The following is a 57,671-nucleotide window of genomic DNA, read 5'->3' as shown; positions in this document are numbered from 1 at the left end:
CCACACGAAGCCGTCGGCATCGACGGCCATGCCGTCGGGATGGCCGTCGCCGGAGATGGCGGCGAAGATGCGCTTGCCCGACAGCGTGCCGTCCGCGGCGACGTCGAAGGCATAAACCACGCGCCGCATCGTGTCGTTGTGATACAGCGTGCGGCCGTCCGGGCTCATCGCCGGGCCGTTCGTGATCACGTAGTCGTCGTCCTGCGCGATCGCCGCGCCTTGCTCGTTCACGCGATACAGCGTGCCGCTCGGCGCCTCTTCCGCATCGTCCATCGAGCCGAACCACAGGCGTCCCCGTGCATCGACGAAACCGTCGTTGAGGCGGTTGCCCGGCAGATGCGGTTCGACCTCGGCGAGCTTGCTGAACTCGCCGCTCGCCGGATCGAAGCGATGCAAGCCGGATGGCAGCCCGCATACGAACGTGCCGTCCGCGAGCGGCGCCAGAAAACCGGGCTGGTCGGGCGCCTGCCACGTTTGCTTCTCGCCGGTCGCGACGGACAGCCGATGAATCCGGCGCCCCTTGATATCGACGAAATACACCCCGTTTTCGGCGGCCTGCCATAGCGGCCCTTCGGCCAGCTCGGCGCCGAGCGCCCATACGCACACTGGGACCGGCATGCTCATTCTCCGTACCACCCTGCGTCGACGAAGTAATCGCGGCCGGAGCAGCGTGATGCGTCGTCGGACGCGAGGAACAGCGCCATACGCGCGACGTGCTCGGGCTCGATGCGCAGTTGCAGACATTGACTCGCGACGACCTTCGCTTCGCTCTCCGCCGATTGCCACAACTGCATCTGCCGCGCCGTCTTCACCGCCCCGGGGATGATGCAATTCACGCGGATGCCCGCGCTGCCGAGATCACGCGCGAGACCACGCGTGAGCCCTTCGATGCCGGCCTTGGCGGTCATATAGATCGCGAGGTTCGGCAGCGCGACATGCCACGACACCGAGCCCAGATTCAGGATCACGCCGCGCCCCGCGCGACGCATACCGTTCGCGGCGGCCTGCGCGCAGAAGAACTGGTGGCGCAGATTCACCGCGATACGGTCGTCCCAGTAGCTCGCGGTGAGCTCGCCGATTTCGTGCCGGTCGTCGTTGCCGGCGTTGTTGACGAGCACGTCGATCGGGCCCACCGCATCGACGATGTCGGCGAACGTGTGTTCGATCGCGTCGACATTTTTCAGGTCGCAGCGGCGGAACAGCGGCGGATGCTTCGCGTGGCGAAGCGTTTCCTGCAGCGCGAGCGAATCGTGCTCGGCGACGTCGAGGAAGAACACGCGCGCGCCTTGCTGCGCGAAGGCCTCGACGATCGCGGCGCCGATCCCGCCGCCGCCGCCGGTCACGACGATGGTTTTGTCCGACAGACTTGGATAGGTTGCGTACGACATCAGATTTTCCACTTGTTACGAGTAGGACCACATACAGGACGGCGCTCGCCGCCCTGACCCGCCGCTTACGCCACGATCTCGACCTCGCTCAGCATGCGCCAGTTGCGTTCGAGCGTTCTCGTCGCGGAACCCGCGACGGCGACCGTGCCGCTCAGATGAATGTCGCGGCTCGAGCTGCCGACCAGCAGATCGAAGTCACCGGGCTCGACGATACGCTCGCCGCACGCGTCGGTGAAGTTCAGCATGTCCACCGGCAGTTTCACGCGCACACGCGCCGACGCACCGGCCGCGAGCGGCACGCGCGCAAACGCCTTCAGCTCGCGGACCGGCCGCGCGACCGACGCGTGCCGGTCGCGCACGTAGATCTGCACGATCTCGGTGCCGTCGCGCGCGCCGATGTTGTCGACCGTGAAGCTCAACTCGATCGTACCGCTTTCGATCGGCACTTCGCTGTGCGCGAGCGCGACATCGCCGTAACGGAACTGCGTATAGCCGAGACCGAAACCGAACGGATAGCGGCAGCCGAAATGGTATGCAATCGGCGTTCCCGCGCTCTTCAGACGATGGTTATACACGTACGGCACGGCGCCCGCGCTCTTCGGCACCGACAGCGGCAGACGGCCGCTGAAATTGGCGCGGCCCACCAGCAGATCGGCCAGCGCCTCGGCGCCACGCTCGCCCGGCGCGAACGCCATGATCTGCGCGGCGATGCGCTCTTCGAGGCCGCCGAGATTGTACGGACGGCCGCCCGTCATCACGACGACCGTCGGCGTGCCGCTATCGACCACCGCCTGCAGCAACGGCTGCTGCACACCCGGCAGGTCGAGGCTGTCGGTATCGGACCCTTCGCCGACCGTGCCGGACTGGAACAGGCCCGCCAGATCGCCGACGAACACCAGTGCGACGCCCGCTTGCCGCGCGGCTTCGACCGCGGACACAATGCCGTCGGTGTCCTTGCTGATCAGCTCGTCGCAATGCGCGTCGCCGGTCAGATCGAGCGACACGTCGCCCGGAAACACCGGCGCGCCCGCGCGGCGCTCCTTGATGATGTCGCAACCCTGCGCGTGAATGACGCGCTCGTCGCCGAGCAACACGCGCAGCGAACGCAGCGGCGTCGCGATCGAAGCAGTGGACTGCTCGCCGCTGTTGATCAGGTGCACCGGGAAGCTGTAGCCGGCGAGCAGCGCGAGCGGATCGTCGGCGGTCGGGCCGATCACCGCGATCTTGTCCGGGCCGTGCGCGTCGAGCGGCAGCACGTCGCCTTGATTGCGCAGCAGCACCGCCGATTCGAGCGCAACCTGATACGCGGTATCGCCCGCGGTCGCGCTTTTCACGTCGACGCGTTCGGGATCGACGTACGGATTCTCGAACAGGCCGAGCTGGAATTTCACGCGCAGCACGCGCGAGACGGCGGTGTCGATCGTCGCTTCGCTGATCTCGTTGCGCTCGAGCGCTTCCTTCAGATGCACCGCGCACTCGTGACCCGGCAGCTCGACGTCGAGGCCGGAGTTGAACGCGAGGGCCGCGGCCGACGCGCTGTCGCGCGCCACCGCATGGTGGCTGAACAGCAGGTCGACGCCCGCGTAATCGGCGACGACGAGACCGTCGAAGCCCCATTTCTCTCGCAGCGTGTCGTGCAGCAGCGCACGATCGCCATGACAGGGTACGCCGTCGACGTCGTGATAGGCGGGCATCACCGAGCCCGCGTTCGCGAGCTTCACGGCCATTTCGAAAGGCAGCATGAACACGTCGTTGAGCTCACGCGGACCGACATGCACCGGCGCATGATTGCGGCCGCCTTCGCTCGCCGAATGACCGACGAAATGCTTGAGCGTCGCGAGCAGATCGCGCTGTTCGCCCTGCAGGCCCTTCACGTAATGACACGCGAGCACGCCAACCAGATACGGGTCTTCGCCGAGCGTCTCCTCGGTGCGGCCCCACCGCGGGTCGCGCGACACGTCGAGCACCGGCGCGAGCCCCTGATGACAGCCGATCGAGCGTGCCTGCTCGCCGATGATCGTGCCCACTTCGCCGACCAGTCGCGGATTCCACGTCGCCGCATAGTTCAACGGCGACGGGAACAGCGTCGCGTCCTTGATCATGAGCCCGACGAGGCATTCCTCGTGTGACATCACCGGAATGCCGAGGCGCGTGTCTTCGACCATCTTGCGCTGCAGCTCGTTGAGCGCGCGTACGCCTTCTTTCGGATCGACCGTATGCGTGCCGAGCGGACGCGTGATCTGGCCGAGGCCATGCTGCAGGATCTCGTCGACCGTGATCTGGTTGGCGCTCTGCGCGAAATCGATGCTACGCGCCTTGTGATTGCCATCGGCCGACAGCTTCAGCCACGCGGCGTGAAGCTGCGCAATCTTTTCGTCGAGTGTCATGCGCGCGAGCAGATCGGCCACGCGCTCTTCCACGGCTGCCGCTGGATTGCGGTAGAGCGGGACCTCACTTTGGCGAAGCAACATCGAAAACTCCTTTTTTTTATCGTGGTGTACGAAGCGCATGAGGCGCCGACAAATCCGTTGTTTCTGACAAGCGTGCGGCATGGCGTTGCTTCAGCCCGGATGCCATCCCTTCTATTTCAGATACCTTTCCAGACTTCGCAGTCCTGCTAATCGATCGAACGCAGCCGCGACTCGAATTCGCCGTGTTTGATCGGCTACGGGTCGTTCGTCGCGTCTAGCGACGCGATGCAATGGGACCGCGCTTGCTCGCGTCGTGCAAGCAGCGCGATCGCAAGCGGATCAGTGCAGACGCGGCAGCGCGAAATCCTTGTCGTCGAACACGTGGCACGCGTGCGGTGCGAACGCCAGTTCGACGCATTCGTCGTGCGTCACGCCACCGTCGCCGGGCAGCTTGGCGATCATCGTGTTGCCGTCGCGCACGCCACCGTCCACATGCACGTAGCTGTGCTCGCCCAACCGTTCGACCAGGCGCACGGCGCAGCGGATTGTCTGCACGCCGGCCTGCGCCGATGGCAGGGCGAGGTGCTCCGGCCGGATGCCGAGCGTGACCTGCGAACCGACGCTTTGCCTGCGGCCGTCGACCTCGGCGCGTACGCGCTCGCCCGTGGTCAGCTCGACCTGAATGCCCTTGTCGTCGACCGCGAGCACCGTGGCCGGCATGAAGTTCATCTTCGGCGAGCCGATGAAGCCTGCGACGAAGCGGCTCTTCGGCCGGTGGTACAGATCGAGCGGCGCGCCGATCTGCGCGATGCTGCCGTGCTTTTCCATGTCCGCGCCGGCGTGCAGCAGCACGATCTTGTCGGCGAGCGCCATCGCTTCGATCTGGTCGTGCGTAACGTACACCGCGCTCGCGCGGTTGAACTCGCGATGCAAACGGGCGATTTCGGTGCGCGTCTGCACGCGCAGCGCGGCGTCGAGATTCGACAGCGGCTCGTCGAACAGAAACACGCCCGGCTCGCGCACGATGGCGCGCCCGATCGCCACGCGCTGGCGCTGGCCGCCGGACAGCGCAGCGGGGCGACGTTCTAGGTAGCTGTCGAGTTGCAGCGCGGCAGCGGCGCTGCGCACCTTCTTGTCGATGGTGGCCTTATCGACCTTCGCCTGACGCAGGCCGAATGCCATGTTCTCGTACACGCTCATATGCGGATAGAGCGCGTAGTTCTGGAACACCATCGCGACCTGGCGCTTCGCGGGTTCGACGTTGTTCATCAGTTGACCGTCGATGCGCAGTTCGCCGTCGGTGATCGATTCGAGACCGGCGATCATGCGCAGCAGCGTGGACTTGCCGCAGCCCGACGGCCCGAGGAACACGCAGAATTCGTCCCTGCCGACTTCGAGGTTGGCGTCGCGGATCACCGAGTTACCGCTCGTATAGGACTTCTGTACGTTAGTGAGAGAGATGCTTGCCATATCGTTTATGCGAAGTTCGGTGTGCGGGCCACTTTGGCCCGCACGATTCGAGGTGGTGTGCGATGCGGATCAGCCCTTGAGCGAGCCGGCCATCATCCCCTTGATCACGCGCTCCTGACCGAACGCGTAGGCAACGATCAGCGGCAGCGACGTGAGCACGAGGACAGACAGCATCGAGGGTATGTTCGACGCGTATTGCCCCATGAAGTCCCAAATCGCGAGCGGCAGCGTACGGTGCTCGGCCGTCGACGTGAGCATGTACGCGAAGATGAACTCGTTCCACAGACCAATGCCGTTGAAGATCGTCACAGTGGCGAGCCCCGGTGCCGAAAGCGGGAAGAAAATACGCCAGAAGATGCGGAACGGACTGCATCCGTCGAGCTGCGCCGCTTCTTCGAGCTCGCGCGGAATCTGGCGCATGAACTCGGTCAGGATGAAGATCGACACCGGCAGACTGAGGGCCACATAAGGGCCGAGCAGCGCGAACGCGGTGTCGTACAGGCCGAGGTTGCGCGTGAGCAGATAGATCGGCACGAGCGTCGCATGCAGCGGCACGATCATGCCGGCGACCACCAGACCGAACAGCGTCTTGTTCAGCGAGAAGCGCAAGCGCGCAAACACGTAGGCCGCCATCGCACTGATGATGACGATCAGCAGCACCGACACGCCCACCGTGAACACGCTGTTACGGAAATAAGTGAAAAACGGCCCCTGCAGCACAGCCGCGTAGTTACCCCAATACAGGTGGCTCGGCAGCGCCCACACTGACGTCGCGAAGGTCTCTTCCTGGCTCTTGAAGCTCGATGCGACCATAAAGAGAAACGGAATCGTCGTGACGGCCAGCCAGATCAGTGCCAGCAGCGGAACCCCCAGGCGGGGGAAGCGTAGTTTCTTGTTCATGGTTCAGACCTCGGTTGCATAACGGCGGGTGAAGTACATCGACACCGCCGCCACCGTGATGACGATAAGGAACATCGCCGAGCCGATGGTGCTGCCGTAGCCAAGTTGGAACGAACTGAACACCGTGCGATACATGTAGGTGGCCATCACCTCGGACGAGCCTTCGGGGCCGCCACCGGTCATGACGAAGACGAGATCGAAGTAACGCAGCGACCCGAGCACGGACAGCAGCACAGCGGTGCGCACCGTGCCTTGCAGGTGCGGCAGCTTGATGCGCCAGAAAATGGTCCACCCGGATGCGCCGTCGAGGAGCGCAGCCTCGTTGACCTCGGCCGGCATCGACGAGAGGCCGGCGAGAAACAGAATCATGTAGAAAGGCGCGTTCTGCCAGATGATCACGGCGATGGTCGCAGCCAGCGAAAAATGCGGATCGCCCAGCCAGTCCTTCGCGAGGCCATCAAGCCCGAATGCCTGCAGCGCGACGTTGATCGGACCGAAATTCGGATCGTAGATTTGCTTGAACAGCACACCGATCGCCACGCTCGACATCAGCAGCGGCAGGAAATAGAGAACCTTGAGCAAGCGCGAGCCACGACCGGCCTTCTCCAGCAGCACGGCGAGCGCGAGCGCGATCGGAAGCTGGACGACGATCGACGCGACAGCAAGAATCACGTTGTTCTTCAGCGATTGCCAGAACACCATGTCGTGCGCGAGCCGCGCCCAGTTCGCGAGCCCGATATAACGGGCAGTGTTGCCGAGGCCGTTCCAGTCGAGCAGCGACAGCCGCAGGCTGGAGACGAGCGGATAAAGCAGGAACACGGCCAGCAGCAGCAGCGAAGGCGCAAGAAACACAACCGTGACGAGCGTTTGCGATGAAAATCTCAGCCGGCGTTCGGGTGTAGCGGAAAGTGCGATATTCACGGGCTTGTATGCCGACCGGCACCTCGCGGTGCCGGTCGGACTTTTCTTTAGGACTGGAGATCAGCCGCCCTTCTTCGAAGCGGCTTCCATTTGCTGCGCAGCAGCCTCAGGCGTCAGCGACAGACCGAACAGTGCTTGCGTCGTGTCCTTGTGCAGTTCACCGAGGGCCGGCGGCAGTGCCTGGTCGTACCAGAGCTGCACGCTCGGAGCGGCGGCAAGCATTTGCTGCAGACGCTGCGTGAACGGATCGTCGATCCTGACGTGATTGACCGGCGGGAGCTTGTGGTCATCCGACGCGCGAGCCTGCATCGCCTGCTCGTCGGTCAGTGCCTGGATCAGCTTGAACGCTGCGTCCGGCGTCTTGCACTCGGTCGAGATGCTGAGGAAGCCGTCGCCGACCGTGCCGATCAGGTCGCGCGGATCACCCTTGCCACCCGGCACGCTCGGGAACGCGAAGAAGTCGAGGTCCTTCGAGAACGTCGGATTTTCGTTTGCGATCGTCGAAGCTTCCCACGCGCCCATCAGCTCCATGGCAGCCTTGCCCGTGTACAGCAGGCGGCGCGAGGCGCCCGAGTCGTAATCGAGACCGTTGATGCCCGGTGCGAACGCGCCAGCCTTCACGAGTTCCTGAATGCGCTTGCCGGCTTCGATGAACGCCGGATCTTCGAAGCCCTTGCCCTTGCCTTCGATCGCGTCCTTCACGACTTGCGGACCGCCGATACGGTCGACGAGGTACATGTAGTACATCGAACCGGTCCACTTGTTCTTGTTCGCGAGCGAGAACGCTGCGACGTTGTGCGACTTCAGCACTTCAACGACGTGCATCAGTTCATCCCACGTCTTCGGCGGCGTGATGCCGTACTTCTTGAAGACTTCCTTGTTGTAGAAGATCACCGCGGCCGCCGCGTTTTCGGCGGCAACACCGTAGGTCTTGCCGTCGAACGTCGTGACATTCCACGACGCTTGCATGAAGCGGCTGCGGTACGCCGGATCCTTCTCCAGGTACGGCGTGAGGTCGGCGATCTGGCCGGATTTCACGTACTCGTGCAGCCCGCCGCCGCCCCAGTTCTCGAACACGCACGGCGGCTGGTTCGCGCCGAAAGCGACCTTCAGCTTAGTCTTGTACGCCTCGTTCAGGACGTGCGAATTCTCGACCTTGTAGCCCGGAACCGCCTTTTCGAATCGATCCGACGCGTCGCGAATGATCTTGCTCGACGACGCATTGGTCTGCTGGTCCCATACCGTGATCGTCTTGGAGTCCGCCGCTACGGCGTTCGAAACAACTGCAGACAACGAAAACAGCAGCGCCGTCGCGCCGATGATGGACCGCGCTTTAAACAAAGCCGGGTACGCCATGGGTGTGTCCCCTCTTCTGGATTTATAAGAAATCACCGAAACATTAACGTTAGCCTTAACGTTAGTGAATGTTAGGTCGATGCGTGAAGTAAGGCTATGCGGGATTTTACCTGGTCCCGGCGCGCTGCGACGCAACTGCCGGATAAGATGGACCGATTGCGGGAAAGCTGAAATATAAAGGGTTCTGCTAGAATAACGACTACATAAACGTTATCGCTAACGCGATTAGCGAGTCGACCCATCCAATGACCTCTCGCACACCTTCGACCCGCATGGCAAGACAGACCCCAACGCTTGAGCACGTTGCCAAGCTTGCCGGGGTGTCCCAGATGACCGCGTCGCGCGCTCTCAACGGCCGTCCCGGCGTGTCGCGCGAAACCCGCGACGAAGTCCTGAGAATCGCGTCGGACATCGGTTACGTCGTCAACCGCACCGCGCAGAAACTGTCGGGCGGCCGCAACGGCATCATCGGCATCATTACGCCGACACTCGACACGCAATTCTCCAGCGAACTGATTCTCGGCGCGGGCCGCGCGGCGCGTGGCGCGGGCTGCGAGATGCTGGTCTACACGGTGTTCGACGAAGATCGTCATACGCATCACGACCTGCTTGGGCTCATCCAGCAATTCTCCGACGGTATCCTCGCCATTCTTCCGCGCGAGTCGCTGTGCCTCGAGGCGCTCGCCACCGCGAAGGTACCGGTCGTCGTCGTCGATCAGCGCGGCACGCTGACGGGCTTCCCGTCGGTGTCGGTCGACAACTACGGCGGCGCCTGTCTCGCGGTCGAGCACCTCGCCGAGCTCGGTCACAAGCGCATCGCGTTTCTGGCCGGCGACGAAACGATCGAAGGCGTGCGCGACCGGCAACGCGGCTATCACGACACGCTGGCTCGCCTCGGCCTGCCACGCGAAGACTCGCTGGTCGCCGCGGGCGACCTGTCGCAAATGATGGCGTTCGACGTCACGTTCGACCTGCTGAACCTCGCCGAGCCGCCCACCGCGATCTTCACGGCCAACGACCAGAGCGCGTTCGGCGTGATCGCCGCGATCCGCGAAGCGGGTCTGCGCGTGCCGGACGACATCTCGGTGATCGGCTTCGACGACATCCCGATGTCCGAGCAGTTTCACCCGGCGCTCACCACGATCCGCCAGCCGTTCCAGCAAATGGCGCGCTCGGCGGTCAACACGCTGCTCGCGCAGATCGCCGGGATCGACGCCGCTTCGCAACGCATCACGCTGCCGGCGGAACTGGTGGTGCGCGATTCCACCGGCCCAGTCCGCACCAGGCAGCGCCGCGGCCGTCACCAGATCGTTTCGACGTAAGTCGACGCGCGCACCTTCGCATCCGAAGTCACGAGCGCGCCGCCATGCGTGCGCGCGGTCGCGACGATCAGGCGTTGATGCAAGGCGAGCGTGGGCGGCAGCGTGGCCGCGCGAAACGCGATCTCGGTGTCGACCGGAATCATCCGCACGCCGTCGAGCGACAGAAACGTCGACATCCAGCTGCGCGCGTCCATCGACAGTCCGAGACTGCCGACCTTCACGAACTCCGCGATTTCGAACGCACTGATTGCCGAAATCAGGATCTCGCCGCCGGCGAGCTCCCGATCGATCGCATCGTGCGCGGCCTGGCTCAGCGCTTTTTGCCTGCCGAGCCAGCACACGAGGGCAAGCGTGTCGAGCGTGATCATTACTCGTCCTGCTCGGCAGTGACAGGCTGCAACGCGTGCTTCAGGTTGAAATGCGTAATCGACGCGCGCAGCAGCTCGAGCGGGTTTTCCTGCTTGCTGCGATACGGCCGGATTTCGATGGTGGGTTGCCCGCGGTCGGTGACGACCACGGTTTCGCCCAATGCCTCGACCTGACGGAACAGCTCGCAGGCCCGGGACTTGAAAATGGCTTTAGATACTCGCTTTTCCATGACGCTCTCCACCCAGCAAAAATCCAACGGTATTTTTTGTATCGGGCCGGTGCGCCCGCAGGCGAACACCCGCGATGCGTGCCCGACATTCTTTATCAACCTTGCTCTCAGTCGTTGCTTCCCAGCCTACTGCCAGGAGCTCCCTCGAGCTCCAATCCAATTCGCGGCGACAACTAGCGTAACCGCGACACAGCCTGCAACGGTCGCGCCAATTCCTGCGCGCAACCGCTGCACTTTCACCTAATCAATTGGTTTTACACAGACCGCTCTGGCCATACCGGGTCGTGCCGGATAGCGGCGCGGCGCGTCTTGGCTTGCAATGTTTTGCCCCGTGTTATAGATCTTCGAATAGATGCAAACTTGCTTAACGTTACCCTTAACGTTAGCGGATGTTAATGGCGCAGGTTCGCGGCCGCCATGCGGAGTTTACCTAAGCTCCGAACCACTATCCGACCCCTCGACTGGACCCTCTAAATCAAGCCCGGCAAGGAGAAAGCTCGATGCAAGGCGTCGAAAGTACTACGTAATATTTAATGCGAACTGGCTAACGTCATCGCTGCTTGCGTCAATCTTCGTCGTTCGATGCAGGGGGTCCTGATGAAGGCTCCGCATCGAAATGCAGGATCCACGCATGCAACGATTCGCGCGGCTTTACCGTTGCTCACTCGCCGACATCGGCCTGTCAAACCACCGCGCCGACGTCCTCGCCGACTTCGGGTCGCGCGAGGCTCACCGCGGCGCCGTTCGCATCGAACAGCGTGACCGACGACGACGCCACCTTGATCCCGACACGCGCGCCGACCGCGTGCTGCGCGTCCTTCTTGTCGAGCTTCAGCGCGATCGCGTGCGCCATGCCATCGAGTCGAGCATGCAGGATCGAGACGTCGCCGAGATGCTCGACCAGTTCGACACGCGCGGCGAGACCTTCGTCGAGCGAGCCGATGCCCAGATGCTCGGCGCGCACCCCGAGCGTCAACTCGCCACTGACCGGCTGCGCCAGCCGGCCGGGCAGCACGATGCGCTGGCTCGCGCCGGCGAGCGCCACGACGGTTTGCGCATCGCTTCGCGACACCAGCGTCGCGGCCAGCATGTTCATCTGCGGCGAGCCGATGAAGCCGCCGACGAAGCGGTTCGACGGCCGCTCATACAGGTCGAGCGGCGCGCCGGTCTGCTCGATGCGGCCTTTGTTGAACACGACGATCTGCTGGCCCAGCGTCATCGCCTCGACCTGATCGTGCGTGACGTAGATCATCGTCGTGCCGAGTTCGCGATGCAGCTTCGCGAGCTCGATACGCATCTGCACGCGCAGCGCCGCATCGAGATTCGACAGCGGTTCGTCGAACAGGAACACGCGCGGCTTGCGCACGATCGCCCGTCCGATCGCGACGCGCTGGCGCTGGCCGCCCGACAGCGCCTTCGGTTTGCGCTCCAGCAGATGTGTGATCTGCAGGATCTCGGCGGCACGGCCCACCGCCTCGCGCACTTCCTTTTTCGACTTGCCCGACAGCTTCAGCGAAAAGCCCATGTTTTCCGCAACCGTCATGTGCGGGTAGAGCGCGTAGCTCTGGAACACCATCGAGATGCCGCGGTCCGTGGGCTGCAGATCGTTGACGCGTACGCCGTCGATCAGAATGTCGCCGCCCGTCACCGACTCGAGCCCCGCGATCATGCGCAGCATCGTCGACTTGCCGCAGCCCGACGGTCCCACGAACACCGTGAACTGGCCGTCCGGGATGTGCAGGTCGATGCCCTGGATCACCTGCGGTCCTTCGCCATACGTCTTCGTGACGTTGCGCAATACGAGTTCGCCCATTTGATGCCTCCTCCTCGATCCTTGTACTTGCAGACCCCGCGTGACGCTATCCCACTGCCGAACTACTGCCGCGCCACGCGAGGTTCGATGCGCCCGTCGCCGGGCGTGCGCCTCAGCGCACGGCCGCGACGCCGGCGTGTTGCGCGATCACGTCGCGATACCACAACGCGCTGTCCTTCAGCGTGCGCTCCTGGCTCGCGTAGTCGACGTAGACCATGCCGAAGCGCTTGTCGTAGCCCGACGCCCATTCGAAGTTGTCCATCAGGCTCCAGGCGAAATAGCCCGCCACGTCGACGCCCTGTTTCACCGCGTCCGACAAGGCGGCGAGATGCAGGTCGTAGAAGCGCACGCGCTCGGCGTCGTGCACGCGGCCGTTATCGAGCACGTCTTTCGCCGCGCAGCCGTTCTCGGTGATGTAGATCGGCGGCAGCTTGTAGTCGGCGTTGATGCGCGTCAGCAATTCGGTGAGACCTTGCGGATAGACTTCCCAATCCATGTCGGTGAAGCCGAGCGCGCCCGGCGCACGCTTCTCGCCCGATGCGCTCGCGAAGATCCGCGTGTAGTAGTTGACGCCGAGGAAGTCCATCGGCGTGCCGATCACGTCGAAATCGCCGCTCCGGATCACGTCTTGCGGACCGTTCGCGCCATACCATTCCAGCGCCTCGGCCGGATACTCGCCCTTGAACAGCGGGTCCATGTACCAGCGCACGAACTTCGCGTATTCGAGCGACGCGGCGGCCTGATCGTCGGGCGCATCCGTCGCGCCATGCGCCGGCGACTGGTTCAGCACGATGCCGAGCGGCGCCTTCACGCCATCGGCGCGCAGTGCCTGCAACGCGAGACCGTGCGACAGCAGCAGATGGTGCGCGACATGCGCGGCCTTCTTCAGATCGGCGTTGCCCGGCGCGAAATAGCCGGTTGCGTTGCCGAGCCACGCGGTGCACCACGGTTCGTTGTGCGTCGCGATCGATGCAACGCGATCGCCGAGCACGCTGCCGATCTTGCTCGCGTAGTCCGCGAAGCGATAAGCGGTGTCGCGGCTTTCCCAGCCGTTTTGCGTATGCTGCAGCGACAACGGCAGGTCCCAGTGATACAGCGTTGCGAACGGCTGGATGTCGCGCTCGAGCAAACCGTCGACGAGGCGCTCGTAAAACGCGAGGCCCTTGTCGTTGAATGCGCCGCGGCCAGTTGGCTGCACGCGCGGCCAGGCGATCGAAAAGCGATAAGCCTTGACCCCGAGTTCGGCCATCAGGTCGAGGTCTTCCTCGACCAGGTGATAGTGATCGCATGCGACATCGCCGTTCTCGCCGTTCACGACCTTGCCCGGCACGTTGCAGAACGCGTCCCAGATCGACGGGCCGCGGCCGTCCTCATGCGCTGCGCCTTCGATCTGGTAGGAACTGGTGGCGACGCCCCAGACGAAGTCTTCGTTGAATCGATACGTCGACATAGATGATGTTGTCCTGAGTGTCACGCCCGCGAGGGCGTGAAAAATGAAAGAGAGAATTTCAAGCCTTGACCGCGCCGGTCGTCAGACCGTCGATCAGACGCCGCGAGGTGAATGCGAACAGCACCAGCAACGGCAGCACCGCGACCGCGGAGCCCGCCATCACCGCGCCCCAATCCGAATTGGTCGGACTTTGCAGAATGCGCAGAGCGAGCGGCAGCGTGTACATCGACGGCGAACGCAGCACGACGAGCGCCGACAGAAAGTTGTTCCACGCCTGAATGAAGCTGATCAGTCCAAGCGTACCCAGCGCCGGTCCCAGCAGCGGCATCACGATGCTCCAGTAGATGCGGAATTCACTGCAGCCGTCGATGCGCGCCGCCTCGATCAGCTCGGACGGAATCGCCGCCGCGACGTACTGGCGCATCAGGAACACGCCGAGCGCGGCGGCCGCGCCAGGTACGTACAGCGCGCGCGGCTGATCGATCCAGCCGAGCAGGTTCATCGTCATGAAGGTCGGAATCATGCCGAGGAACGGCGGCACCAGCATCGCGGTCAGCGCGATCGCGAACAGCGTCTTCTTGAAGCGGAATTCGTACATCGCGAACGCGTAGCCGGCCATCGACGTGACGAGCAGCGTCAGCACGGTTTGCATCGTGGCCGTATAGAAGCTCCAGCCGAGATTGCGCCAGAACGGAATGTGCCGCATCAGCGAGGCCATGTTGTCGAGAAACGCGCTGCCGAACCACAGCGGGGGCGGCATCGAGAAAATCTCGGAACTCGTGTGCGTCGCGAACACGAACATGAAGTAGAACGGCGAGAACATCAGCAGCGCGCCGACCACCACGATCGCGTAGCCGATATAACGGCCCTTGTTGCTCGACGATTTCATCGCTGTGTCTCCTCGTTCATGCCGCTGCGGTGAAAGATCCGCGTGTTCAACCACATCAACGCGCCGATCGAAATGAACAGCAGCCATGCGATCGAACTCGCGGTGCCGAAATCGCCGTCGTGGAATGCGGTGCGATACATATAGACGGCCGTCGTCAGACCGGACTGGCTGGTACCCATGCCTTCGTTCGGCAGCAGGATGAACGGCTCTTCGAACAGTTGCAGCCCACCGATGATCGACAGCGTGACCGCGAAGAAAATCATCGGCTTGATCAGCGGAATCGTGATGCGGGTGAACTGTTGCCAGCCGTTCGCGCCGTCGATGCGCGCGGCCTCGTAAAGGTCCTTCGGAATGGTTTGCAGCGCCGACAGATACAGCACCGTGTTCCAGCCGACATAGCGCCAGAAGATCACCACCGACACCGCCGGCTTGACGTTCTTCGGGTTATACAGCCACTCGATCGGATGCGCAGGGACGATCCAGTGCAGGCCGGGCAGCCTGCCGAGCTCGGCGATCGCGAGGTTGATCATGCCGAAGTCGGTCGAATACAGCGACGAGAAGATCAGCGCGATCGCGACGCTCGACGTGATGAACGGCAGGAAGTACAGGCCGACCACCAGGTTGCGCCAGCGGCGAAACGCGGTTTGCAGAAAGAATGCCAGCGGCAGCGCCACCAGATGCTGCGGCACGCCGGACATGATCGCCATCGACGCGGTGTTGTACAGCGACTTCCAGTACCACGGGTCGGTCAGCGTGAACGTGAAGTTCGACAGACCCACCCACTTCATGCTCGCGAGCCCCGCCGTCGCGTCCCAGCTCTGGAACGACAGGTACAGCGAAAACAGCAGCGGGAACGCCATGAATAGCGCGAACAGCAGGAAAAATGGACCGAGAAACAGGTAGGGTGCGACTTTCACCGGATCGAGCCGCGAAGTTCTGCGCGGCGCGGCGAACGGCGCGGGCGAGCTCGGCACGTCGCGCGCGCGCGCATCGCGGGCGACCTCTGGGGTCGTGGGCAGCGGGGTGTTCATCAATAGTTCCGTCCAGTCGGGCGTAGCCGGGATCGATGACCGGTCACGCTGTTTGCAGCAGACTTGCAGCGCACTGCGACACACTTCGGTCGCGGCACGCAGCGTGCCGCGACCTTGCATCGATACCGCTTAGCGGCGGACCCGATGCGCGATCTGGTCCTGCGCTTCCTGGAGCGCCGTATGCACGTCTGCACCGTCGTCGACGACCTTGTCGAGGGCCGAATGCACCGCTTCCTCGGCGACCTGGTCGTACTTGCTACGCTGGATCGCCGGGATGTGGGAGGCTGCGTCACGCCAGATCAGACGCGCTTTCTCGTTGCCGAGGAATGCGACCGGCTCCGCGAAAAACGTGTCGTTCTGCGCGGCAAGCAGCGCGGGGAATGCGTCGATCGAACGGAACGATGCGAGCTGCGTGTCCTGGCGCGTCGTCAGGAACTTGATGAATTCCCACGACATCGGCTTTTGCGTCGCCTTCGCCGGGATCGAGTAGAACGTGCCGCCGAACGATGCGTACGCGTTGTTCGGCAGATTGGCCGCGCGCCACAGACCCTTCGTGTCCGGGGCGATCCACGACGACAGGTGGCCGCCGAGCCACGCGCCCATCATCTGCGTCGAGACGGTCCCGCGCTTGAAACTTTCGGCCCATTCGTTCGACCAGGGCGTGATCTTCGCGTCGAGACCGAGGTCGCGTGCTTTCTTCGCGAGCTCGAACGCCTTCACGAAACGCGGCGACGTGACGACCGGATTGCCGGCCTTGTCGAAGTACACGCCATCGCCTTCCTTCAGGTCGGCGCGAATGTAGATGTCCTCGATATCGCGCGACGATGCCATCAGGTACGCACCCGTCGCCTTCTTGATCTTCACGCCGGCCGCCAGGTACGAGTCCCACGACTTCGTCAGGTCGGCTTCGGTCACGCCCGCCTTGTCGAGAAGGTCCTTGCGATAGAACAGCGTGCCCGGACCGATATCGGCCGGCATGCCGACGATCGTGCCGTCCTGCGTGGTCGCCTGCGCGAACGTGTAGTTGATGAACTGGCTCTTGTACTGGCCCGCGTTATACGGCGCCTTCGACAGATCTTCGAGACCGCCGCCCGAGGCGAAGCGGCCGATAAAGCCGACCTCCACCGCCATCACGTCGGGCAGATTGGAGCTCGTCGCGAGTGCGGTGGTCATTGCGTTGTGGTGATCGGCGATCGCGAGCGACGAGACCCTGATGTCGACGTCCGGATGCAGCTTCTTCCACGCCGGAAGCGCGTCCTTGATTTCCTGATCCAGCTTCGGAAAGACCGCGACCGTCAACGTGGTGTTGGCGTGCGCGCCGACTGCGGCCAGGCTGAGCAGAACGGCGGTGGCAGAGCCTGAAAAGCGGAATTTCATTACTCGTCTCCTGAAGAACCCTGTTTGAATTGCATTCGATGAATACCCGGTTGCTGCGACCTACTTCCCCTGTTGTCTTTGTTGCTGCTTTGCTCGGTGCTGCTTTGCTCGGTGCTGCTTTGCCTGGCGCTGAATGCGCCGCTGAATTTCTGCTTGACTGCCGATACCTGAAAGCGCTTTCACGTTGAGGCGAAAAAACAACCGCTACGTACGCGTATCCCCCCGTTTTACCGGTGGCGTGATTCGCCGCGTGGTTTCACGCGTCACGAGCGTGAGCGGAATCGGGCTTAGCGCGATCGACTGCTTGCGGATCATCTGCACGATGCCCTGTGCGGCGAGGCGGCCGATTTCGTAAGTCGGCTGGCGGACCGTCGTCAAAGGCGGCGTCATGTACGACGATGTCGGCAAATCGTCGAAGCCGACCAGCGACACGTCGTCCGGCACCCGCACGCCGCGGCGGAACATCGCGAGGCGCGCGCCGTACGCGGTTTGATCGTTTGCGCAGAACACCGCGCTGAACGATGGATGGCGCGCCATCAGGCGCTCCATCGCGGCGACGCCGCCCGTTTCGAGGTAATCGCCCTGCTCGACGAGATCGGCATCGAAGCCGATGCCCGCTTCCTCGAGCGCGGTCCGGTAGCCGACGAGGCGCTCGATCGCATCCTCGTGACTTGCCGGCCCGGCGATGAAGGCGATCTCGCGATGGCCTTGCTCGATCAGATGATGGGTCGCGTCGCGTGCGCCCTGCATGTTGTCGATCGGCAGGCCAGCGAGCGTCGCGCTGTTGTGTACCGAGCGGCCGAGTACGAGCATTGGCGCGTACCGCGAGTAGTCGGTCAACGTCGACTCATCGAGTTGCGCGTGCAGCAAGATGATTCCATCGACGCGCCGCGCGATGAACTGCTCGAGGCGCGCCTTTTCGTCGTCGATGTTCCAGCGGCTGCTCACGAAGATCGGCGTAAAGCCCGGTTCGTATAACGACTCCTCGATGCCGCGCAGCCACTCGGCGTAAAACGGGCTCGACACCGCCTGCGTCAATACGCCGATCGTTTCGGTCCGCCCGCTCGCGAGACTGCGCGCGAGCACGTTCGGCCGATAGTTGAAACGCGCGATCGCCGCTTCCACCGCCTGCTGCTTGGCGGGAAGCACGCGCGCAGAACCGTTCAGGATCCGCGATACGGTGCTCGGAGAAACACCGGCCGCGCGCGCGATGGCTTCGAGCGTCACGTTGGGCGCAGCGGGTACGTCGGATACCTTGGGCGCGCCGGGTTTATCGTTGGAGCCGTCGTGGGTCATGAGTTCTGCCTGAATCCCGTGATGAAAGCGCTCTCAGATATGAAGAGGCGCACTACGTCCGGTGATGAATTCGAAACAAAGAAAAAGCAGCCGATGCGACGAGGGTGGAGGAGGCGTCGCACCGGCCTCTCTATGAAAGAGAAATAAACAGTCCTTGAAACAAAGAGATCACTGCGATTGCTGATCAGGCAACCTCAACTCAGAACGAGGTCATGATCCCGGCGAACACGCCGGTCTGGCTATGACCATAGTTCGGGTTGCTGTTCGACGACGTGCCCGTCACCGCATCGAAGTTGTTGTTGCCGTACGGCCCGTTGCCGAGGTTCAGGTTCGACGTCGAGCTGTTGTGCACGTAGCCGGCTTCCGTGTACAGGAACGTGCGCTTCGACAGCGCGTACGTCGCGGCGAGCGTGAACAGCGTTCCATTGCCGTTGCCGTTGTTCGCGTTGGCGTGGTAGACCGCAGCCGTCAACAGCGTGGGCGACGTGACCTGCCATGCAGCGCCGACCCATTCGTGGTTCACACTGGTCGGCGCGCTCACGCCGAGAGGCTGCGACGCATCGGTTACTCCCACGCTCGCGTTGGTCGCGTCAGGCGCGCTCAGGTGCTGGTAGCCCGCGTACAGCTTGACCGGACCTAGCACGTACGTGCCGCCGACAAGGGCCATCCGCGAAGCAGAGTAGACGTTGTTGAACGAGCCGTTGGCGCCGCGCACTTCGTCATAGATCACGCGGACGTCGCCGTTGCCCCACGTGTACACACCTTCGACCGCGTTCGTACGACCCTGGCCGGTCGGCACGCCAGCCGAGTTGACAGGCGCCGAGTTCCAGCTCGTGTTGTTGGTCAGCGAATACTGGCCCTTCAGCACGAGGCCGCCGAACAGCACCGGCGAGTTGTACTCCGCGCCGTTGCTGGTGCTCGCCCAGTTGCGACCGCGCACCAGTGTCGAGATCGCGTAGCGCTGCATCACCTGCGGGTCGGTGCCCCAGCTGTCCTGCGAAAGTTCGCCGGCGCCGAGGTTACCGATCTTGAACAAACCCCAGTGGTCGTTCGTCAGGCCCACCGTCGCGTGGCGGCCGAACAGATTGCCGGCCGATGCACCGGTCATCGTGTTGAGCTGTCCTTCGAGCTGGAAGACCGTCTTCGTGCCGCCGCCGATATCTTCGGCGCCCTGCAGGCCAAACCACGAGCAACCCCAATCGCCGCTTTGCGCTGACCACGCGTGGCCGCCCGGGAGGCCGGTTTCAAACTGGATGCCGTTGTCGATACGGCCGTACAACGTGACGCTGCTCTGCGCATGGGCCACCGTCGTCGCGGCTGCCATCACCGACACAGCAATAAGCTTCTTCTTCATTTAGATCTCCTTATATATATATTTTGGCGTCTCCAAGCCGCACAGGACGCACGCGTTCTCACACGTTTTCCCTCTTGCCGAAATGTTCGCTACTTATTCGCTTCACATTTCGAGGCGATTATAGGGATGGCCTTGCGCCGCGCATCAAACTAACTGCTCAGGGAAAACGCTGTTATCGATAACAGTTGCGCGCCGGACGATCCCGCAGTAGCGCCCTGCTTTGTGACCATTACGTGATGGTCACAAGCGTCGGAAATCCGTTTGAACTCATGCACCGAAACGATGGGCGAATCCGTCTCGAGCGTCGCTCAGCGCTTGCTTAACGAGGAAGACGCGCTCGAATGCAAGCAAAATTTCGCGCTTGATGTTGCGAAGATGCAACGAGCCGCCTCGCTTGCATTGCCCGTTTGGGCTTGACGAACTGGCGCAGGAGCCGCCAGCAGTGGTGGACATTAGCGACTATCATCAATGCATACGATGTCGGGCAACGAGCCGGGCTCAGCCGCGTAGCAGGCTGAGTGCGGGATTGTCAGCGCATCCGTCTGGCTCTCGCGCTCCAATACGAACGCTCCAACCAGCTTCCATCCCCGGCTCTCGCTGTTCCCCCGCCACGCCGCACATGCGACGTCCCGCTCGAACACGCTGCCCTTGCAACTTTTCTGCGGGCGACGGCACGACCGCCCATCGCCCCGACTGGCCAAACCTCGGCGCGCAACCGCGATAACCGCGACGCATGCAGTGAAATGAGGATTTTGTCCAGTGCACTTCCGACGCCTCGCATCGAGTCGAACCGGAAGATTTGCCGGCGGATTTTGCCGGCACACCTTGGCACTCTAAGGAGGTATCGTGAAAACAGCCCTTGTTTCTACACTCGCGCTGCTGATTTCAAGCGCAATAGCGCCGGCGGCCCATGCCCAGGATTCGCAAGCCACCGACCAACAACTCGCCCATAGCGTGCGGGTCGCGGAGGCGCACAGCGGAGTCGGGATGTCACATGTGTTCGTCTTTGCCCACTCGGGGCAGATCACGCTGCTCGGATGGGTGCCCGAGCGGGACCATGTCGCGCGTGCCGAGCAGAGTGCGATGTCGGTACCGGGTGTCACCTCGGTGGACAACCGGCTCTCGCCCGACGCTGGCTCGCTGAACGGGCATTGAAATCAAACTGAATCGCGGCGCGGACGACGATTGAAGCAAACCCGCGCGTTGAACGGATTCGGTTTTTCTGTCTCGCCAGTTGGGATTCAGTGACTGGCGCCCTGTTTCGCGCCGTTAGCCGCGCGGCGGTTTCGTGCAATCCCCATCTGAAAGCGCTTTCAACCCACGCCGTGTCAAGCCGGTCGACTCGACGCTGATTCACCATCCATGTCTCGTCGATATGTCAGGTAAATCCCTCATAGCGGGGCTGACAGAGGCTGCTTAACATCTTCGCTGTTACCGGTAACGGTAAACATAGTTAGAGAAGACATCCGAACCGGCATTGCGTCACAAGGAGACCAGGAGTGCGTCCTTTGAGGACTTCAATGCGCATGCTCTGCGCAGCCGTCGCCGTTTGCGCGCTCGCAACCGCAGGCTGCGCGCACAACCAGGCCGCCGTCGCTCATGACGGCCAGCCGCTCGCCGCGGCGCCCGCTGAAGCGCTGCCGCCATTGCGCAGTGTGATGGCCGCGCACTTCAAGGTCGGCGCGGCGATTGAACCTGATTCAATCGACAGTCCCGCCGACGCGGCGCTCGTCGCCGCCCAGTTCTCGAGCCTGACCGCCGAGAACAAGATGAAGCCGGGCACGATCGGCGTCGCGGAAGGCAAGTACAACTTCGAACCGGCCGACAGGATCGTCGCGTTCGCGCAAGCGCACGGCATTGCGGTGCGCGGGCACACGCTCTTGTGGCACTTCAAGGCCGGCGACTGGACCGAGGCGCCGGACTGGTTCTTCGCCGGCGATCCGAAAGATCCGCTCTATCACGACATCGTCGCGAAGCGGCTCGATCGATATGTAACCGACGTCGTCACACACTTCCGAGGCAAGGTCTACGCGTGGGACGTAGTCAACGAAGTGATCAGCGACGATCCGCATCAGGTGTATCGCGAAGACAGTCCGTGGTATCGGACGCTCGGCAAGGACTACATCGCGATCGCCTTCCGCGCGGCGCGCGCGGCGGACCCGAACGTGAAGCTCTATATCAACGAGTACAACACCGACGATCCGCGCAAGCGCGCAAAGCTGCTCGCGGTGATTCGCGATTTGCGCGCGCAGGGCGTGCCGATCGACGGTGTCGGGCATCAGATGCATATCGGCGTAAACTGGCCGCCGCTGCCGAACATCAAGCAGGCGTTCGACGACGTCGCCGCGCTCGGCCTCGAAAACCAGGTGACCGAGCTCGACGTGAGTCTCTATGCCGATCCCGGTGAATGCTGGAGCGATCCGCATGCATGTCTGCCGGACCTCGGGCATCCAGTGCCGAACGACATCATGCGCGCGCAGGCCGAGCGTTATCGCGCCGTGTTCGCTCTGTTCGAGCAGGAGCCGAGCATCAAGGCGGTCACGTTCTGGGGCTATTCGGACAAGCACACGTGGCTGACGTCGACGCCGGTGCCGCGCAACAACCTGCCGCTGCCGTTCGATGCAAACCTGCAGCCGAAAGCGGCGCTGTGGACGATCGTCGATTCGTCGTATCAGCCGTAACGTCGATCTTCGAGCCGAAAAGCAGGCGGCCCGCGGTAGGTGCGGGCCGTCTGGTCACATCTCGCGAGGGTGGCAGTGCAATTGCCGTCAGCTTGATTCAAAGCATCGAGATTTCAAGGCTCGTCCGAGCCGACCTGCTCGAGCGCATTCAGATTTTCGGGGAAATCGTCGGGCGGACCGTCGGCGGTTTCATGCGTGCGCGGCGGTGACTTGACGACCGGCGGCGGCATCTTGCCGATGCCTTCGTCGATACGCTGCAGCAGATACGGGAAGAACGGATTCGACGCGATGCGGAACATCGAATCGAGCGTCAAAATCAGTGTGCCGCGTTCGCCGCGCGGCGCGAGCGTGCCGAGGTGCTCGTTGAAGTTCTCCGAATCGTCCGGCGCGATGCCGTACAGCGCGTCGGTGATCGGGAATGGAATCGCGACGTGCGACAACGAGAAAATATCCTGCGGATAGTCGATATCCAGCGGCTTGACACGCGTTTGCACTTCGCCCGCATAAACGCTGCGCTCGACAGTATGCGCTGAATCCGGCGACACGTTGGTGATCACCGTCGTGCGATAGTTCTGCGGACCGATGCGCAGTAGGCGCGAGAGCGCCGTGTACGACGCGGAGCGCAGGAAGGTCCTGAAGCGCACGCTGCGGTTCACGTCGAACAGCACGATTTCGCTGCCGTTCTCCGGCAGCTTGTCGTAGAGCGCCGACATCACCGCTGGCGTGCTGACCGTGAAATCCGTCACCGATTGGAACGTGAGGATAGGCGGCAACTTATCGAGCCGGTTCTCGCGCTCGAGCCGCGCAATCTGATCCTGAATCACGCTCGTGAGGAGAAAGGACTGTCGCGCGCCATTCACCGGAAACGAGTTGTACTTGAACGGGTTGAACTCCGGCACGATGCCGAGCCAAGCGGCGCGCGCGAAGGCCGGCAGCACCGCGGGTAATCCGGCGAGACCGGCAAAGCGTGCGTAACGCGTGACGCCGATCATCGGCGAGATCAGCACGACGCGCGTCGGACGCGCGAGCGCGGGATTCTCGATCGCGTCGAGCGCATATTGCAGTGCGAGCGCGCCGCCGTTCGAAAACCCGACCAGCTCGATCGGCTTGTCCGGCCCCACGCGACGGCGCGCTTCACGCACCGCGAGCCGAGTGGCCGCGGTCCAGTCCTGCCAGTGCACGTCGACGAGCCCCGCCGGCACCGTGCCATGTCCGGGTAAGCGGATGCCGATCGCGACGAAACCGCGATCACGATATCGACGCGCGATATGCCGCATGCTGTACGGCGCATCCGTCATGCCGTGCAGCAGCACGACCGCGCCGACGGGTGGCCCCGACGGCTCGAGAATGTACGAGTGATTCCAGTTTTCGGCGAAATGCCACGGAAAAATCGGCGAGCCCTCGTAATAGCGGTTCGCCGGAATGCGCTCGGACGGCCGCAGCTTTTCAACGACATTGACGCGCACGTCGTCGAAAATCCGATTTTCCGCTTTGATGTATGCGTTCCAGTCGGCGGTGTCCATTTCCTCGACGGTCATTTCGCGCGGCACATAGGTGTGCCATACCGACAGCTCCGGCCCGCGCTGCGAATACCACGCGCGTAGCCCCAATGCGAGCACCGCCAGCAGCACCAGAACCCATGCACTTATCTTTATCACCTTCAGTGACGTGCGCAGCATTCGTGTTCTCTTGATGAGATGAAGGTTGCACCGCGCGCAGACTGCTCTCTGCGTGGTGTGCGCATGCCGCCATCGCGGCGGCTTCCGATGTGGATATCCTAAGGGCTTTTAATCACCGGTTCAAACTTTGTCGGCCGGGAGGGCAACGCGACGTCGACAGCGGCTCGAGTATGAACGGATGATTTTCATGACGAACTGGGGATGCGCGATGTCGCGAGCGCGAATGAATTCGCCCCATTCGCTTCGCTACTTGACATTCGACGTGAGGAAAATGGCACGGAATGCATACGGCATCGCGGAGAAGGGAGAGGTGCCCCATGGAAGAACGGTCCTTCAGCGACGCCTCGGAAATCGCTTCACTCGACGGCCGTGGAATGCCTGATCAAGGCCTGATCGGGCCGTGTGCTTCAGTAACGAAACCGGGACGTGACCCAGGTCGCGCCCCAGCCTTGCCTGCTCGCCGGTAATTACTGACGGCCGCGGATATTGCCGGCCACGCCGCCCGCCGCGCCGCCGATGATCGCGCCGGTCCACGCATCGCCGCCGGAGATCGCCGCGATGCCCGCACCGGCGCCCGCGCCAAGTGCCGCGCCGCTCACCGTTCCCTGCGTCTGCGGGCTCATGTCCGTGCAACCGATCATCGCAGCCAGTGCGCCAATACTGACGATCCACCCAAGTCGTTTCATGATCGTTCTCCTTACTGATTTTTCTTCAGGCCGGGCATGACCATCTGAAACCAGAGGGTCTCGATCACCGGGTGTTGGATCATCGTGGGATTGGCGGCGTAGTAGCCGTCGAGGCCTTGACGCACGCTGTCCAGTGTCTGGCCTTGCATGCCCTTGCCGAAGCGCTGTGCGATGTCATTGCTGTTCGCCATGTTGCCGGCATAGGCGCGCTCGACGTCGATCAAATTCGAGATGCCGACCAGATACGCTTTCTTCTGCTCATCGGTCGACTGCATCCATTGCTGGCCTGTGACAATTGGAATGCTCTCCGCACGCGCCACGTTGCCCATCATTGCCAGCGATAGAAAAGTCAGAGATAACAGCGTTCGCCATTGTGGTTTGCTTGCCATCACATACTCCAAAGAAGTTATGTTCTCCAGCGGCCCGCCGGCGACCGCATCCGGCGGCGTCGATCGCGTTATTTGGAAGAATGGTCTGTGTGTCTCGTCGAATCTCCTTTCAGGTTCACCGGTCGGCGTGGTTCGCCGGTTCGGCTTCTATTGGCGTTGGGTCGTATCAGCGAATAGACACCTTGATGGCGGAAAATCTCATGGCGGATTGGAGTGATTTGCACACATGCCGTATGCGCGCAACGATTGGACTCGTGTCGGCCTCGCCGCGTAATACACGCTATAGAGTCTACAGCCTTTTCTGTAATTTCCAAGCCCGTTTCCTCTCGATGCGCGGCGCGTGACATTTGTGTCAAATTTCATTCGGCAAGCGAAAGGATACGATGCAATGCGCGTCGACACTCGTCAGCTATCCTGCGCTCGATTTGAGCGCCCGTGATATTGCTAGCGATTCGTTATCGACGGCCATTCAGTATTCTGGCCACGCAATGCGAAAACAGCTTTTGTTTTGCCTGAATGTTCGGCTTCCTGATTAGATCGTCAATCGAAAACGATTCGGATTTATCTATTTCCGGTCGAGGCGTTGCTTCTTCTGATGGCAGCACCAACCAGCAGTGAAAAAGATGCGATTTTATGGTTGCGTTTGTCGATCATCTTTATTTTCGGTGGATCACATGTTGCCTGCGGCGCAGGGGCTGCGCAGCAGCGAAGGGGGTGGCGGTGCGCGGTTGACCGTTAGTTGCGTGATGAGTAGCGTGACGGGACGCCGTTTCAAATGCGTACGTGCTCGTCATTAACAGTCTCTAGCTTGTATTTGCTAAATACAGAGTATAGACTGTATCTGTTATTTACAGGTTTTGGGCTGTTACGCCGCCGCAGCCGAACCGGAGATCGACCGTGGACTACGCCATCAAGACACTGAGCCAGCTCAGACCGATCCTGCAGGGCTTCAGGAAGGCCGCCGGCCTCACTCAGGCCGCGATGGCCGCGCATCTCGGGGTCACGCAACAGACCTACGCGCAACTCGAAGCGAATCCGGCGACCGTCAGCGTCGAACGGCTCTTCAGGGTGTTGCGGGTCTTGCAGGTCGATCTGAAGCTCGCGCAGAGCGGATCGACGCAAAGCGTGGCCGTGGAAGACGGCGCGCCGGCGCCGAACCGCTCCCGCCGCGCCGGGAGCGGAACGCCGGTCGCCGGAGCGCCGGCCGCCGGAGCGCCGGTCGACGCAAAAGGCAACGCTAAACTCGCCACGCGCGTGCCGCTCAAACCGGGACCGTCGGCGCAAAAGCCCAAAGCGGTCAAACCCGCCAAGGCAACCAAAGCGGCCAGCACCAGCAAGAAACGGGAGGACTGGTAAGCATGGCGCGCAGCACACCGAACCGTCTGAATCTGTGGATGAACGGCCTGCGGGTCGGCGCCTGGGAAACGACACGCAGCGGCGAACGTCTGAGCTATGCCGACGAATGGATCGACGATCCGCAAGGACGTCCGCTATCGCTGTCGCTGCCGTTCACACCGGGCAATCAGGCGTATCGCGGCCAGATCGTCGCCGACTATTTCGACAACCTGCTGCCCGACAGCGAACCGATCCGGCGCCGCATCGCCGCGCGCTACCGGACCGGCAGCGCCGCGCCGTTTGCGTTGCTCACCGCGCTCGGACGCGACTGCGTCGGCGCATTGCAACTGCTGTCGCCGGACGAAGAGCCGAGCGATCTGACGAGCATCCACGGTCGCGAACTCAGCGACAGCGAGATCGCGGCGTTGCTACGCGGCACGACGACGGCGGCGCCGCTCGGGCAGCACGATCCGCTCGAAGACCTGCGTCTGTCGATCGCCGGCGCGCAGGAAAAAACCGCGCTGCTCCGTCATCGCAATCGCTGGCTGCTGCCCGAAGGCAGCACGCCGACCACGCACATCTTCAAGCTGCCGCTTGGGCTCGTCGGCAACATGCGCGCCGATATGCGCACGTCGGTGGAAAACGAATGGCTGTGCTCGCAGATCGTCGCGGCCTACGGGCTCCCCGTCGCGCGTTGCGAAATCGCGCGATTCGATGAGCAGAAGGTATTGATCGTCGAGCGCTTCGATCGCCGTTTGTCGAGCGACGCCACGTGGATCGTGCGTCTGCCGCAAGAGGACATGTGCCAGGCCACTGGCACGTCGGCGCTGCACAAGTACGAGTCCGACGGCGGTCCGGGCATCGAGGCGATCATGGAGATACTCGCGCGGTCCACACGCGCGACGACGGACCGGCGCAACTTCTTCGCGACGCAGCTGGTTTTCTGGCTGCTCGCCGCGACCGATGGCCACGCGAAGAACTTCAGCATTGCGCATCTGCCCGGCAATCGCTACGAATCCACGCCGCTTTATGACGTGCTGTCCGCACATCCGATCATCGGCAGCGGCGCGGGGCGCCTCGCGGCGCAAAAAGTGAAGCTGGCGATGGCGGTTCGCGGCAAGAACGTCCACTACCTGCTCAATCAGATCCAGCGCCGGCATTGGGTGGCCGAAGGACAGCGCGTCGGTTTTTCCGCCGCGGACGTCGATACGCTGATCGATCAGTTGACCGCGCAAACGGAGACGGTGATCGACACAGTCTCGTCGCAACTGCCCGCCGACTTTCCGCTGGACGTGGCCGATGCGGTCTTCGACGGCATGCGCCGGCTGAACCGGAAGCTTGCGCAGTAAAGCGCCGCCATCCTGATCGACGCGCGGCACCACGGCAGCCTCACGCACGCCGCGCCGCCGCACCATCGGTCTTCGCCGACGCACGCCACTGCACGCTCAGCAGATGCTCGCGCATGCATTGCGCGGCCGCATCCGCATCGCGCGCTTTCAGCGCATTGACGATCGCCTGATGCTGTTGCGCGAAAAACTGCCGCGTCTCCTGCGCGGACGTTTTCTCGCGCACCTCCGGCTTCACCCGCATACCGTTGATCACCTCCATCAACGCAATCAACGCGGGATTACGCGTGGCATGTCCGATCAGCGAATGAAAGCGATGATCCCATTGCTGCCACTCGTCGTCGTTTTTCGCGGCGGCATTTTTGCGTGCGCATTTCTCCAGTTCCTGCAGGTCGTCGCCACTCGCTTTCGTCGCGGCCAGCGCGGCCAGCGCCGGCTCGAACAGCAGCCGCATTTCGGCGATATCCGCGGGACTGGTGCCGGCGCGCAAGCCGCGCAGCGTCGGCGCAAACTTCAGCGGCCGCGCGCCCAGATAGGTGCCGCGGCCGACGCCGCGCCACACGCGCCCCGACGCCTCGAGCGAAGCGAGCGCCGCGCGCAGGTCGCGGCGGCTCACGTCCAGTTCCTCGGCGAGCTTTCGTTCGGGCGGCAGCGCGTCGCCGTCCTTCAACTGATGATCGGCGATGTAGTCGAGCAGCGCATCCAGTACCGGTTTGTCCATGTTATCCACTGAACCAATTTGTATTGGTCCCAACGATACCAGAATCGCGGCGGCATGACATAGCAGCACCCGGTGATTTTTGATTCGCTATACTGGGTCGCATGTTGATGGTTAACGCCGGGTGCAACCCGGCTTCGTTAGTTTTACGCTTTCATTTTCTGCAGTTGAACCACTCTATATTGGTTCTTCCATTCGGACCGTCGTCGCCAAGGAGTCGCGCATGTCGTTTACAACCCGTCCAGAACTGATCGGCACCTTCGGCATGGTGGCCTCGACGCACTGGCTCGCGAGCGCATCGGCGATGGCGGTCCTCGAAAAAGGCGGCAATGCGTTCGACGCCGCCGCCGCGGCCGGCTTCGTCCTGCAGATCGTCGAGCCGCATCTGAACGGTCCGGGTGGCGAGCTGCCGGTGGTGTTCTACAGCGCGCGCGAAGAACGCGTGCGCGTGCTGTGCGGACAAGGCGTGACGCCCGCGCGCATGACGATCGAGCGGATGCGCAAGATGGGGCTCGACGTGGTGCCGGGCACGGGCCTGCTGCCCGCGGTCGTGCCGGGCGCATTCGGCGCGTGGATGGCGCTGCTGCGCGACTATGGCCAGTTGCCGCTCGAAGAAGTGCTGAGCTATGCGATCGGCTACGCGGAAAACGGCTATCCGGTGCTGCCACGCATGGCATCGTCGATTCTCGCGATTCAGGACTTCTTCCGCACCGAATGGACGACCTCGGCCGAGCAATGGCTGCGCAACGGCGAAGCGCCGATGCCGAACCAGTTGTTCGCGAATCCCGCGATCGCCGAAACCTACAAGCGCATCCTGCGCGAGGCGAATACGCGCAGCGATCGCGCCGAGCAGTGCGAACGCGCGCGTGATGTCTTCTATCGCGGCTTCGTCGCCGACGCAATCGACCAGTACTTCCGTTCGACCGCCGTGCTCGACACCTCGGGCCTGCGCAATAGCGGTCTGCTCGATGCGGGCGATCTCGCGCGCTGGGAGCCAACCTACGAAGACCCGGTGTCTTACGACTACGCGGGCATGCGCGTGCACAAAACCGGCCCGTGGGGCCAGGGCCCGATGTTCCTGCAACAGCTCGCGCTGCTGAAGGGTTTCGATCTCGGCGCGATGGACCCCCTCGGGCCCGATTTCGTGCACACGGTGATCGAGTGCTCGAAGCTCGCATTCGCCGATCGCGAAGTGTTCTACGGCGACCCGGCGTTTTCGCATGTGCCGATGGACGTGCTGCTCAGCGACGCGTACAACGACGAGCGGCGCCGCCTCATCGATCCGCGCCGCGCGTCGTTCGAATTCCGCCCCGGGCTGCTCGGCGACAGCGAGCAACGCGCCGCGCGCATCGTCGCGAACGCCGGGCGCGAGCAGGCCGGCGGCTTTGGCCAGGGTGAGCCGACCTTCGCGCCGCTGCCCGAATTGCGCGGCGATACCGTGCATCTCGACGTGGTCGACCGCTGGGGCAACATGGTGTCGGCTACGCCGTCGGGCGGCTGGCTGCAGGCGTCGCCGGCGGTGCCGGGCCTTGGCTTCAACGTCACCACGCGCGCGCAGATGTTCTGGATGGAAGAAGGCCTGCCTTCGTCACTCGGCCCGGGCCGCCGGCCGCGCACCACGCTGTCGCCGACGCTCGTCACGCGCGACGGCAAACCGTACGCGGCCTTCGGCACGCCGGGTGGCGACCAGCAGGATCAGTGGTCGCTGCAGCTGTTCCTCAAGCACGTGCATGGCGGCATGAACTTCCAGGCCGCCGCCGATGCGCCCTCGTTCCAGACCGCGCACTTCCCCGGCTCGTTCTATCCGCGCGCGATGCAGCTCGGCAAGATGTCGGCCGAGTCGCGCTTTCCGGACAGCACGCTCGCCGAACTGCACGCGCGGGGCCACGACCTCACCGTCGCGGAACCGTGGGCGCTCGGCCGGGTCTGCGCGGTCGCGATCCGCAACGGTTTGATGCGAGGCGCCGCTACACCGCGTCAGATGCAGGCCTACGCAATCGGCCGATAAGCGGCCCGAAGCAGCCATCAGCGCAGAACGCGCGGCCTCGCCGCGCCATTTCCTTCAGGAGAAGTTGCCGTGTCCGCCGTCGCCGCCCGTCTTGAAAGACTTCCCCTGTCGAGCTTTCACCGCAGACTGCTGCTGATCGGCGGGCTCGGGTACATGTTCGACGGGCTCGATTCGTCGTCGCTCGCGTTCCTGCTGCCGGTCGTCAGCAAGCTGTGGCAATTGACGAGCGCTGAGACCGGGCTCGTCGCGAGCAGCACCTATATCGGCTACTTTTTCGGCGCGTTCCTGTCGGGTGTGCTCGCCGACGTGATCGGCCGGCGCCGCATCATGATGAGCGCGCTCGCCATCTATTGCGTCGCGTCTCTCGCGAGCGCGACCGCGCACGACTGGCACACGTTCTTCGCGCTGCGCGTCGTCGCGGGCTTCGGTTCGGGCGCGGAGACGGTCGTGATCGCGCCGTTTCTCGCCGAGTTCGTGCCGCGCCGCTATCGCGGCATTTTCTGCGGCGCGCTGGTCGGCTTCATGTCGTTCGGCTATCTGACCTCGTCGATTCTCGGCTTCGCGGTGGTGCGCAACTTCGTCGACGGCTGGCGCTATCTGGCCGTGATCACGTCGCTGCCCGTCGTGATGCTGCTGTGGTGGCGCCGGACGCTGCCGGAATCGCCGCGCTGGCTCGAAAGCCAGGGCCGCGCGGCCGAAGCGAACGGCATCGTCGGCCGCATCGAAGCGGCGTTCGTCGAGCGCGGCATTGCGCTTGCGCCCGTGACTGCGAACCACGCGCTTCACGCGCTGCCCACGCCGGCCTCGACGCCGGCGCGCGGCAACGCGTGGCGCAACGTGCTCACGCTGTGGTCGCCGCGACTCGCGCGCACGACCGCGGTCAGCTGGCTGATGTGGTTCTCGGTCGCGTTCGCGTACTACTCGTTCTTCGCGTGGATCCCGAGCCTGCTCGTCAAGGAAGGGCTGACGATGACGAAGAGCTTCGGCTATTCGATTGCAATCTATGGCGCGCAGATTCCCGGTTACTTCTCGGCGGCGTGGCTCAACGAAAAGATCGGCCGCAAGGCGGTGGTCGCTTCCTACATGCTGTTCGGCGGCATCGCCGCGATCACGCTCGCGTTTTCTCACACCGGCATACAGATCATGACCGCGGGCATCGCGCTGTCGTTCTTCATGAACGGCGCATTCGCCGGCGTCTACGCTTACACGCCGGAAGTGTTTCCCACCGCGGTACGCACGACGGGCACGGGCTCGTCGTCATCGTTCGGCCGCATCGGCTCGGTCAGCGCACCGATCCTCGTCGGCCTCGTTTATCCGCTGTCCGGTTTCCTCGGTGTATTCGCGATGACCACGACGGTGCTGGTGATCGGCGCATGCGTGGTGTTCTTCTTCGGCATCGAAACGCGCAACCGCTCGCTCGAAGATATCGAGGCGAGCGAACTCGAACCGGCTCGCGACGCGCGAGCCCAGTTGAACTCCACCCGCATGCACGGCTAAACGCACTGCGACTTTTCACACTTTCCGATGCAAACGCGATGCAAATGATGCAAGGCAACCTGACCGAACCCGCACCGTACGATACGCAGATGCTGGATATCGCAGACCTCGAGCGTCTCGCGCTGGCGATGCGCCTGAAGAACCAACCGCTCGAGCTGTTCCGCGCGGTTCACGCGGTGGCGGCAAAGGCGATAGGCCTAAGCCTGTTCACGATCATGTCCTACGATGCGCGGCGTCACGAGGTCGAACGGGTCTACACGAACCTGCCGGACATCTATCCACTGGGCGGCCGCAAGAAGAAGCAAGGCACCGAGTGGGCGCGACAGATACTTCAGGATCTGAAGCCGTTTCGTGCCGCCACGTCGCAAGGCATTCGCGAGGCCTTCGACGATCATGCGGTGATGACGGGTATCGGTCTCGGCTCGATCCTCAACATTCCGATCGCCTATGATGGCGTGTGCATCGGTACGATGAACCTGACCCACAAGGAAGGCTGGTACACCAGCCGTCATGAAAGCATAGGCCTCCTGATCGGCGCCTTCCTCGTCCCCGCTCTGCTCAAGCAGAATACGGCATCCCCCGCTTGCGCCGCCCGTTCATGAAAACACCATCCGACCTGCAAAACTATCGAGCGGTGACCCATTCCGCCGTCTCGCAAGGCCGCTGGGTGCTGGTCTTCGTGCTCGCCTACCTCGCGCTGATCGCCGATGGCGCCGACGTGATGATGTACGGCCTCACCCTGTCGCGCATCAAGGACGACTTCGGGCTGACCAATGTCGAAGCGGGCGCGCTCGGCAGTCTGACCTTGCTCGGCATGGCGATCGGCGGCATTGTCGGCGGCTGGGCGAGCGATCGTCTCGGCCGCGTGCGGGTCATCGCATGGGCGCTCGCGCTGTTCTCGCTCGGCGCGGGGATGCTCGGGTTCACGCACAGCTTCGTCGAATTCGCGGCGGTGCGCTTTATCAGTTCGCTCGGCATTGGCTGCATGGTGCTGGTCACCACGCTCGTAGCCGAATATGTGCCGACCGAACGGCGCTCGCTGGTACTCGGCATGCTGCAAACCGGCATTTCGGCCGGCTATATCGTCGTGATCGCACTCAGCAACTGGATCCTACCGCAGTACGGCTGGCGCACGCTGTACTACGTGTCTGCCGTGCCGGTGCTGCTCGCATTCGTGATCAAGTTCGCGGTGCCCGAACCGGCGGCATGGCTCGCGAGCCGGGCTGCCGACCGTGCGAGCAAAACGCGGCTCGTCGACAATCGCTACGCGCAGATTTTCCGCGACCGCCAGGCGCGCACGATGTTCATCCTGTGGACCTTCGCGTCGACCTTCGTGCTGTCCGGCTTTTACGGCCTGAACAACTGGCTGCCGACGTATCTCGAGAAGGAATTGCACATCAAGTTCAGCTCGCTGACCGGCTATATGATCGGCACATACGTGGTCGCCTTCATCGGCAAGATCTTCGCGGGCTGGCTCGGTGACCGCTGGAGCCGGCGCGGCGTGTACGTGCTCGGCTGTATCGGTGCGGCGGTCTTTCTGCCCGTGATCATTTTCTGGCACACCCACGACAACATTTCCACGCTGATGCTTGTCTTCGGCTTTCTGTACGGCGTGCCACTCGGCACGATCGGCACATTCATGTCGGAGAGTTTTGCGACGTCGGTGCGCGGCACCGCGGTGGGCGGCTCGTATAATCTCGGGCGCTTCTGTTCGGGGGCGGCGCCGATCGTCATCGGTTTTATCGCGACGCAGTTCTCGATCGGACTTGGCTTTCTCGTGGTCGGCGCGGTGTTCTTTTTGAGCGGCGTGACTGCATTGTTCGTTCCCGACCGGCTATACGACACGCAGCATTAAATCGACGCGAAAATGACGAAATCATGTCGTGTCGATGAATGGCCCAGGTTCCGGCGCTAAAACTGGTCGCCGGATAGCCCGGGCACCACGAGGAAGCATTACTGCGTTCCGGCGACAATGTCTGAAATGGTCCAGTTGTTCGTCGTTACGAGCACATAGTCGCCATTGACACCCAGCCATTTGTGCCCGCGCGGCGGCGCATTGAGGCCATGTCCGCGCCAGTCGTCCATCATGAAGTTGTAGTTACGGTATTCGGCCGGCACACGTTGACCTTTATGCCAGTCACGGTGCGGAATCGTCGGCATCACCTGCTGACGGCCCGTACCGGCCATCTGGCCGCCGCCCTGGTCCTTCATGGGCCCAGCCGCAATCGCGAGCGCGGACATACCGGCAAACGACAAGGCGACGAGTTGCGCAACAAAGCGATTATTCATATTCGAACCTCCGTGCGGTGGATGAAAGCTCCGAGCATTCACGCGATTGACGTGAAAAGTGATCGTCCAGCTACTCGCAGATTCATTAACTCGAACTTCATTGCAGCGATCGCTGGTCTATCGAATGTAATCCTTGCAAATCGCGAGATATCAAATTCGATAATTCAGGCGCGAAGTCGTTAAAAAGTATAGTAAAAGGAAGTTCGACTTCAAGCCGGACCTGCCCACCACTACCGCGTGCGTCAACCCGGCGATTAGCGGGGCGATTCGATTCGTCGCGTCGATCGTCTGGACGGATCGCGCCGTTCCTGGCGGCGGCGGACGCGCGCGCGGCGCTGTCGCCCGCTCGCCACTTCAGCGAGCGGGCGACACTTTGCCAGTCACCGGCCAGATTGATTCGCTTGACTGATCAATAGTCGACCGCATCGCGGATGATCGGGCAGGTCATGCAGTGACCGCCGCCACGTCCACGGCCCAGCTCCGCACCGACGATCGTAATCACCTCGATGCCCTGCTTGCGCAACAGCGTGTTCGTGTACGTGTTGCGGTCGTATGCATAGACGACGCCCGGGGCCGCGCACACGAGGTTCGCACCGCTATCCCACTGCGTGCGCTCGCGTTGATAGTCGCTGCCGCCCGCCTCGACCACGCGCAGATGCTTCAGCCCGAGCGCCTCGGCGACGACGTCGGTGAACGGCTTGTTTTCGGCGTGCAACTCGACGCCGCTCGGATGGCTGCTCGGCCGATACGAATAGGTGCGCGTCTTCGCCATGAAGTCCGGGGCGACCAGTACGCAATCGCGATCGGCGAACGTGAACACGGTATCGAGGTGCATTGCCGCGCGAATCTTCGGCATCGCCGCGACGATCACGCGCTCGGCCGCGCCCTTCTTGAACAGCATTGCAGCCAGTTGACTGATGGCCTGCCGCGAGGTGCGCTCGCTCATGCCGATCAGCACGACGCCCTTGCCGATCGGCATCACATCGCCGCCTTCCAGCGTGGCGAGACCGTGGTCCTGAGTCGGGTCGCCCCACCACACGTTGACCTTGCCCGCGAAATCGGGGTGGAACTTGTAGATCGCCGTAGTCAGGATCGTCTCCTCGTGGCGGGCCGGCCAGTACAGCGCATTCAGCGTGACGCCGCCATAGATCCAGCACGTCGTGTCGCGCGTGTACAGCGTGTTCGGCAGCGGCGGCAGCAGATATTCGGTGCCGCCCGCCGCTTCTTTCGCGACCTCCAGCGCCTTGCCGCCATGCGCTTCCGGGAAGTCGTGAGTGGATAGCCCGCCAATCAGCGTTTCGGCCAGCTTGCGATTGTCGAGCCCTTCCAGATAGCTTCTCAATTCATCGATAAAGCCGAGGCCGACCTGATTCGGCACCACCTGGTTGTCGAGAATCCACTTCTTGCCTTCGGGCACCGCGACCGTTTCGGCGAGCAGATTGTGCATCTCCACCACTTCGACGCCGCGGTCGCGCAGCTTCGTGACGAAGTCGAAGTGGTCGCGCTTCGCGTTCTCGACCCACAGTACGTCGTCGAACAGCAGTTCATCGCAATTGCTCGGGGTAAGACGCTGATGCGCGAGCCCCGGTGCGCAGACCATCACTTTGCGCAGCTGCCCGACTTCAGAGTAGACACCCAATTCACCCGCTTTCGCGTCCGTGTTCGCCATGATGATCTCCTGAATGCCAATGTTGGCCCGCTCTGTTCAATCGGATTTCATTAAAGCTAAATCGCGATCCTTCCGGTTACGAGGCCATAGATGCCGATGATCGCGCCAATGATCGCAACGATAAAAATGATCCAGTCGGAAACGATGAAGACATTCTTGTTCTGCTCGCGCCGAGCCCAGATATAAAGCGCCGTTCCTGGCGCATACAGCACGGCGGAAAGCAGAATGAATTTCAGGCCACCCGCCCAGATCATGAAGACCGTATAGATCGAGGCGATTGCGGCCATGATGAAGTCACGCCGGCGCTCGTCGGCGCGCACGTCGTAACCGTCGCCGCGATTCGCGTTCATGCAGCCGAACGCCGCGACGAAGAGGTACGGAATCAACGACATCGCGCTCGTCAGATTCAGCATCAGCGCGAACGCATCGCGCGAGAAGTAGGTGCTGATGACGAGCAGCTGCACCACGATGTTGGTCAGCCACAATGCATTGGCAGGTACCTTGTTGGCGTTTTCCCTCGCGAATACGGCGGGCATGTCTTCGGTCTTTGCCGCCGTGAACAACACTTCGGCGCAGATCAGCGACCAGGCGAGATAAGCGCCCAGTACCGAAATCAGCAAACCTATGCTGACGAAAACCGCGCCCCAATGACCGACCACCGCTTCGAGCACCGCCGCCATCGACGGCTGCCGCATGGCCGCGATGTCGGCGCGCTGAAGCACTGCGTAAGGCAGCATCGTCACGAGCACCATCAGCGAGGTCACGACGACGAAGCCGAGAATCGTCGACTGGCCGACATCGGAGCGCTTCTTCGCATAACGGGAATAAACGCTCGCCCCTTCGATACCGATGAACACGAACACCGTGACCAGCATCGTGGCCCGCACCTGCTCGAGGATATTGCCTTCGAGTCCTCCGCCGTAGAGGTTGGCCTGGAACAGGTCCAACCGGAAGCCGAAGATCAGGATCACGATGAACACCAGAATCGGAATGATCTTGGCGATCGTGACGATACTGTTGATGAAGGCCGCCTGCTGCACGCCCTGCAGGATCATGAAATGAAATAGCCAGATGCCGATCGATGCAACGACGATCGCAACGACCGTATTGCCGTCGCCGAACACGGGAAAAAACGCGCCGAGTGTCGACTTGATCAGCACCCAGTAAGAAACGTTGCCGATACAGCTACCGATCCAATAGCCAAATGCGGAGAGAAAGCCCGGATAGTCGCCAAAGCCCGCTTTCGCATACGCAAACACGCCGGCGTCCAGTTCGGGTTTTCGTTCCGCCAGCGCCTGAAATACACGGGCCAGCATATACATGCCCGTGCCCGCAATCAGCCAGGCAATCACGGCGCCCACCGGACCGGTGGCGTTGGCAAAAGTGCGCGGCAGGGAAAAGATCCCGGCTCCGACCATGCCGCCCACCACCATCCCGGTGAGTTGCATTTTTGACATCTTTTGTGGAGTGGACGCCATTCGGATTCCTTTTAGTTACCTTTTTAACAAGGATCTTTAATCAGATTCGAACGAAACGTGTCTCTCGGCCAATCTTGCTGTTGATCAGCCGCGCTACTCTGCAACCACCACACGAAAAGAATGGTCTGTCCATTGGCGTTTGTCAATTTATCGAAGACAAGGTAACGGACTGTGGCTCGCTATGCGATCGAATCCATCGATGCTGCGTTGCCGAATCTGGTTGAATTTGCGAATTAACCATTCACCACGCATCTGAATCGCTCGCATCGATAAGTCGCTTTGAATATCGATGATTTAACAATGATGCGACCTGCCGCATCACCGCCGCGGTTTTCTCAAATGATGGGGAATCGCTGAAGCGAGCTGAACCGGTGATCGTTCAGAACTACTGAGAAGCACCAGAACCACGGCTCGAAATGGCGCGCGGGGGTCATTAAGAGTCCAAACCCAATGACGATTTCATAATGGCGGGCTTTGTGAATTTTTCTGACGGAATCGTCTGCGTGTCCGCGCCGCAAGAGGTCCAACTATGACTCGCGCAACTTCCTCAACGTCAGCCGCGCTTCGAGACCGCCGCCGACGCGGTTGTGCAGCGTGAGCGTCGCATCCATCGCGAGCGCGAGTTGCCGCGCGATCGCGAGCCCCAGCCCCGTGCCGCCCGTTTGACGATTGCGCGACCCTTCGAGCCGCACGAACGGCTCGAACACCGTCTCCAGCGACTCGACCGGAATGCCGGGACCGCGATCGAGCACCGACACGGTAGCCTCGCCATCGTGCAACGCCCCGATATCGATTTGCGCGGCGCCGCCGTACCTCAGCGCGTTATCGACCAGATTGCCAACGATTCGCTTCAACGCCTGCGGACGCATCGTCAGCGACTGGCCGAAGTGGCCCTGCAGTGACACTTGCTGACCCGCGTCGACGTAATCGCACACCAGGCTGTCGAACAGTGCATCGGGATCGATGCGGCGCGGCACCTCGGTCGTGCCATGCATCGTGCGCGCATAGGTGACCCCTTCCTTGACCAGCGCCTCCATTTCCTGCAGATCCTGGCGCAGCTTTGCGGCCTCGCTGTCGTTGTCCATCGTGTCGACACGCAGACGCATGCGCGTGATCGGCGTCTGCAAATCATGCGAAATCGCCGCGAGAATCTGCATGCGCTCGGTCATGTACGTGGCGATCCGGTCCTGCATCGCGTTGAACGCGCGCGCGGCGCGCGCCACTTCGGACGGACCGGCTTCGCGCAGACGCGCGGCCTTCAGGTCGGGGCCGAGCGTGTCGGCCGCGACTGCGAGCTGATTGAGCGGGCGCGTCGCGAGCCGTACCGCCAGCCAGCAGCAGGCCGCGAGCACGAGCAGCTGCAGCGTCAGCACGAGCGGCAGCCAGCGCGACAACGGGGCGCCGGGCATTGGCCGCAGGTCGATGGTGAGCGGCGTGCCGTCGCTCAGTTTCAGGTGCACCTGCAGACGCTCGCGATCGCCCGGCACTGCGTTGACGGTCAACGGATAACGCGTGCCGATGCCATCGCCGATCGACTGCGCGACGCGCGCCGACAGGCTCGCGTCGACCGGGGTGCCTGGCACGCCCGGGCCGAGCACGAACTCATAGCTGCGCCGCGCGAGCCGCGGCAGCCACTGGGCGCGCTCGTCGGGCGGCAGATGATCGAGCAGCGCGACCGAGCTCGCCACCTCGCGCTCGATGTAGCCCATCATGATGTTGGTCATCGTCTGGTCGCGCTCGGTCATCGTGAGCCAGAACGACAGCGCCTGCGCAAGCGCGAGCCCGACGAACAAAATCACCGCGAGCCGCGCGAACAGCGTGCGCGGCCAATGCGGCCAGCGCAGCAACGACGGTGATGGAGATGCGCTCATTGCGGATCTCCGATCGCGGTCACGGCCGCTGAAAACACATAGCCCTCGCTGCGCAGCGTCTTGATGTAGCGCGGCTCGCGCGCGCCGTCCCGCAGGCGTTGACGCAGGCGGCTCACCATCAGATCGATCGAGCGGTCGAACGGATCGGCCTGGCGTCCCTGGGTGAGGTTCAGCAACTGATCGCGCGTGAGCACGCGCTGCGGATGATCGAGAAACACACGCAACAGACGGTACTCCGCGCCGCTCAACGCCACCTCGGTTCCGTCCGCGTCGAGCAGATGGCGCGCGGTCGTGTCGAGCCGCCAGTCGCCGAAGCACAGCATCGGCGCCGACTCCGTCACCTCCATGCCGGGCGGCAGCATGCGCGCGCGGCGCAGCACCGAACGGATTCGCGCGAGCAACTCGCGTGCGGCGAACGGTTTGGTCAGGTAATCGTCGGCGCCCATTTCGAGGCCGACGATCCGGTCCGCTTCCTCGCTGCGCGCCGTCAGCATCAGGATCGGCACCGTGCGGAACTTGCCCGCGCGCAACTCACGGCACAGCAGGAGGCCGTCTTCGCCGGGCAGCATCAGGTCGAGCACGATCAGGTCGGGCGCGCCGTTCTCGAGCGCGGCGCGCATCTGGCGGCCATTGGCCGCGAGCGAGACACGCACGCCGTTTTTCTCGAGGTATCCCGCGAGCAGTTCACGGATACCGCGATCGTCATCGACGATCAGTACGTGGTCGGAGGTTTCCATCGACGGATTATCTGCTGCGGCGTTTGAGTTGCGCGCCGCTCGACTGGATCAATGAACACTGCAACGGATGCGCGAGTTCGGCCGCGAAGCCGCCCGCGACGAACACAGCGATGGCAAACAGGCGTTTCATGCGTCCTCCAGCACGGAAAGACTCGCGCCATCGGCCACGCCGGCTTCGAGCGCGTAAGGATCGACCCCGTCGAGGCAGCCAATATTGACGCGCCATTGCTGCGGATCCTTGCGCGTCTGATGAAAAGGATAGATGCCGCAATGCTTGCAGAAGTAGTGTTTCGCGACCTTCGTGTTGAACTGGTATAGCGTCAGCGAATCCTCGCCACTCAGAATCTTCAACTGACTGGCGGGAAAGAGCGGCGTCATCAGCGCGCCCTTGCGGCGGCACAGGCTGCAGTTGCAACGACCAGCCGGAACGATTTCGGTGCGAACTTCGAACTTGACGGCCCCGCAGTGGCAGGACCCTTGCAGCAACCCGGCGTTCATGATGCTCTCCGTGATTTGACGATGCCTGCTTTATAGCCCGGTTCATCAGTCGAATTATGTCGTAATGTATCCGGCGGCCGAGACGATACATTACATTGCAATACGCCGCGGCGATTAGCGCAAGGCGAAACAGCGAAGATATACACGCGAGTTAGCATTTAAGCGGCACGACGGGGCGCGCCGGCCGGCCTCCTTACACGCTGTTTTTGACCTCGGCGTGACCAATCGGCTTTTCTATATTCCGCTTGAATGGCCGGCATTGCCAGGCACAATCGCGCGTGACCAGCAAGCGGGCGATGACGGCCACGAGCCGGTTGCCCGCAAGCTCTGTGAATCAAGTTGAATACGCTTGACTTTTAGTCACCGGCCACTTCCAATACCAATGGTGCAGTGCGATGTTTCGCCTTTGAAACACGCCTCACCTCATTCGGTAGTTCACAGCATTGGCCAGCAGTTCATTCGTCCGCCGTGCATGCGGCGTCAGCTCGCGAAATGGAGCACTCCTCACTACCGGAGTCGTCTTGGCTGCAACAAAAAACCAACCCACCCACCGCGAACCCGCCCTTATCGACCTCGCATTGCAAGGCGGCGGATCGCACGGTGCTTTTACATGGGGCGTCCTCGACCGTTTGCTCGAAGAGTCGTGGCTGCGGATCGAAGGAATATCGGGTACGTCGGCTGGCGCGATGAACGCCGCGGTGCTGGTGAGCGGCTATCAGGCAGACGGCGCGGCCGGCGCGCGCGCCGCGCTCGAAGCCTTCTGGCGGCGAGTGTTCGAAGCATCGGTGTACAGCCCGTTTCGCCGAACCCCGTTCGACGTGTTGATGGGCCGCTGGACGCTCGACTACTCGCCGCTCTTCATCGCGATGGACCTCGCGGCGCGCGTGTTTTCTCCCTACGACCTGAACCCGCGCGGCGTACATCCGCTGGCGAAGATTCTGCAGGACTCGATAGATTTCGCGCATCTGCGCGACGCGCCGATCAAGCTGTTCATCACCGCGACGCGCGTGCGCACGGGCCAGGCGCGTGTGTTTCGCAATGCCGACCTGACGCCTGACGTGCTGCTCGCCTCCGGCTGCCTGCCCACGCTGTTCCAGGCCGTGCAGATCGACGGTGAAGACTACTGGGACGGCGGCTATGCCGGTAATCCGACCATGACGCCGCTGGTACGCGAATGCACGTCGAGCGACACGCTGCTGATCCAGGTCAATCCCGTCGTGCGGGACGAAACTCCGCGCACCGCGCGCGACATCATCAGTCGCCTGAACGAAGTTGCCTTCAACGCGCCACTGCTGAAAGAGCTGCGCATGATCGCGCTGCTGCGCCGCGCGGCGGACCCCGGCAGCGACGAAGGCCGCCATTGGGCGGCGATGCGCATCCATCGGATCGCGAGCGAGCTGATGACCGAACTCGGCTACTCGTCGAAGCTGAACGCCGAGTGGAGCTTTCTGACGATGCTGCGCGACGAAGGCCGGCGTGCCGCCGACGCGTTCCTCGCCGAGCACGGCGATTCGATCGGCGTGCGCTCCTCGCTGGATCTCGACGCGTTGCTCGACGGAGTCTGACCATGGAAGTCATCACCCTGTCACCGCTCGCGATCGGTCTAGGGCTTTTCGGCATGCTCGCGAGTCTCGCGCTGCTGATCGGCTTCGCGTACCGCGGCTGGACCGTGCTGCTGCTCGCGCCGTTCGCCGCGATGCTGGCCGCCGCGATTTCGGGCGAACCGATTCTCGCGCATTGGACCCAGACCTTCATGCTCAGCGCCGCGCGCTTTCTCGCGCAGTTCTTTCCGTTGTTCCTGCTCGGCGCGCTGTTCGGCAAGCTGATGGAAGACAGCGGCTCCGTGAAGGCGATCGCCAGTTACATGACGGAGAAGCTTGGCGCGCATCGGGCGATTCTCGCGGTCGTGATCGGTGGCGCACTCGTCACCTATGGCGGCGTCAGCCTCTTCGTGGCGTTCTTCGTGCTCGCGCCGATGGCCACCGCCCTCTTCCAGGCCGCCAATATTCCGCGCCGTCTGATGCCGGCCGCGATCGCGCTCGGCACGTCGACGTTCACGATGTCCGCGCTGCCCGGCACACCGGCTATCCAGAACGCGATCCCGATGCCGTTCTTTGGTACGACGCCGTTTGCGGCGCCTGGGCTTGGCATCATCGCGAGTATCGTGATGGTGGTGTTCGGGCTCTGGTGGTTGTCCTTGCAGCAATCGCGCGCGAAGGCGGCCAATGAAGGATTCGACGGACTCGAGGCGGCGGTGAAATCCACCGGGGCGCCGGCCAGCGACAACCTCGTGCGCGAGCGCGCAAGCGTATCGCAGAGTTTCGATCCGGAGGAAGCGAAGCGCGGGCATGTCAGCGAGAGTCTGCCCTCGTTCGGCGTCGCGCTCACGCCGCTCGTGCTCGTCGTGCTGACGAACTTCGTGATGAACGTGATCGTGCTGCCGCGCATCGACGCCGACTATCTGGCCGAGGTCCGTTGGGGCGAGACGTCGCTTGCGGCGGTCGGCGGTGTGTGGGGCGTGTGCGTGGCGCTCACCGTCGCGATCGTCGTGCTCGTGCTGCTCAATCGGCATCGCCTGCCAGCGCTGCGCGAGACGATCGATGCGGGCGCGAATGCATCGGTGCTGCCGGTGCTGAGCGTCGGCAGTCTGGTCGGCTATGGCGCGGTGATCGCCGCGCTGCCAGCGTTCGCGCTCGTGCGCGAATGGGTGCTGGGTATCGGCGGTGGTCCGCTCGTATCGCTCGCGGTCGCCACCAATCTGCTCGCGGCGCTGACCGGTTCGGCCTCGGGCGGTCTCACCATTGCGCTCGACGCGCTCGGCAGCACCTATCTGCAACTGGCTGCGCAATACGGCATCGACCCGGCGCTGCTGCATCGGGTCGCCGTGATTTCCTCAGGCACACTCGACAGCCTGCCGCATAACGGCGCGGTCGTGACGCTGCTTGCCGTGTGTGGGTCGAACCACCGCGAAAGCTATCGCGACATCGTGATAGTCGGGATTCTCGGCGCGTTACTCGCGCTGGTGGTGGTGATCGTGCTGGGCTCGCTGTTCGGGTCGTTCTGAGCGTCTGAAGTAGCAAAGGGTCTTGCACTGACGTTGCTATCCGTCAGTGCAAGACCCCTTTCTATTTGCCGGTCGGCTCAGTTTGGGCTGCTTTGCAGCCGATTTCCGGCTCACTTCACGCCGCCGCGCGCGCCGCATTCATCCGGCCGAATACGAACTGCCCCAGATACCAGACCAGCTCGGTATTCGCGAAAATTGCATCTTCGGTGACCGTCGACGGTTCGAGCTTCATCCGACGCAGCATCAGCTTGCCTTCGCGCGACGCCGTCCACGCATGCATCAGTTCCTTGCGCGTCTTCGCATCGGCGGCGTTGAAATGGTCGCGGCCCTTGCGCGAATCCTCGTTCATGCGCGCGCGCACTTCTTCTTCGCGCGTCGCGATGCTGTGCGCCACGGTCTTTCTCGTTTCGGTCTTGACCGCCTGTTCCTGCGTTTCGTCGGCGAGCAGTTTGGCCTGTACGTCGACCATCGTGCGCTCGGCGTCGGAGATCTTCCAGTTGTCGCGTAGCGCGCGCATCAGGTAGCCCGCGGGGCTCTTCTTGACCTGGCCGCGCTTGACCCTGAAGCGCGTGTATTCGACGGCCTGCTGGATGCGTTCGTCGGTCCAGAGTTCGCGGTTCTCCGAAATCTCGCTGAACTGCTTGGTCGAGAGCCCGAATTCGTCGGTGAGAATCTTGTACAGATGGCTCGCGTCGGCGAGGCTCGCGAGTACCGCGTCGGCTGTGTCCTTGCGCTTGAGCAGGAAGCGGATGCGGTCGATTTTCTTCGACGTCGTGGATGCAGTCCGCGTCTCATAGGACATCTCGACGTCCGACACTTCGTTGATCTCGCGCACCGCCGGCTCGAGCCAATCGCGCTTGAAGTATTTGAAGATGGCGGCATTCGCGCCCATTTTGCCGGGCCAGTTGCGCATTTCCTCGAGCTGGATCCAGTCGGTGCGTCCCGCGGGCACGTTGGGCAAAACTTTGTCGTAGATCGCGCGCGCGAGACTGCGCGTGAACGCGGTGGAAATGCGCAAGCTCAGCCAATGCGATTTCTGCGGATCGCGGATATGCGGCACGAGCCGCGGATGGACGTCGAAACGCATACGTCCGCGATGAAAGCCGACCATGCCGATCAACTGAACCTGCACCCACAGATCGTTTTCGTTGGGATCGCGGTCCGCGGGCGTATTCGTCACGCGGACTTTCGCGTTCTGAGCTTCGTCGGCGATCGTGCGCAAGTGCTTCAGGTTGCGGCTGTCGTAACGCATCAGCCACTTGAAGTAGTTGAGTTCGACGTCGTACTGATCGCGCTGCTCGGGCTCCTGTGCGACGATGAAGTACGCGGCATCGAGAAAGCGCCGCGCCGGCAGCCCCATATTGACGATTTCGGTGAAGAAATCGTTGCGCTGATAACCGATCTCGCGATTGGCCTCGTTGATGCGCAATCCCTGATCGAACATGTCTTCGAACAGCGCGAGCGCCATCTGGCGTGACGTCGCTTTCGACCTGCCCTCTTCCGGATTGTCCGCGGCCATGTTCTTCATCCACTTTTTCGCTCCCGGGACTGTAAGCATGCGGTGGTGAGCTGTCAACACACAGAACCTCACCATCAAACGACCGCGGCGGAGGCCGTTTCGGCGTCCCTTCCGCGTTTGGGCACACAGAACCTCACCATGTTCACAAAGAACCTCACCTTGCGGGCGGGCGTTCCCGCGGCGAGGCCTTATGCGACGGCCCTTTCAACCTCGTTCCCAGTAGCTGCACAACCCACCTCACCTTCGCGATTTGACGCAGTGGCAAACACATCGAACCGCACCTTGGTGGGGAATCAGTCTCACCTTGCTGCACAACCAACCGCACCTCTGAGCACAGCGAACCTCACCTTCGACACAACGCACCTCACCTTTTGGAACCTAAGTGCTTGAACGGATTGAATAGTGCTTGGTTGCGTTAGTTTGTGGGTTTGTTCTCGGTTTTAAAAAAACCTACCAACCCGGCACACACAAATGCGGCTGAAGATTGCGCGATGCAGCATGGTGAGGTTGATTGTGCGAAACGTTGAGCGGGGTCGGAAGAGCTGTTGCCAAGGTGAGGTTGGTTGTGCTGCGACTGTGATTGGCAACCCCTAGTGATGAGCTGAACCTCTGGCTGACGGCCTGGCGCCCGTGTATCGCCGCTTCTGTGGGTGAGGTTGATTGTGCATTTGCGTTCTAAGTGCGGGGAGCTCTCGCAGGGAGGTGGCGAAAATCTAACAATGGTGAGGTCGATTGTGCAAAAGATCGCCGGACCGGTCTTTCAGGAAATGAGAAAGTGCACAAATGACCTCACCCAGTGCCTAAGTCTCGAGCAGGAGTGCCGACTCCGCTACCCAGATTGCGAAGAAAGGTGAGGTCATTTGTGCCTTCGAGGACGCAGTGTTTCGAGGCTCGTTTAGTTTCCACGGCGATTCCGCAACCGAAAACGGTCTGGAAATACAGAAATTTGCAGAAAATCCGCATAAAAACAGTAATTTAAAAAGCTATTTTCAAGTATTTCATGTATTCTGAGGTTTCTGGAATTTTATGGAAAAACCTCAGAATGGTCAGAACGAGCCAACTTCCTGCCGTAGACCGAACCGTTCACTTTGAGCAGATCAGTGAGTTCGCAGAAAAGGTCACCATTTTCACTAATGAGCTGCGTGACACGATTCTGGCTCCGCGTCCTCGAAAAACGGCTCCCGTTTTCAAGACCGGCGAGATTGCCGAGATGTGCAACGTCTCACACTCGCAGGTTCAGTATCTCGCGACAAAAGGCGACGGAGAACTGCCTTCGGGCACGGCGGCAGGCACGGGCCGCACCCGGACCTTCACGCTGGAAGAGGCGCGGATCTGGGTACAAAAGATTTCCGACATCTACCAGACTCCGCTGGTCACGCGCCTGAAGGAGCCAGACGGGAAGATCATTATCACCGCGCAGCTCAAAGGTGGCTCCGCCAAGACGACGACGACGATGTGCCTCGCCCAGGGGCTGTCGCTGCGGGGACGCAAAGTGTTGGTGGTTGATCTCGACCCGCAGGCGTCGCTTTCGGAGCTGTGTGGACTGTACGCGGAAAAAGACGTGACGCCTGAAGACACAGTATTGCCGTACGTCTACGACCAGGACAGCGAAGGTGGCCTCGAGGGGCGGGTCCAGTCGACGTACTGGGATGGCATCGACGTGATTCCTGCGCACACGGAACTGATTGGAGCAGAGTTCCATCTGCCGGCGATGCAAAAGATGCGACCGGGTTTTCGCTTCTGGACCGTGCTTCGTCAAGGGCTCGAGCCGCTGCGCAAGAAGTACGACTACATTCTCATGGATACGTCGCCGTCGCTGTCGTACCTCAATCTGAACGCGCTGATGGCCGCGGATGCCATGGTGATGCCGATGGTGCCGGAAAACCTGGACTTCATCAGCTCGCTGTCGTTCTGGCGACTTTTCTCGGACGTGTCCAAAAGCTTTATCAAATTCGAGACGGACAAGAAGTACGACTTCGTGTCGCTGGTGTTGTCGCGGGTCGATTATGGGCGGAACTCGTCGGCGCCGATCGTGCGCGCGTGGGCGCAAAGCGCGTACGAAAACTGGCTGCATTCGATCGAGGTACCGGCGAGCTCGGTGATGAGCACCGGGGCGTTGGCGTTCTCGACCGTCTTCGACATCAGCAGCAATCACAGCGCGGCCAAGTCGTTGCAACGCGTGCGGCAACCTCTCGTCGACTACTGTCGCTGGATCGACGAGATCTATTCGGAAAAATGGAGGAACGCGCAATGAGCAATATGCGAGAACAGTTGCTGGCCAAGACCTCGGGCATTCGCAAAACTTCGTCGATCAACGAGGACGAGGTGAAGCGCAGCAACCGCACGCAAACGGCGCCCGGCCTTGCCGGCGCGCTGGCCGTTGCGCAACTTCGCGTGCAGGAACTGGAATCGACTGGCGTCGCATCGCAACTGGCGGTTGCAGGCATCTTGCCGAACCCTTGGCAGCCGCGTCGCGTGTTCAACGAAGCAAAGTTAGCCGAGCTCGCGGAGTCGATCCGCGAAGTTGGACTGATGCAGCCGATCGTGGTCCGTCGTGTCGCGGACGACTATCAGATCGTCGCCGGCGAACGACGCTGGCGTGCGCACAAAATGTTGGGGCTGGAGACGATCAAGGCCGTGGTTGCGGATTGCTCCGACTCGGATATGGCCGTGCTCGCAATGGTCGAAAACATTAGCCGCGACGACCTTGCTGACTATGAAATCGGCGTGGCGATTCGTCGATCGGAAACAGAGTTCCCGAATCGCAAGCGACTGGCGGAAGCGATGGGATTGTCGCGGGCAGGTCTGTATCAGTTCTTGTCGTTCGACAATCTGCCGGACTTCATCAAGAAAGATCTCGATATTCAACCGCGACTATTGGGCGGGACTGCGGCGCAAGCAATTGCAGCGGCTATCAAAAAGCATGGCGAGGATGGCGTTAAAGCCGCTCGCGAAATTTGGCCTCTGTTGGTGAGAGGCGAAATGGATCAGGGCAAGGTCGCGGCGGGAATCACCGCCCTGGCGACCCGGCAGACGACGTCGGGTGGTACCAGCGGACGCAGCATCGAGAAATTTTTCGCGGGACGAGAGCACGCTGGGAGCATCACAAAGGATGTGAGTAACTTCACGATCAAGATCAAGACCGGAGTGATCACCGAGGCGCAAGAAGTTCAGATACGACAGTTGATCGGACAGATGTTCCAATCGCAGCCGAAGACGAGCTAATCGGTGGTTCGGTTGTAGTGTTAAAAGGCCCGCTTAGTGCGGGCTTTTTTTCGGGTCAATCAAATCGCTCGACCTCGAAGAGTGTCTAGAGTCTAGACACTCACTCCGCAGCCCTACCTTTGCGCCATCCGGTGTCTAGACTCTAGACACTCTTGACGACGCACCCCCGATGCCGATGAAAGCGTGCCGCGTCCGCGCGAACGCACATCCTTCGTGCCTTGCACGACCCGTGGAGCGATTCACGCAGTATTGCGTTCGCAGCGATCTCGCAGGCACCTGCGGCGGGTCAGCCGCTCGCCATGAGCGAGACAGCCAATGACTGGGGATTTCTGATGCATCCATTGAGCCGGGCTCGGCTGCTTCGTTGACGGTCGCATTACCCGGAGCACATACAAAATCGCACGGGCGACATATGACGGACGGGATGGAGCGCCTGCCCTCTGTCCTATAAACGGAAACTCTATTCCGGCAGGCCATCCACGGTCATTCTCAACCCAACGCCGCATCACGCGTTTCCCCGAGACGACTCGACTCCGCTATCGTCGGTTCCAATCTTCTCAATGAGAAAGGCCGCGGCCCTTAGTGCGCGACGTGCATTGCACATGGTTGTCCATGAACAGCTGTGTTCATGATGGCGCTGTCGGCCGCAGCAAACGTCGGCGAAGATCGTCGACGTCCCGCAAGAATGCTTCACTCTCCCGGTGTACCTCAGGCAATGAACGCGCGCAGCGTTGAGGCCACCGCTTATCGACCGCAAAGTCGGCAGTCGTTCTGCCGGAAAAGCTGTTCCGTACGATTAGCAATGAAAGCGGCACGAACAAACGCGCAAAGGAAGGGCTGTGAATGGGGCTTGCCTCAGCGAACAGACGACATGCGTCAAGATCCGGCGGGAGCCAGTTATTACTGGAACGTCGCGCTAAGGGACCCCGAATCATGTATCGCGCGTTCTCTCAAACGATGCATCGCCGTTTCGCAAACGGTGTTCGCCACGGCGCAAGCTTGTCCTCAAATCAGATCCTGTTGCTAATCCAGCGTCTCGATCGACGACCAGAAAGTCAATCGCGAACGCCTGCCGGCCGCGATGAATTGGTCGTAATCGCGTTAAACCAACATCCCACCGTCGTCAAGAGAGGACACTCTAAAGGTAGTTGATGTCGGTCGTCACGCCTACCGATCTACCCACCCGCCGGGGAGACACCCAGATAGAAGTATTCGAAGGGATGCATCGCAACCGCGCCGATCATTTTTGGGCAAGCATCGGAGTAGTGAGTGACTCGACCGCAACGAATGATCTCCGTCCGATCGTATGTCACGCCACCCGGATGGGCCTGCGTCAGACCACTCGTTCAGCGCGAAATCAACATCGCTGCTCCCAGATCATCCGCAAGAAATCTGTCGGACGATGGACGGCAGGATAGGTGAGGGCAAGCGCGGAAATCTCGCGAACGTAAAGAGTCTCTCCCGGCCCGCCCTGTGATAAAGACGATCGCGCATCGGCAATGCGAGCGACTGTCAGTCGCCACGCGTGTGGCCAACTTGAACTTCAGCAGATGCAGCGGTCGCGCATCGGCGACCTAACAATATACGGGGACTGAACATACCGCCAACTTTCGCGAACTAAATATCGAAAAATGAGTGACTCTTAGCCAATACGAGCGAGAATTTTCGATTCTTCGGCCAATCTCGCCAACCGACACGGCGTGAAACATTGCGAAACGTCTTCTATGCGTGTCAACCTATTGTTTTAAAAGACTTTTTTCACCAATGCACGCCATTGTTTCACGCCAATCAGTCAAATTGGTGCACGATACCCCATCACTCCCGCCAAACGACGACAACGCGCAAGAATGAACACACGTGCCCCGCCAATCCGTAACGTTCAATACGTAATTTGTAGCGAAAGAATTTCGAGCGGCCGTCGCGATCTTTCGAGCGTTCCGCTGACCTGACCGCTCATTCAAACCAATCTTCCGCGCCTGCCTCGATCACGCTGGCTTGATTCGGAACGCTGTACCAGTGATTCGAACGGAGCCCAGCAACAGCAAGCTCGTCAACCCCGAGCCCAAGTCCGAGCCGCCGCGAAAGACAGCTGGCCCCGCCGCCATCGCTTCGCTATCCGAGCCTCCCCGCAAACCTCCCCGCGCTGATCGATCTGTGCAATATCCTCATGCAAGATCCGCCGAATCTCGAGGATCGCCCGCGGCGTCTCCTGCACACTGTGTCCAGCAACAATCACCTTCTCCGACAGCGCGCCCACGAGATGCGCGCTGCGATAAGGGACCACGCCATCGTCGGAATCTTCGAGCGGCCCGTTTTCGCGCAGCTGTTCGATGCTGCTAGGCACATGGAAGGTCCGTCCCTGCGGTTCGATGTTCGTCGCCGTCTGCATCACTTCCTCGATCTCGTTCAGCAGGGCAAGCGGCAGACGCACGAGGTTGGCCGCCCAGCGCGACAGCCGGTTGCTCGCGAACGGCGTGCCTCGATGGGGGGCCGCGATAAATATGGCGCGCTCGATTTGCGGCATCGGCGTGAAGTTCAGTAGCCGATCGGGCCGCTCGTCCTCGCGATCGATATCGGTGCCCTCGGGCACGTACTTGTCCTCGAACGTCGCCCAAAGCGCGTCGCCGGAAGTCGACACGAGCAGCCGCGCCAGAATGCCGCCCATGCTATGACCAATCAACACCATGCCATGCGACGCCGGCACCGTACCGTCTCGATCGAAGTGCGCGAGCGTCTGTTGCGTGGCGCGGCGGATGCGCGCGAGGTTGACCAGAATCGGCACGTTGGTCGGGTAGTAGACCTGCCACACCTGGAAATGCTGGCGAAGCACTTCATCGCCCTGAATATCGTTGGCGACGTTGACCCATGCTTCGGGGCTGCTCGCGAGGCCGTGCAGCATCAGAATGATCCGTCGATTGGGATCGAACGGTTGCATCATGTAGATGCGGGGCGTATCGATACCGTGTGCGCGTCCAAACAGCGTGCGCAACGATTGCCCGGCGAAGCCCGAGCGCGCGAGCCAGATGCCGTAGCCCGCGCTGAAGTTGGCCGAAAGTGGCACAGTCTGGCCGTGTCGCTCGACACTGTCTTCGCGATACGGATCATAGACGGACAGCACGACCTCATGCGAGGCAAGCACCTGTTCGAGCGTGGCCTGGCTGAACCAGATCGACGCGGTCATGTTCGGCGACGGCATCTCGCGGAAAAAGCGCGACGCCGGCCTTGGCCGTCCCGCGGCTGCCGACGACACGCCGAGGTTGAACGGTGCGCTCGCGGGACCATCGACGCGGGCGGACACACGCGTGTCGGCGCTGGCATTGCCACCCGCATCGACATCATCTTCAGGCGGCGGCACGTTCATCACAGCAACGAGTTCCGCCCCCAAACCATCGCGTCGATAAATGCTACGTATCCCCGCGAACGACAGCCGCGACGCCGGGATGACTTCGCGCGGTTCGCGCACGCCTTCGGGTAGCCGGGTTCGGCTCAGGTCGGGATGAATGGACCAGCCTGCCATGTACTGCGTACCCGGCACGCCGTTGCCGGCATCGGTAGCGAGCGCGCCACGCAGAAGCAGCGCGTGGGCAAGTTCTTGCACCGCCTAGTTGTAGTAGTCACGGACCTGGGTCTGACGATCTTCGAATGCACGTTCGCCAGCAGTGCGTTCACCGAGGAACAGAAATGCATACGCGAATCGCGCGGCCCCGAGCCACAGATCGAATTGCGCGTCGCTCCAATCGCTGGCGTTGGCCGGCGTGTTGGTGATGGCGATCTGCAACGACAGTTCGGCGAGGCTCGACAATCGCCGGTCGGTATTGATTCCGTCGACGGTCGAGATCGTATTGATGCAATCGAGCGGCTCACGTTGGCAGGTGTTCCCATCGAGTGCCGCGATGTGCAGGGTGTCTCGCGTCGCGGCGCTCAGACGGCCGGTCGATAGAATGTCGCCGCGGCGCATCGCGATGTACTGCTCCGGGCCTTGTGAGCTGACGGTGACCATCGCGCAACCGCACAGAAGACCGCCAGTGAGCAGCGCGAGTGCCGCGCACCGCGATGTCCACGATGCGAGCGAGCGCGTCATGATGCGTCGAACCGGTTCGTGCGAGAGGGCAGCCGCGCTACGCCGATGCAAGCGATGAACGCTGGCGGCGGCCCGCGACGTTGCAATTGCCAACTTTCTTTTCACGCAGAGTTGCGTCACCCATCGGCGAAACAAAAATTCCTTGAAACCTATAGCGTTTTTTCCCCATGGCATTTCGTCAACAGTACAGCAGAATAGCCATGCGTATATTTCATCAACAGAAGCCGAAGCAACCATAGAACGAGTCGGTATGACCGTAGCAAGTCGCGAATCGATTGACGGCTTGCGCATTGTTCGGCCATGATGCCTGTGACGAACTGAAAGGGGCCAATGACGCACGCATGACACGGGCAAACCACCAGTGAACTGCGCGAAGTCATGAACGCCTATGACGGCTTTGATATACCGCTTAAGGTAAGCAATCGATACGATCGTGCTGCGCCTGTGAGGCTCTTGACAGCGAATTGTTTGGGAACTTTAATAATTTTGCAGCAAGGTTCAATCGAAGGGATCTGATTCAACGCTGCAATCCGCCCGCATATTCATTCGTCTTCAGGTTTTGCGGAATCGTCGTGCATTCCATACAGGGCGGATTCGTCAAGTTCCTCAGTCTTGCTTCGGCATGGCGAAGCAGTTTGGCAGTTCGACAGGATGCCTGATGAACGGAGCCGGAATGACGACACATCGGTCGCGGCTGTAGTCCTGACGGCCACAACACAGTTGTCGCCGATAGACTGGTTTGAACGACGTTGCCGGTCCGACAGAAGGGATGCCGCTGTTCCTCGAATCTGACCTGGCCGTGGAAGTCGAAGCGGATGCACCCATCGGTCCACTGTCATGGGCCCCTATGAATTGCTGAGCAACCTGTAGGGTCTCGTATTCGCCGGCCCGTGAGCTACGTTGCCGCTGGGCTTACGACACGGGTTGCGCCAGCAGTCAGCCGAGAACGTCATGAATGCAAACCGCTCCGATGCACCGCGGCCTCGCCGATCAGGCGGAATCGCACTGACCGGCGCATTGTCGTGCGCGTTGACCTGCGCGCTTGTCGTTTCACTGTCGGGCTGCCAACGGCAGACCGAAACACAGAGTGGCGATACGAGGCCAGCCGTGCAGCTCACCAGGGTCGAACCGGCCGACGCTTCCGCCATTCGCATTTTTACCGGGCGGGTCGAGCAGACCAGCATCTCGCCGCTCGCCTTCGAAGTATCGGGCCGCGTCGTGCAGATCGCGGTGCTCGAAGGCGCGTCGGTGAAACGCGGGCAACTGATCGCGCGGATCGACGAGGAACCCTACAAGCTGCAACTGCAACGCGCGAACGCGCAGTATCAGCAGCTGAGCGACAACCTGAAGCGCCAGGCGGTGCTGCGCAAGGACGGCATTCTGTCTCAGGCTGCCTATGAGCAGTTGTCGGCTTCCACCGATGCCGCACGCGCGGCACGCGACCTGGCGAGCCGCGACCTGCGCAATACCCAGCTCGTCGCGCCATTCGACGGCCGGATCGCTCGCCGCAACATCGAGATCCAGCAGGTCGTGCAGGCTGGGGCGCCCGCGTTCAATCTGGAAAACATCGGCCGTGCCGATGTCGGCGTCGATCTGCCTCAGAGCATTGCCGAACGGCTATTCGTCGACAAGACGCTGAGAGCCGAGGCGTGGCTGCCCGGGCGGCCGCAGAACCGCTTCCCGCTCGTGTTCCGCGAACGGACCACGCAGACCTCGCCGACTTCGGCGGCCTACCGGCTCGTGTTCTCCATCGAAGGACCGCAAAGCGCGATGCTGTTCCCCGGCATGGCGATGCGCGTACAGATTTCCGAAACGGCGCGTCAGGTCGCGCAAAACGGCAACAAAGGGTACTTCGCGATTCCGATCGCCGCGGTGTCGATCGGCGCGGACGGTCAGCGCAGTCTGTGGCGCTACGACGCCGCGTCCGGCCGTGTGCATGCGGTGCCGGTCAGCGTGCGCGAAATTCGCAATGACGATGTGGTCGTCGCGGGGGCGGTTGCGGCGGGCGACCGCGTGGTGGCCGGCGGCTCGCAGTTCATGAAAGAGGGAATGGCGGTCCGTCCAATGGATGCGCCTCAATGAATCTCGCGCGCCCCCTTATCGAAAAGCCGCTGATCGCGTGGGTTCTGACGCTCATCTCGCTGTTGGGCGGCATCTTCGCGTACTACAACATCGGGCGGCTCGAAGACCCGAAGTTCACGATCAAGACCGCGGTCGTCGTGACGCTGTATCCGGGCGCGAGTGCGCACGAGGTCGAGCAGGAAGTGACGGACCGGCTCGAAAGCGCGATCCAGCAGATGCCGCAGGTCGACAGGCTGACCTCGCGTTCCACACCGGGCTACTCTGAAGTCCGCGTCGAGATTCGCGACCAGTACACGTCGGCGCAATTGCCGCAGGTGTGGGACGAGCTGCGCAAGTCGGTATCGGATGCACAGCCCCGGCTTCCGCCGGGCGCGGGACCGTCACTCGTGCTCGACCGTTTCGGCGACGTCTACGGGATGTTCTACGCGCTGACCGGCGAGGGCTACACGCAGGCGCAACTGTATGAGTACGCGCGCGAACTGCGCCGCCAACTGCTGACACTCGGCGACGTGTCCGACATCGTGATCGCCGGTGAGCAGCAGGAGCAGATCTCGGTCGACGTCGACCAGTCGCAACTGATCGCCAACGATCTGTCCACCGACGATCTTGCGCAGACGCTGTTCGTGCAGAACGAGGTTCGGCCCGCGGGCCGCGAACGTGTCGGCGACCTGTCGTTGCGGATTGCGCCGTCCGGCTCGCTCGATTCGTTGCAGGCCATTCGTTCGCTGCCTGTCAACAATACGCCCGCCCCGCTGCTGCTCGGCGACATCGCGCGGGTAAGCCACGGCTACGCGACGATTCCGAACCAGGTCATTCACTATAACGGCCAGCCCGCGGTTACGATCGGTATCAGCGCGCGGCCGCGCGTCAATGTGGTGAGGGTCGGCGAGGAGCTCAAGGCGAGGCTCGCCGAACTCGAGCGTGACCTCCCGATCGGCATCAAGCTGCACTCGCTTTACGATCAGCCGCAGGTCGTCGACGAGAGCGTGCGCGGCTTTATCTTCGACGTGTTCCTGTCCGTGGCGATCGTCGGTGTCGCGCTGGGCATTGCGCTCGGCTGGCGCGCGGGCGTCGTGCTGGGCGTCGAGCTGTTCCTGTCGATCCTCGGCACGCTGCTGGTGATGTACGCGGCAGGCATCGAGCTGCAGCGTATCTCACTCGGCGCGCTGATCATCGTGATGGGCATGCTGACCGACAACAGCATCGTGGTGGTCGAGGGGATGCTCGTGAAGGTTCAACGAGGCATGTCGCATCTCCAGGCGGCGACCGAGATTCTCAAACAAAGCCAATGGCTTCTGCTCGCGTCGACCATTGTGGGGATTCTGGCTTTCTCGGGCATCGGCCTGTCGCCGGATTCGGTCGGCGAATTCTGTGCGTCGTTGTTCGCCGTCGCTGCGATTTCGCTGCTATTCAGCTGGGTGATCGCCATCGCCCTGACACCGCTGTTCGGCACGTATCTTTTCAAGCCCGCGGACATCATCGATGACGACCCGTTCAAGTCGAAGCTGTACAAGCGTTACGGCGAGCTGTTGTCATGGGTCACCCGACAGCGCGTGCTCGTGGTCATCGGCCTCGTCGCGCTGACCGTGCTGGCCGGGTGGGCGTTCCGTTTCGTCGAGCGGAGCTTCTTCCCCGCGTCGACCACGCCGATCTTCTATGTCGACATGCGTTTGCCGCGCGGCGCCGATATTCGCGCGGTGGTCGAAAAGAGCCGCGCGGTGGAGAAGCTGCTGCTCAAGCATGCGGACGTCACCAACGTGCAGACGTATATTGGCTCGGGCGCGACGCGCTTCTCCCTCGTCTACGATCCGGAAACGCGCAATCCGTCGTACGCGCAGTTCATCGTCGGCGCGAAGGACCAGAGCCTGATCGACGACATGATTCCGGACATCGAAGCGGACCTGAAGAGGCGCTTCCCAGAACAGCAATGGACGGTCACGCGGCCGAAGTTCGGTCCCGGCGGTGGCGCGGCCATTCAGGCACGCTTCTCCGGACCCGATCCGGCCGTGCTGCGCCGCTTGTCTCAAGAAGCACAGAATGTGCTGAAGGCGGACGGCCGCATCATCGCGATTCGCGACGACTGGGAGGACCCGATCAGCATCGTGCGGCCGGAATTCGACGAATCGCGGGCGCGCTCGCTCGGTGTGACGCGCCGTCAGGTTAGCGACACGATGGCTTATGCAAGCGAAGGCCTGCGGGTGGGCATCTATCGCGAAGGCGATCAGCTACTGCCGATCGTGCTGCGTTCGCCCGACTACACGCGTGGCGTCGCGGGTCTGCAGGACCTGCAGGTGTTCAGCGCGGGGCTGCGCCGTTACGTGCCGCTCGGCGACGTGGTCAACGGCTTCGCGGTCGGTACCGAGGAAGGCCAGATCGCGCGCGAAAACCGGATTCGCACGCTGACGGTTTCGGCCAACCCGATCTATGGGCAGAACAGTGTCGACGCGTTCAACCGCATACGCTCCAGCATCGAGAACATCAAGCTGCCACCGGGCTATAGCTTCGAATGGGGCGGCGAGCACGAATCGTCGACGCGCGCGCAGCAGAGCCTGTTCCGTCAACTGCCGCTCGGCTTCATCGGCATGGCGCTGCTCGTGCTGATGATGTTCGGACGCCTGAAGCCGGCGCTCGTCGTGCTGCTCGTCGTGCCGATGTCGATCGTCGGCGTCACGCTCGGTCTGCTGCTATTTCGCGGCGCGTTCGGCTTCATGGCGTTGCTCGGTCTATTGAGTCTGATCGGCATGCTGATCAAGAACGGCGTGGTGCTCGTCGAAGAGATGGATTCGCAGATCGCCGCGGGCGTGCCGCGCATGCAGGCGGTGACCCACGGCGCGATGAACCGTCTGCGGCCGGTGATACTGGGGGGCGGTACGACGGCGCTCGGCATGGCGCCGTTGTTGTGGGATCCTTTCTTCAAGGACATGGCGATCACGATTATGGCGGGCCTCGTTTTTGCCACCGTGCTGACGTTGGTCGCCGTGCCGGCGCTGTATGCGATGCTGTTCTCGATCAGGCAGGCGGAATGGGAGCCGGGTCGACACCCGGAAGCAAAATGATCCGCGCGCGCCCTTATCTTCTCGCCCTCGCGGCCCTGCTGCTCGAAGCCGGCTGTACGGGTTCATTGCAGCTGCAAAAGCCCGCCGCGTTTCCGCCGCAGTATTCGGAGGCGCAACCGGGCGTGGCGACACCGATGTCCGAGCAGCAGCTCGCGGCATGGTGGACCCAGTACAACGACCCGACGCT

At 62.2% G+C, this 57,671-nt stretch carries 46 protein-coding genes (2 of these 46 cut by a window edge); 16 read left to right on the top strand and 30 right to left on the bottom strand.

Going from position 1 to position 57,671, the window contains the following annotated elements; translation table 11 throughout:
* The 7 genes from OKW38_RS05070 to OKW38_RS05040 form a co-directional block, all read right to left on the bottom strand.
* Nucleotides 1-624: the 5' portion of an SMP-30/gluconolactonase/LRE family protein gene (locus OKW38_RS05070; protein ID WP_429360280.1), read on the bottom strand. 261 nt of this gene lie to the left of the window's left edge; 624 of the gene's 885 nt are visible here — the first part of the coding sequence; the start codon lies at nucleotides 622-624; the stop codon falls past the left edge of the window.
* Nucleotides 621-1,388, bottom strand: coding sequence for an SDR family NAD(P)-dependent oxidoreductase (locus tag OKW38_RS05065; RefSeq protein ID WP_429360278.1), 768 nt, complete (start codon nucleotides 1,386-1,388; stop codon nucleotides 621-623). Before OKW38_RS05065 ends, OKW38_RS05070 begins: the two co-directional genes overlap by 4 nt.
* Before the next feature lie 65 nt (nucleotides 1,389-1,453).
* Nucleotides 1,454-3,859: a glycoside hydrolase family 3 N-terminal domain-containing protein gene (locus OKW38_RS05060; protein WP_429360277.1), complete on the bottom strand. Its 2,406-nt coding sequence runs from the start codon at nucleotides 3,857-3,859 to the stop codon at nucleotides 1,454-1,456.
* 279 nt (nucleotides 3,860-4,138) lie between these two features.
* A complete protein-coding gene (locus tag OKW38_RS05055) occupies nucleotides 4,139-5,269 on the bottom strand; it encodes an ABC transporter ATP-binding protein (RefSeq protein WP_429360275.1) in 1,131 nt (376 codons plus the stop codon).
* A 69-nt stretch (nucleotides 5,270-5,338) separates the two neighbouring features.
* Nucleotides 5,339-6,169 carry a carbohydrate ABC transporter permease gene (locus tag OKW38_RS05050; protein WP_429360273.1) on the bottom strand — a complete coding sequence of 277 codons (831 nt, stop codon included), beginning with the start codon at nucleotides 6,167-6,169 and terminating at the stop codon, nucleotides 5,339-5,341.
* A gap of 3 nt (nucleotides 6,170-6,172) precedes the next feature.
* The gene (locus OKW38_RS05045) at nucleotides 6,173-7,090 is read right to left on the bottom strand and encodes a carbohydrate ABC transporter permease (RefSeq protein WP_429332580.1); all 918 of its coding nucleotides are present in this window, start codon (nucleotides 7,088-7,090) and stop codon (nucleotides 6,173-6,175) included.
* Nucleotides 7,091-7,150: 60 nt separating this feature from the next.
* Complete coding sequence (locus tag OKW38_RS05040; RefSeq protein ID WP_429360271.1) at nucleotides 7,151-8,446, bottom strand: extracellular solute-binding protein; 1,296 nt, start codon at nucleotides 8,444-8,446, stop codon at nucleotides 7,151-7,153.
* A 245-nt stretch (nucleotides 8,447-8,691) separates the two neighbouring features.
* Between OKW38_RS05040 and OKW38_RS05035 the strand changes: the two genes are divergently transcribed.
* Nucleotides 8,692-9,768 (top strand): LacI family DNA-binding transcriptional regulator, encoded by a 1,077-nt coding sequence (locus tag OKW38_RS05035; protein ID WP_429360269.1) that lies wholly within the window; start codon nucleotides 8,692-8,694, stop codon nucleotides 9,766-9,768.
* Here OKW38_RS05035 and OKW38_RS05030 read toward each other — a convergent pair.
* From OKW38_RS05030 to OKW38_RS04990, 9 genes are all read right to left on the bottom strand, one after another.
* Nucleotides 9,747-10,136 (bottom strand): type II toxin-antitoxin system VapC family toxin, encoded by a 390-nt coding sequence (locus OKW38_RS05030; protein ID WP_090810623.1) that lies wholly within the window; start codon nucleotides 10,134-10,136, stop codon nucleotides 9,747-9,749. The two genes, OKW38_RS05035 and OKW38_RS05030, sit on opposite strands and share 22 nt — an antisense overlap.
* Nucleotides 10,136-10,465 carry a type II toxin-antitoxin system Phd/YefM family antitoxin gene (locus tag OKW38_RS05025; protein ID WP_409259442.1) on the bottom strand — a complete coding sequence of 110 codons (330 nt, stop codon included), beginning with the start codon at nucleotides 10,463-10,465 and terminating at the stop codon, nucleotides 10,136-10,138. The genes OKW38_RS05030 and OKW38_RS05025 overlap by 1 nt, the downstream gene beginning before the upstream one ends.
* Nucleotides 10,466-11,048: 583 nt before the next feature.
* Complete coding sequence (locus OKW38_RS05020) at nucleotides 11,049-12,179, bottom strand: ABC transporter ATP-binding protein (RefSeq protein ID WP_429360267.1); 1,131 nt, start codon at nucleotides 12,177-12,179, stop codon at nucleotides 11,049-11,051.
* A gap of 112 nt (nucleotides 12,180-12,291) precedes the next feature.
* Nucleotides 12,292-13,629 carry a GH1 family beta-glucosidase gene (locus OKW38_RS05015; RefSeq protein WP_429360265.1) on the bottom strand — a complete coding sequence of 446 codons (1,338 nt, stop codon included), beginning with the start codon at nucleotides 13,627-13,629 and terminating at the stop codon, nucleotides 12,292-12,294.
* 58 nt (nucleotides 13,630-13,687) lie between these two features.
* The gene (locus OKW38_RS05010) at nucleotides 13,688-14,518 is read right to left on the bottom strand and encodes a carbohydrate ABC transporter permease (RefSeq protein WP_184023565.1); all 831 of its coding nucleotides are present in this window, start codon (nucleotides 14,516-14,518) and stop codon (nucleotides 13,688-13,690) included.
* The gene (locus tag OKW38_RS05005) at nucleotides 14,515-15,549 is read right to left on the bottom strand and encodes a carbohydrate ABC transporter permease (RefSeq protein ID WP_429360263.1); all 1,035 of its coding nucleotides are present in this window, start codon (nucleotides 15,547-15,549) and stop codon (nucleotides 14,515-14,517) included. The genes OKW38_RS05010 and OKW38_RS05005 overlap by 4 nt, the downstream gene beginning before the upstream one ends.
* 129 nt (nucleotides 15,550-15,678) lie before the next feature.
* Complete coding sequence (locus tag OKW38_RS05000; RefSeq protein ID WP_429360261.1) at nucleotides 15,679-16,926, bottom strand: ABC transporter substrate-binding protein; 1,248 nt, start codon at nucleotides 16,924-16,926, stop codon at nucleotides 15,679-15,681.
* A gap of 204 nt (nucleotides 16,927-17,130) precedes the next feature.
* The gene (locus OKW38_RS04995) at nucleotides 17,131-18,222 is read right to left on the bottom strand and encodes a LacI family DNA-binding transcriptional regulator (protein WP_429332588.1); all 1,092 of its coding nucleotides are present in this window, start codon (nucleotides 18,220-18,222) and stop codon (nucleotides 17,131-17,133) included.
* 199 nt (nucleotides 18,223-18,421) lie between these two features.
* Nucleotides 18,422-19,576 carry a porin gene (locus tag OKW38_RS04990; RefSeq protein ID WP_090810635.1) on the bottom strand — a complete coding sequence of 385 codons (1,155 nt, stop codon included), beginning with the start codon at nucleotides 19,574-19,576 and terminating at the stop codon, nucleotides 18,422-18,424.
* Between the two features lie 846 nt (nucleotides 19,577-20,422).
* Between OKW38_RS04990 and OKW38_RS04985 the strand changes: the two genes are divergently transcribed.
* Nucleotides 20,423-20,731 carry a BON domain-containing protein gene (locus OKW38_RS04985; RefSeq protein ID WP_187616500.1) on the top strand — a complete coding sequence of 103 codons (309 nt, stop codon included), beginning with the start codon at nucleotides 20,423-20,425 and terminating at the stop codon, nucleotides 20,729-20,731.
* Between the two features lie 365 nt (nucleotides 20,732-21,096).
* Nucleotides 21,097-22,257, top strand: a complete 1,161-nt coding sequence (locus OKW38_RS04980; protein ID WP_429360259.1) for an endo-1,4-beta-xylanase — start codon at nucleotides 21,097-21,099, stop codon at nucleotides 22,255-22,257.
* Nucleotides 22,258-22,370: 113 nt separating this feature from the next.
* On the opposite strand, the gene OKW38_RS04975 is transcribed toward OKW38_RS04980, so the two are convergent.
* The 3 genes from OKW38_RS04975 to OKW38_RS04965 all read right to left on the bottom strand — a co-directional run bounded on the left by OKW38_RS04975 (nucleotide 22,371) and on the right by OKW38_RS04965 (nucleotide 25,011).
* A complete protein-coding gene (locus OKW38_RS04975) occupies nucleotides 22,371-23,936 on the bottom strand; it encodes an alpha/beta hydrolase (RefSeq protein ID WP_429332592.1) in 1,566 nt (521 codons plus the stop codon).
* 467 nt (nucleotides 23,937-24,403) lie between these two features.
* Entirely contained in the window at nucleotides 24,404-24,622 is a 219-nt protein-coding gene (locus OKW38_RS04970) for a YMGG-like glycine zipper-containing protein (RefSeq protein WP_018422694.1), read from the bottom strand.
* Nucleotides 24,623-24,633: 11 nt separating this feature from the next.
* Nucleotides 24,634-25,011 (bottom strand): hypothetical protein, encoded by a 378-nt coding sequence (locus tag OKW38_RS04965; RefSeq protein ID WP_090810644.1) that lies wholly within the window; start codon nucleotides 25,009-25,011, stop codon nucleotides 24,634-24,636.
* A gap of 897 nt (nucleotides 25,012-25,908) precedes the next feature.
* Here OKW38_RS04965 and OKW38_RS04960 point away from each other — a divergent pair.
* Entirely contained in the window at nucleotides 25,909-26,367 is a 459-nt protein-coding gene (locus tag OKW38_RS04960) for a helix-turn-helix transcriptional regulator (protein WP_429360257.1), read from the top strand.
* 2 nt (nucleotides 26,368-26,369) lie between these two features.
* Nucleotides 26,370-27,695, top strand: coding sequence for a type II toxin-antitoxin system HipA family toxin (locus OKW38_RS04955; RefSeq protein ID WP_429360255.1), 1,326 nt, complete (start codon nucleotides 26,370-26,372; stop codon nucleotides 27,693-27,695).
* 40 nt (nucleotides 27,696-27,735) lie between these two features.
* Here the strand turns inward: OKW38_RS04955 and OKW38_RS04950 are convergent, their stop codons facing one another.
* Entirely contained in the window at nucleotides 27,736-28,413 is a 678-nt protein-coding gene (locus OKW38_RS04950) for a FadR/GntR family transcriptional regulator (protein WP_429360253.1), read from the bottom strand.
* Between the two features lie 220 nt (nucleotides 28,414-28,633).
* Between OKW38_RS04950 and OKW38_RS04945 the strand changes: the two genes are divergently transcribed.
* The 4 genes from OKW38_RS04945 (at nucleotide 28,634) to OKW38_RS04930 (ending at nucleotide 33,770) form a co-directional block, all read left to right on the top strand.
* Entirely contained in the window at nucleotides 28,634-30,418 is a 1,785-nt protein-coding gene (locus OKW38_RS04945) for a gamma-glutamyltransferase family protein (protein ID WP_184023593.1), read from the top strand.
* Between the two features lie 69 nt (nucleotides 30,419-30,487).
* Nucleotides 30,488-31,915 (top strand): MFS transporter, encoded by a 1,428-nt coding sequence (locus OKW38_RS04940; RefSeq protein ID WP_429332596.1) that lies wholly within the window; start codon nucleotides 30,488-30,490, stop codon nucleotides 31,913-31,915.
* A 38-nt stretch (nucleotides 31,916-31,953) separates the two neighbouring features.
* On the top strand, nucleotides 31,954-32,517 hold the full coding sequence (locus OKW38_RS04935; RefSeq protein WP_184061757.1) for a GAF domain-containing protein: 564 nt from the start codon (nucleotides 31,954-31,956) through the stop codon (nucleotides 32,515-32,517).
* Nucleotides 32,514-33,770 (top strand): MFS transporter, encoded by a 1,257-nt coding sequence (locus tag OKW38_RS04930; protein ID WP_429360251.1) that lies wholly within the window; start codon nucleotides 32,514-32,516, stop codon nucleotides 33,768-33,770. The genes OKW38_RS04935 and OKW38_RS04930 overlap by 4 nt, the downstream gene beginning before the upstream one ends.
* Before the next feature lie 98 nt (nucleotides 33,771-33,868).
* Here OKW38_RS04930 and OKW38_RS04925 read toward each other — a convergent pair whose 3' ends face one another.
* The 7 genes from OKW38_RS04925 to OKW38_RS04895 form a co-directional block, all read right to left on the bottom strand.
* A complete protein-coding gene (locus tag OKW38_RS04925; protein WP_184061758.1) occupies nucleotides 33,869-34,204 on the bottom strand; it encodes an RcnB family protein in 336 nt (111 codons plus the stop codon).
* A 409-nt stretch (nucleotides 34,205-34,613) separates the two neighbouring features.
* Nucleotides 34,614-35,804: an arginine deiminase gene (locus OKW38_RS04920; protein ID WP_429360697.1), complete on the bottom strand. Its 1,191-nt coding sequence runs from the start codon at nucleotides 35,802-35,804 to the stop codon at nucleotides 34,614-34,616.
* Between the two features lie 125 nt (nucleotides 35,805-35,929).
* A complete protein-coding gene (locus tag OKW38_RS04915; protein WP_429360249.1) occupies nucleotides 35,930-37,351 on the bottom strand; it encodes a basic amino acid/polyamine antiporter in 1,422 nt (473 codons plus the stop codon).
* Between the two features lie 527 nt (nucleotides 37,352-37,878).
* Complete coding sequence (locus OKW38_RS04910; protein ID WP_090810663.1) at nucleotides 37,879-39,222, bottom strand: ATP-binding protein; 1,344 nt, start codon at nucleotides 39,220-39,222, stop codon at nucleotides 37,879-37,881.
* A complete protein-coding gene (locus OKW38_RS04905) occupies nucleotides 39,219-39,959 on the bottom strand; it encodes a response regulator (protein WP_429332601.1) in 741 nt (246 codons plus the stop codon). The genes OKW38_RS04910 and OKW38_RS04905 overlap by 4 nt, the downstream gene beginning before the upstream one ends.
* 7 nt (nucleotides 39,960-39,966) lie before the next feature.
* Complete coding sequence (locus OKW38_RS04900) at nucleotides 39,967-40,089, bottom strand: hypothetical protein (RefSeq protein WP_429360247.1); 123 nt, start codon at nucleotides 40,087-40,089, stop codon at nucleotides 39,967-39,969.
* Complete coding sequence (locus OKW38_RS04895) at nucleotides 40,086-40,457, bottom strand: GFA family protein (protein ID WP_090810665.1); 372 nt, start codon at nucleotides 40,455-40,457, stop codon at nucleotides 40,086-40,088. The genes OKW38_RS04900 and OKW38_RS04895 overlap by 4 nt, the downstream gene beginning before the upstream one ends.
* 521 nt (nucleotides 40,458-40,978) lie before the next feature.
* Between OKW38_RS04895 and OKW38_RS04890 the strand changes: the two genes are divergently transcribed.
* Nucleotides 40,979-42,022 carry a patatin-like phospholipase family protein gene (locus tag OKW38_RS04890; protein ID WP_176078826.1) on the top strand — a complete coding sequence of 348 codons (1,044 nt, stop codon included), beginning with the start codon at nucleotides 40,979-40,981 and terminating at the stop codon, nucleotides 42,020-42,022.
* Between the two features lie 2 nt (nucleotides 42,023-42,024).
* Nucleotides 42,025-43,521 (top strand): GntP family permease, encoded by a 1,497-nt coding sequence (locus OKW38_RS04885; RefSeq protein ID WP_090810670.1) that lies wholly within the window; start codon nucleotides 42,025-42,027, stop codon nucleotides 43,519-43,521.
* 115 nt (nucleotides 43,522-43,636) lie between these two features.
* On the opposite strand, the gene OKW38_RS04880 is transcribed toward OKW38_RS04885, so the two are convergent.
* Nucleotides 43,637-45,040, bottom strand: a complete 1,404-nt coding sequence (locus OKW38_RS04880; protein ID WP_429332841.1) for a replication initiation protein — start codon at nucleotides 45,038-45,040, stop codon at nucleotides 43,637-43,639.
* 1,042 nt (nucleotides 45,041-46,082) lie between these two features.
* On the opposite strand from OKW38_RS04880, the gene OKW38_RS04875 reads away from it, so the two are divergent.
* Both OKW38_RS04875 and OKW38_RS04870 read left to right on the top strand, forming a co-directional pair.
* Nucleotides 46,083-47,294 carry a ParA family protein gene (locus OKW38_RS04875; RefSeq protein WP_184061762.1) on the top strand — a complete coding sequence of 404 codons (1,212 nt, stop codon included), beginning with the start codon at nucleotides 46,083-46,085 and terminating at the stop codon, nucleotides 47,292-47,294.
* Complete coding sequence (locus OKW38_RS04870) at nucleotides 47,291-48,265, top strand: ParB/RepB/Spo0J family partition protein (protein WP_429360245.1); 975 nt, start codon at nucleotides 47,291-47,293, stop codon at nucleotides 48,263-48,265. The genes OKW38_RS04875 and OKW38_RS04870 overlap by 4 nt, the downstream gene beginning before the upstream one ends.
* 2,050 nt (nucleotides 48,266-50,315) lie before the next feature.
* Here the strand turns inward: OKW38_RS04870 and OKW38_RS04865 are convergent.
* Nucleotides 50,316-51,863, bottom strand: coding sequence for an esterase/lipase family protein (locus tag OKW38_RS04865; protein ID WP_429360243.1), 1,548 nt, complete (start codon nucleotides 51,861-51,863; stop codon nucleotides 50,316-50,318).
* Nucleotides 51,864-51,866: 3 nt separating this feature from the next.
* Nucleotides 51,867-52,637, bottom strand: a complete 771-nt coding sequence (locus OKW38_RS04860) for a hypothetical protein (RefSeq protein WP_429360241.1) — start codon at nucleotides 52,635-52,637, stop codon at nucleotides 51,867-51,869.
* Nucleotides 52,638-53,453: 816 nt separating this feature from the next.
* Here OKW38_RS04860 and OKW38_RS04855 point away from each other — a divergent pair.
* The 3 genes in view from OKW38_RS04855 to OKW38_RS04845 are tightly spaced (each overlapping or abutting the next) and all read left to right on the top strand, a layout consistent with a single transcriptional unit that may run on beyond the window.
* Nucleotides 53,454-54,428, top strand: coding sequence for an efflux RND transporter periplasmic adaptor subunit (locus tag OKW38_RS04855; RefSeq protein WP_429360239.1), 975 nt, complete (start codon nucleotides 53,454-53,456; stop codon nucleotides 54,426-54,428).
* Complete coding sequence (locus OKW38_RS04850) at nucleotides 54,425-57,484, top strand: efflux RND transporter permease subunit (protein ID WP_429360237.1); 3,060 nt, start codon at nucleotides 54,425-54,427, stop codon at nucleotides 57,482-57,484. The genes OKW38_RS04855 and OKW38_RS04850 overlap by 4 nt, the downstream gene beginning before the upstream one ends.
* On the top strand, nucleotides 57,481-57,671 hold the start of the coding sequence (locus OKW38_RS04845; RefSeq protein ID WP_429360235.1) for an efflux transporter outer membrane subunit. It continues 1,312 nt past the right edge of the window; the window shows 191 of its 1,503 coding nt (coding positions 1-191); the start codon lies at nucleotides 57,481-57,483; the stop codon falls past the right edge of the window. Before OKW38_RS04850 ends, OKW38_RS04845 begins: the two co-directional genes overlap by 4 nt.

The sequence above is a fragment of the Paraburkholderia sp. MM5496-R1 genome, from assembly GCF_050436205.1.
GTDB lineage: Bacteria > Pseudomonadota > Gammaproteobacteria > Burkholderiales > Burkholderiaceae > Paraburkholderia > Paraburkholderia tuberum.
This window is presented reverse-complemented; position numbering and strand designations above follow the sequence as displayed.

Bases quoted from the DNA above. Each gene is read 5' to 3' on its own strand.
- OKW38_RS05065 (WP_429360278.1), bottom strand. From the start codon at position 1,388: ATGTCGTACGCAACCTATCCAAGTCTGTCGGACAAAACCATCGTCGTG.
- OKW38_RS05060 (WP_429360277.1), bottom strand. From the start codon at position 3,859: ATGTTGCTTCGCCAAAGTGAGGTCCCGCTCTACCGCAATCCAGCGGCA.
- OKW38_RS05055 (WP_429360275.1), bottom strand. From the start codon at position 5,269: ATGGCAAGCATCTCTCTCACTAACGTACAGAAGTCCTATACGAGCGGT.
- OKW38_RS05050 (WP_429360273.1), bottom strand. From the start codon at position 6,169: ATGAACAAGAAACTACGCTTCCCCCGCCTGGGGGTTCCGCTGCTGGCA.
- OKW38_RS05040 (WP_429360271.1), bottom strand. From the start codon at position 8,446: ATGGCGTACCCGGCTTTGTTTAAAGCGCGGTCCATCATCGGCGCGACG.
- OKW38_RS05035 (WP_429360269.1), top strand. From the start codon at position 8,692: ATGACCTCTCGCACACCTTCGACCCGCATGGCAAGACAGACCCCAACG.
- OKW38_RS05030 (WP_090810623.1), bottom strand. From the start codon at position 10,136: ATGATCACGCTCGACACGCTTGCCCTCGTGTGCTGGCTCGGCAGGCAA.
- OKW38_RS05020 (WP_429360267.1), bottom strand. From the start codon at position 12,179: ATGGGCGAACTCGTATTGCGCAACGTCACGAAGACGTATGGCGAAGGA.
- OKW38_RS05015 (WP_429360265.1), bottom strand. From the start codon at position 13,629: ATGTCGACGTATCGATTCAACGAAGACTTCGTCTGGGGCGTCGCCACC.
- OKW38_RS05010 (WP_184023565.1), bottom strand. From the start codon at position 14,518: ATGAAATCGTCGAGCAACAAGGGCCGTTATATCGGCTACGCGATCGTG.
- OKW38_RS05005 (WP_429360263.1), bottom strand. From the start codon at position 15,549: ATGAACACCCCGCTGCCCACGACCCCAGAGGTCGCCCGCGATGCGCGC.
- OKW38_RS05000 (WP_429360261.1), bottom strand. From the start codon at position 16,926: ATGAAATTCCGCTTTTCAGGCTCTGCCACCGCCGTTCTGCTCAGCCTG.
- OKW38_RS04995 (WP_429332588.1), bottom strand. From the start codon at position 18,222: ATGACCCACGACGGCTCCAACGATAAACCCGGCGCGCCCAAGGTATCC.
- OKW38_RS04990 (WP_090810635.1), bottom strand. From the start codon at position 19,576: ATGAAGAAGAAGCTTATTGCTGTGTCGGTGATGGCAGCCGCGACGACG.
- OKW38_RS04980 (WP_429360259.1), top strand. From the start codon at position 21,097: ATGCGCATGCTCTGCGCAGCCGTCGCCGTTTGCGCGCTCGCAACCGCA.
- OKW38_RS04975 (WP_429332592.1), bottom strand. From the start codon at position 23,936: ATGCTGCGCACGTCACTGAAGGTGATAAAGATAAGTGCATGGGTTCTG.
- OKW38_RS04970 (WP_018422694.1), bottom strand. From the start codon at position 24,622: ATGAAACGACTTGGGTGGATCGTCAGTATTGGCGCACTGGCTGCGATG.
- OKW38_RS04965 (WP_090810644.1), bottom strand. From the start codon at position 25,011: ATGGCAAGCAAACCACAATGGCGAACGCTGTTATCTCTGACTTTTCTA.
- OKW38_RS04955 (WP_429360255.1), top strand. From the start codon at position 26,370: ATGGCGCGCAGCACACCGAACCGTCTGAATCTGTGGATGAACGGCCTG.
- OKW38_RS04950 (WP_429360253.1), bottom strand. From the start codon at position 28,413: ATGGACAAACCGGTACTGGATGCGCTGCTCGACTACATCGCCGATCAT.
- OKW38_RS04945 (WP_184023593.1), top strand. From the start codon at position 28,634: ATGTCGTTTACAACCCGTCCAGAACTGATCGGCACCTTCGGCATGGTG.
- OKW38_RS04935 (WP_184061757.1), top strand. From the start codon at position 31,954: ATGCAAATGATGCAAGGCAACCTGACCGAACCCGCACCGTACGATACG.
- OKW38_RS04930 (WP_429360251.1), top strand. From the start codon at position 32,514: ATGAAAACACCATCCGACCTGCAAAACTATCGAGCGGTGACCCATTCC.
- OKW38_RS04925 (WP_184061758.1), bottom strand. From the start codon at position 34,204: ATGAATAATCGCTTTGTTGCGCAACTCGTCGCCTTGTCGTTTGCCGGT.
- OKW38_RS04920 (WP_429360697.1), bottom strand. From the start codon at position 35,804: ATGGTCTGCGCACCGGGGCTCGCGCATCAGCGTCTTACCCCGAGCAAT.
- OKW38_RS04915 (WP_429360249.1), bottom strand. From the start codon at position 37,351: ATGGCGTCCACTCCACAAAAGATGTCAAAAATGCAACTCACCGGGATG.
- OKW38_RS04910 (WP_090810663.1), bottom strand. From the start codon at position 39,222: ATGAGCGCATCTCCATCACCGTCGTTGCTGCGCTGGCCGCATTGGCCG.
- OKW38_RS04905 (WP_429332601.1), bottom strand. From the start codon at position 39,959: ATGGAAACCTCCGACCACGTACTGATCGTCGATGACGATCGCGGTATC.
- OKW38_RS04900 (WP_429360247.1), bottom strand. From the start codon at position 40,089: ATGAAACGCCTGTTTGCCATCGCTGTGTTCGTCGCGGGCGGCTTCGCG.
- OKW38_RS04895 (WP_090810665.1), bottom strand. From the start codon at position 40,457: ATGAACGCCGGGTTGCTGCAAGGGTCCTGCCACTGCGGGGCCGTCAAG.
- OKW38_RS04885 (WP_090810670.1), top strand. From the start codon at position 42,025: ATGGAAGTCATCACCCTGTCACCGCTCGCGATCGGTCTAGGGCTTTTC.
- OKW38_RS04880 (WP_429332841.1), bottom strand. From the start codon at position 45,040: ATGGCCGCGGACAATCCGGAAGAGGGCAGGTCGAAAGCGACGTCACGC.
- OKW38_RS04875 (WP_184061762.1), top strand. From the start codon at position 46,083: ATGGTCAGAACGAGCCAACTTCCTGCCGTAGACCGAACCGTTCACTTT.
- OKW38_RS04870 (WP_429360245.1), top strand. From the start codon at position 47,291: ATGAGCAATATGCGAGAACAGTTGCTGGCCAAGACCTCGGGCATTCGC.
- OKW38_RS04860 (WP_429360241.1), bottom strand. From the start codon at position 52,637: ATGCGCAAGCCGTCAATCGATTCGCGACTTGCTACGGTCATACCGACT.
- OKW38_RS04850 (WP_429360237.1), top strand. From the start codon at position 54,425: ATGAATCTCGCGCGCCCCCTTATCGAAAAGCCGCTGATCGCGTGGGTT.